This window comes from Patulibacter minatonensis DSM 18081 (genome assembly GCF_000519325.1).
GTDB lineage: Bacteria > Actinomycetota > Thermoleophilia > Solirubrobacterales > Solirubrobacteraceae > Patulibacter > Patulibacter minatonensis.
Window position 1 is genome coordinate 2,905,432 of the sequence record NZ_KI912613.1, and the last position, 57,088, is coordinate 2,962,519.

Here is a 57,088-nt window from a genome sequence, read left to right on the forward strand (position 1 = left end):
AGGCCCCGCCCGCGTCGTCGGCCCCTGCCTCTCCCACGCACGAGCCGCCGCCGGCGGCCCCGCAGGCCCCTGTCCCGCCGACGCCCGCGGCGCCCCAGCCCCCGCCGGCCCCCGTCGGCATCACCCCCGCCGACGTCGACGAGCAGCTGCCCGGCATCGGCGAGCACCTGGGCGGCGCCGTCCGCCACGCGCTCTCGCAGGCCCGAGCGGTGTCGATCACCGGGGTCGACCTCGTGCTCGGCCTGCCGGCCGGCCAGCAACGCGCGGCCAACGCGCTCAACCGCGACGAGACCCGCGAGCGGATCGCCGCCGACCTCGAGGAGCTCCTCGGCGTCCGCTACGTCATCCGCGCCGAGGAGCAGGCGGGCGTCGCGGCGCCCGAGGAGCCGCTCCTGCCGGAGGACGAGGTCGTCCGCCGCCTCGTCAGCGAGTTCGAGGCCGAGGAGGTCGACGGCGGTGCGTCCGCCGCCGCGGGCCCCGGAGCCGGCGATCCCACGTCCGCAGAGACCACCACCAGCACCAACGGAGACTCCTGATGGCCCGTCAGCCGAACATGCAGCAGATGATGAAGCAGGTCCAGAAGATGCAGGCCGACATGGCGGCCGCGCAGGAGGCCCTGCAGACCGAGGAGCTCGACGTCACCGCCGGCGGCGGGATGGTCACCGTGAAGATCACGGGCGGCCTCGAGATCAAGTCCGTGACGATCGACCCCGACGCGATCGACCCGGAGGACGCCGAGCTCCTCCAGGACACCGTGACCGCGGCGGTCAACGAGGCGATCCGTCAGGCGCAGGAGCTCGCCGAGAAGCGCATGGGCGGCCTCACCGGCGGCCTGGACCTCGGCTCGATGGGCCTCGGCGGCCTCGGCCTCTAGTCCGCGAGGGCGGGCACCGGACCCATGCAGCCCGCCCCGATCGAGCGCCTCGTCGCGGCCTTCTCCCGCCTGCCGGGCGTCGGGCCGCGCACCGCGCAGCGCCTCACGTACCACGTGCTGTCGCGGCCGGACGAGGACGCCCGCGCGCTCGCGACGGCCCTGATCGAGGTCAAGGAGCTGATCGGCGAGTGCCGGATCTGCTTCAACCTCGCGGAGGGCGAGCGCTGCGTGATCTGCGAGGACCCCCGCCGCGACCCGACGCTGCTCTGCGTCGTCGAGACCCCCGCGGACGTCCTGCCGGTCGAGCGCACCCACGAGTACCGCGGCCGGTACCACGTGCTCGGCGGCGCGCTGTCGCCGGTCGACGGCGTCGGCCCGCGCGACCTGCGGCTGGAGGAGCTCTACCGCCGGGTGCTCGAGGGCGACCCCGACGACCCCGCCCGCGGGAGCGGCCCGCTGGTCGACGACGGCACGACGAGCTCCGGCGGCCCGACCGTCACCGAGGTCGTGGTGGCCACGAACCCGACGACGTCCGGCGAGGCCACCGCGCTCCACATCGGCGCCGAGCTGCGGGAGCGCTCGCCGCAGGTGCGCGTCAGTCGCCTCGCCTCCGGCCTGCCGGTCGGCGCGGACCTCGAGCACGCCGACGAGGTCACCCTCGGTCGCGCGTTCGCGGGCCGGCGGACGATCTGACCGGCCGGGTCGTGCGCCGCGCCCGGCTCGTCGCGAACCGCCGCGCGCAGCGCTCGCCGAGCCGCTCACCGGCGCTCCGGGGGGCGGTCACGGGCGGGGCCGCGGTCCCCCTCGCGCTGCTCGCGATGTCCGGGTGCGGAGGAGGGGACGATCCCGCGCCGTCCGCGCCCGGCGCGCGGACCCCCACCACCGGCCCCGCGGCGCCGGAGGGGACCGGCGACCGCGCGGCCCCCGACGGCACCGGCGACCGCCCGCGCCCCCTGACGCGCGCCGACGCGCTCCGCGTCGCGGACGGCCCGGACGGCGCGAAGGTGCTGCGGACGCGCGACGGGCGCGACGTCCGCCTCCGGGGCGCGAACGTCAACGCCCTGGTCGACTACGCGGGCGTCAAGCGGACGGTCCCGGTCACCGCCGAGGACGCCGACCAGTTCCGGGCGCTCGGGTTCTCCGTCGTGCGCCTGGCGGTCTCGTGGTCGCGGATCGCGCCGGCACCCGGCCGGTTCGACGGCGCGTACCTCCGGACGATCGAGCGGACGGCACGGCGCTTCGCCGACCGCGGGATCTACGTGCTGCTCGATCTGCACCAGGACCGCTTCGGCGCCGGCCTGGCGGCGGGAGCCGACGAGACCGACGGCGCTCCCGCGTGGGCGGCGGTGACCGGTGGCGCATCGACGGCCGCGGACACCGGCGACGGGCACCCGTACTACCGCTCCGCGGCGGCCCGGGCGGCGGCCACGGCGTTCTTCCGCGACCGCCGGGTCGCCGGCGCCCCGCTGCAGGAGCACTACGCCGACGCCCTCGCCCGGCTCGCGCGGGTCGGGTGGCGGCTCGGTCCGGCGCTCGCCGGCATCGAGCTCTACAACGAGCCGATCGACCCCGAGCACACCGACGCCTCGGGACCGGACCGCTTCTCCCGCAGCCGGCTGCAGCCCTTCTACCGCCGCCTGGTGGCGCGGCTCCGCGGGCCCGACGGGACCGGGCCGGGCGCGGGACCGTACGACGGGCCGATCTGGTTCGAGCCGCAGGCCACCCGGACCCAGACCGACCGCGACGCCGCGGCGGCCCGCTTCTCCGGCGACGACGGCCTGGTCTACGGCCCGCACGTCTACACCGACGTCTTCGGCGGCACGCACGACGCGGGCACGCCCGCCCGGATCGCGGCGAGCTTCCGCGCCGCCGCCGACGAGGCCCGCACGTACGGTGCGGCCCTCGCACCGACCGAGCTGCCCGGTGCGTCGGGCGGGCGGTTCGAGACCGACCGCCGCGCGACCCTCGACCAGCTCGACGCCCTCGGGGTCGGCGGCATGGTCTGGGTCTGGAAGCAGGACCCCTCGGCGAGCTACGGCTGGGGCGTCCTCAACGCCGACGGGACCCAGCGCGACGACTCGGCGATCGCGGCCGACTACGGCCGGGCCCGGGTGGTGGCGGCCGGCCCGCGCGTGCTCCGCGAGCGGTGGCGCGACGGGACGCTCACGGTGACGACGACCGGCGCCGGCGTGCTCGACCTCTGGGACGGCGCCGCGTTCGCCGCCACCGCGCCGGTGCGGGGCGCCTCCCCGCGGCTCACCGTCGACGGCGCGGCCCCCGACGCGCGCACCGTGCGGACCTCGCGCGCGACCGCGAGGCTCGGATCGGCCGACGCGTGGGCGGGCGGACGGCGGATCCGCCTGACGCTCCCCGCGGGCCGGCACGAGGTCGTGCTCGGGAGGTAGCGGGCCCCGGCGGGTGGGCGGCGCCCGGCTCCGCCGCGTGCGCCGTGGCGTGTTGCCGCTCGCCGCCCGGGCCGTCCGCGCGCCGGTCCCTTCGGAGCCGTAGGCTGCGCGCGTGCCGCTGCGCTCGAAGCTCCCCGCCGTCCGCCTGCCCCGGCCGCCGCACGTGCCGGATCCGCTGCGCCGCATCAAGGTGCCGAAGGACCTGACGCCGCTGGTCACGCGCGCGTCGCACGAGCTCCCCGCCGACGAGGGCGGCATGACGCAGGACGGGGTCGAGCGGATCTGGGCCGCGACCGAGCGCCTGTACCGGCACGGCGTCCACCCGGCGATCGGCCTGACGATCCGGCGCCGCGGCGTCGTCGTCCTCGACCGCACGATCGGCTGGTCGCACGGCGCGATGGCCGACGGTCCGGTCGTCCCCCACGAGGGCGATCCGGTCCTCGCCACGCCCGACACGCCGTTCTGCCTGTTCAGCGCGTCGAAGGCGATCACCGCGACGGTGATCCACATGCTCGACGAGCGCGGCCTGCTCCACATCGGCGACCGCGTCGCCGAGTACGTCCCCGAGTTCGCGGGCGCCGGCAAGCACCGGATCACGATCGACCACGTGCTCTCGCACCGCGCCGGGATCCCGAACATCCCGGGCTCCGCGATCGACATGGACCGCATCCGGGACCACGACTTCGTGATGGGGCATCTGAACGAGGCCCTGATCCGGACGCGGCCCGGCACCCGGCTCTCCTACCACGCGATCTCGGGCGGGTTCGTCCTCGCGGCGGTCGTCCGCGCGGTCACGGGCAAGGAGCTCAAGGACGTCCTCCGCGAGGAGATCCTCGACCCCCTCGGCTTCCGGTGGATGGGCTACGGGGTCGCCGAGGAGGACCTCCCGCTCGTCGGCACGGCCCATCCGACGGGTCCGAAGCCGGTCCCGCCGCTGTCCACCGCCCTGACCCGCGCGTTCGGGATGCCCCTGGACGCCGTGACGCGGGTCTCGAACGACCCGCGCTTCCTGACGGCGGAGATCCCGTCCGCCAACGCGGTCTCGACCCCGTTCGAGCTGTCGCGGTTCATGGAGCTCCTCCGCCGCGGCGGCACCCTCGACGGCGTGCAGGTGATGGAGCCGCGCACGATCCGCCGCGCGATCATCGAGCGCTCGCACCACGAGGTCGACCTGACCCTCGGCGCGCCCCTCCGGCACGCGTCCGGGTACATGCTCGGCGCGAAGGCCCTCGGCCTCTACGGTCCCGACACCGAGAGCGCGTTCGGGCACCTCGGCTTCACGAACATCCTCGGTTGGGCCGACCCGCGCCGCGAGCTCTCGGTCGCCCTGGTCACGAGCGGCAAGCCCGCCCTGGCCCCGCACCTCCCGGACTTCTGGAACCTCACCCGCCGGATCGGCCTCGAGGCCCCGAAGGTCGACCGGCCCGAGCTCTTCGGCTGACCCGATACCGGCCGCGATCCAGGTTCACCCCGGGTGCGCCCAAGATCACCCCGGCCCGCTCGTTCCGGAGCCCCGGAGCGGCCTACGGTGGGCGCATGGAACGCGAAGTCCGTTCATCCGTCGCGGTGGTGGTCGTGGCGCTGCTCGCCGCCGCCGCCGGAGCTCCGCCGGCTCTCGCCGCCTCGGGATGGGCGCCCGTCGCCGCTCCGCTGACCCAGCGGTACGGCGGCATGACGACGGTGCTCGCCGACGGGCGGGTGCTGACCACGGGCGGGATCAACGATCGTCAGGGCATCGCGCGGTCCGCCGAGATCTACGACCCCGCCTCGGGGCGCTGGTCCGTGGAGGAGTCCGACGACGCGAACGGTCGCGCGCCGGAGCGCTCGCGCATCCACGGCACCCTCACCACCCTGCGGGACGGGCGCGTGCTCCTGGTCGGGGGCTTCTCGAGCTGGGACGTCGATCCCATCGAGCGCACGGTCGAGGTCTTCGATCCGGCGACCGGCCGCTGGACGTACGCGGCCCCCCTGGCCCGTGCGCGTCAGGGGCACGTCGCCGCGCTGCTGCCGGACGGTCGGCTGCTCGTCGCCGGCGGGGTCGATACCCGGGGCGCCCCCGTGGCCGAGGCCGAGATCTTCGATCCCGCGACCGGGACCTGGTCCAGCGGCGGCACGATGGCCCAGGCCGGATACGGGAGCCAGTCGGTCGTCCTGGCGGACGGCCGCGTCCTGGTCGCCGGCGGATCGACGACGGCCGCGGGCCCGCGCGACCCCCTCGACCGGGCGGACATCTCGCGGACCGAGATCTTCGACCCGGCGACCACGACCTGGTCCTCGGCCTTCTCGCTGGGCCGCCCGCGGGCGCAGGCCGGTGCGGCCCTGCTCGGGAGCGGCGGCGTCCTCGTCGCCGGCGGCGTCGGTGACACCGGGACGCTGGGGACGGCGATGCGGTTCGACCCGGCGCCGGAGACGTCCTTCTGGACGACCCGCCTCGACCCACCGGTGACCGGCGCCCTCGCGTCCCTCACGGCGCTCCGCGACGACCGGGTGCTGATGATCGCCGAGGGCCAGCGGACCACGCCGCTCTACGACGAGGGCCTCGACTCGTGGTCCTCGTCCTACGCCATGGCGAGCCGTCGGTCGCAGTCGCAGCACGCGCAGCTGCAGGACGGCCGCGTCCTCGCGTTCGGCGGGACCGAGACCACGACCGCCGAGCGCTTCACGCAGCCGACGACCCGCGCGGCCGACGACGCCGACCTCGGGGAGACCGCGGTCGGCCGCACGGCCGAGCGCGACGTCGTGGTGCGCAACACCGGGACGGAGCCGCTCTTCACGATCGGGGTCTCGACGACGGGGGCGGGCGCCTCCGCGTTCACCGTCGTCGCCGACGGCTGCTCCCGGACCCCGGTGCCGGTCGGGGGCTCGTGCGTCGTCCGGGTCCGCTTCGCGCCCTCGGGTGTCGGCCCGCGCGAGGCCACCCTCGCGTTCGACGACAACGCCGAGTCGTCGCCGTCGTCGGCGTTGCGGGCGGTCGGCACGGCGCGGGTGGTCGACCCGACGCCGACGGACCCGACGCCGACCGCTCCGACGGGTCCCGCGGACCCGGGTCCCGCGGCGCCGACCGGCTCCGCGCCGCCGGTCGGCGGCGGGCCCGCCCCGGTGGCTCCGCGGCCGGTCCCGGTCCCGTGCTCGGTCCGCTCCGTCGTGCTGTTCGGCGTCGCGCCGAGCGCGACGACGTCGCGACCCCGTGTGCGGCTGTCCGGGGTCGCGTCGGGACTGCCGGCCGGGACGGTCGTCCGGATCCGTCGCGACGGCGCGCAGATCGGGAGCACGGCGGTCCGGGACGACGGCACCGTCTCCGCGACGGTGGCCGCGCCCGGCACCCGGCGCGCTCGACTTGCCGCGCGGTACCGGCTCGTCCCGAGCGTCGGCAGGCGTTCCGCAGCGCTGAAGGCGACCCGCCTGGCGACGATCGGCGCGGCCGGCCCGGTCTCGGGCGGCGACGTGCGGGTGAACGGCCGGGTGGCGGGCGTCCGGCGTGCGACGCGGCTGCGGATCGAGCGGACCTCGGCGTGCGGGCCGGCGACGGTCGTCGTGGGCACGGCCACGACCGACGCCCGCGGCGGCTTCCGCACCCTGCTCGCGGCGCCGGCGGTGGGCGAGGGCGCCTGGATCTACCGGATCCGGCAGGGCCGGCGGACGGTCACCCTGCCGATCGTCGTCGGCGCGCGGCGGTAGCGCGCGGACTCGCGGTGGGCACGGGGCTCGCCGCGAGCACCGGCGGCCCGGCGCCGATCGCTGCGACGGCTCGCGGGCGTGCGGCCGCAGTGCCCTCCGGACGGTGCCGATCCGGGAAGCGCAGGTTCCCACGGATTCCCGGACGGACGGCCCGGGGAGGCCCGATCCGGGAATGCGCAGGTTCCGGTGGATTCCCGGACGGGCGCCCACGCGGGGGTGATCTGGGAATGCGCAGGTTCCGGTCGATTCCCGCATCGGCCCCCGCGCAGCCCGTGTCCTCGCGGTCCCCGTAGGATCCGACGCGCGCATGAGCCCCCTGATCGACACCGGAACCGGCAGCGACACCGTCGTCATGAAGTTCGGCGGCACGTCCGTCGCCGACGCGGAGCGCATCAAGCGCGCCGCGGCCCGGATCGTGAAGAAGCGCGAGGCCGGCCAGCGCGTCGTCGTCGTGCTGTCGGCCCGCGGCAAGGAGACCGACCGGCTGATCGCCGACGCGCTGGAGATCTCGGAGCGGCCCGCGCCGCGCGAGATGGACATGCTCCTGTCGACCGGCGAGCGCGTCTCGTGTGCGCTGGCGGCGATGGCGATCAACGACCTCGGGCACGAGGCGATCTCGCTGACGGGCTCGCAGGCGGGCATCGTCACCGACACGTCGCACACGAAGGCCCGGATCCTCGACGTCCGCGCCGACCGGATCCTCGAGGCGCTCGACCAGGACCGCATCGTGCTGGTCGCCGGCTTCCAGGGCGTGTCGACGGCGAAGGACGTCACGACGCTCGGCCGCGGCGGCTCGGACACGACCGCCGTCGCGCTGGCCGCCGCCGTCGGCGCCGACGTCTGCGAGATCTACACCGACGTGCCCGGCGTCTTCAGCGCCGACCCGCGCGTCGAGCCGCACGCGAAGAAGCTCGACGTCGTGTCCTTCGAGGAGATGCTCGAGATGTCGAGCTCCGGCGCCGGGGTGCTCCAGCTGCGCTCCGTCGAGTACGCCCGCACCCACGGGGTCCGCATCCACTGCCGCTCGAGCTTCGAGGACGGCGAGGGCACGTGGGTGGTTTCCGAGGCCGAGGCCGCGACCGCCCTACAGCAGCAGAACGAGGAGAACACCGTGGAGAACCCGCTGATCACCGCCGTGACGCACTCGACGGTCGAGGCGCGGATCACCCTGTCCGGCGTGCCGGACACCCCCGGCGCCGCCGGCCGCATCGCGACGGCGCTGGCCGAGGCCGGCGTGAACGTCGACATGATCATCCAGAACGAGCCGCCGGAGCCCGGCGCGCGCGCCGACATGAGCTTCACGGTCCCCCGCGAGGACCTGCTCGCCGCGCAGGACGCCCTGAAGCCGGTCATCACCGACCTCGGCGTCACGGCCGTGCGGACCGAGGCCGAGATGGGCAAGGTCTCGATCGTCGGCGCCGGCATGAAGACGCACCCCGGCGTCGCCGCCAAGGTCTTCACGGTCCTCGGCGAGAAGGGGATCAACATCGAGATGATCTCCACCTCGCCGATCAAGATCTCGTGCGTCGTCCCGGGCGACCAGGTCCCCGACGCGGTGCAGGCCCTGCACGGCGCGTTCGGCCTCTCGGGCGAGGACACGATCCGCCCCGAGCAGCCGTTCGGGCAGTTCTCCTAGGCGGCGGACTCCCGCACCGGCGCGAGGGTCCGCGGGTCCTCCAGCCAGCCCTCGTCCTCGGCGACCTCGCCCGCGACGGCCGCGAGCGTGGCCACGCCCGGAGCGGCGTCGACCGTCGGGGTCAGGAGGACGACGTCGAGGACGAGCGCCGGGGCCAGGGGGCGCCAGACGAGGCCGTCGGCCGGACCCTGCGCGGGCTCGCTGACGATCGTCACCCCGACGCCGTCGAGGACCGCCTGATGGGCGGGGTCGAAGGCGACGATCGGCGGGCGCAGCCGCGGCTCGAAGCCCGCGGCGCGGCACGCCTCGAGGATCGCGTCGTAGCGGCCCGGGTTCGCGTCGCGACGGTGGATCACGAGCGGGACGTCGCGCAGCGCGGTGAGGGCGACGACCTCGCGGGCCGCGAACGGGTGGTCGGCGGGGGCCAGCACGCCCTGGAGCTCCCGCCGCACGAGCCGGCGAGTCAGGCCGTCGGTCGCCGGCGGGCAGCGCAGCAGCGCGGCGTCCATCGTGCCGGCGCGGAGGGAGTCCAGAGCGTCGGCGACGCAGGCGACGTGCGCCTGGACGTCGATCTCCGGCGCGCGGCGCCCGAGGGCGGTGAGGACGCGGACGGCGGTCTCGTACCCGGCGCTCGCGGCGTAGCCGATGCGGATCGCGCCGCCCTCGCGCGCGCCGTCGCCGAGCCGCAGGACGTCCTCGCGCAGGACCTCGAGGTCCGCCAGCAGCGCCGGGGCCCGGTCGATCAGGAGCTGCCCGGCCGGTGTGGGGACGACGCCGTCCGGACCTCCCCGGACGAGGAGCGGCGTCCCGAGCTCCTCCTCCAGGAGCCGCACCTGGCGGCTCACCGCGGGCTGGGCCAGGTGGAGCCGCTCGCTGGCGCGGGTGAAGCTCCGCTCGGACGCGACGGCGAGGAACGAGCTCAGGCGACGGAGGTCGAGCACGCCTCCGACGATACGCGCTCGGCCCCGGCGCTCCGCGACGGGCGGCGCGTGCGGAGCAGGACGGCGGTCGCCGCGAGCGCCAGGACGACGATCGCGACGAGGACCCACAGCGTCGCGTGGGTCGCGTCGACGTAGGCGCCCTGGGTCGCGTGCACGAGGCGGTCGGCGGGCGCGCCGGCCGATGCGCCGCCGCGGACCGCGTCGAGGTCGCCCTGCGTCACGGAGCCCGCCAGCCGGGCGGTGTCGGCGCCCGCGGGCACGCCGCCGCGGCCGCCCAGCCCGCTCGACGTCCAGCTCACCAGCAGCGAGGCGGCGACCGCGATCGCCAGGGTCTCGGCGCCGAGCCGCATCGTGTTGAAGAGCCCCGCGGCCATCCCGGCCCGGGCGGGCGGCACGACGGAGACCGCGGCGCCGTCGAGGATGCCGTTGGCGATCCCGACGCCCGTCCCGGCGACGACGAGCGGGAGCGCGACCGCGCCCAGCGCGCCGGCCGGCGGGGCGAGGGCCAGCCACGCGACGCCGAGGGCCTCGAGCGTCAGGCCGGCCCAGACGAGCGTCCGGACGTCGACCCGGGACTTCAGGCTGCCCGCGAGGACCGGGACGAGGAGGGTGGGCAGCGTCAGGAACAGCAAGAGCGCACCGGCGGTGCTCGCGTCGACGCCGCGCAGCGTCGTGAACAGCGTCGGCAGGTTGACGAGCAGCGGGACGAACGCGACGACGATCGCCATCGCGGCGACGCAGAGGCCGAGGAACCGGCGGTCGGCGAGCAGCGCGAGGTCGAGCATCGGGCGCTCCTGCCGCCGCTCCACGACGACGAAGAGCACGAACAGGGCGATGCCCAGGACGACGAGGACGATCGTCCGGGTCGCCAGCCAGCCGTGGTCGGGGGCGCCGACGATGGCCAGGATCAGGACGGCGAGGCCCGCGGTGAACGTCACGGTCCCGGCTCGGTCGACGCGCGAGGCGTCCGGATCGCGGGATTCGTCGAGCCAGACGCGGGAGAGCGCGCACGAGGCTGCGCCGATCACGGCGAGGAGGACGAGGATGCCGCGCCACCCGGCGGTGTCCGCGATCACGCCGCCGAGGACGGGACCGAGCGCGAGGCCCGCGCCGAGGGTCGCGCCGAAGAGGCCGAACGCCCGGGCGCGCTCGGCGCCCTCGAAGCGGGCGGCGAGCAGCGCGCTGGCGGCGGGCAGGGCCGCCGCGGCCCCGACGCCGGCGACGACGCGGCCGGCGTCGAGGACGAGGATCGACGGGGCGGCCGCGGCGACGAGCTGCCCGGCCGCGAACAGGCCGGTGCCGACCGTGAACATGCGCCGGCGGCCGACGAGGTCGGCGAGCGCCCCGCACGCGAGCATCAGGCTGGCGAAGGCGACGTTGTAGCCGGTCACGGCCCACGTCTGCGCGGCGGCGCCGGCGTGCAGGTCGCGGCCGATGTCGGGCAGCGCGACGCTGACGCTCGTGAGCGACATCGGCGCGCCGATCAGGGCGAGGAGGACGACCGCGAGGGTCCGGGAGCCCGGACGGGGTGGGGCCGCGGCGAGGGGGATCGAGGGGGAGCTCATGGCCCCATCGACGGTAGGAACGATCCTCCGGCCCGTCCAAGACCGGTTCGCGCTGGGGTCATCGACGATCGGCATGGCCGGTGGCCCGGGCGTCGCCGGACCCCCGGCGACCGGGTGCGACGTCTCGATCCGCTGACATGCCGTCTCGCACCGCTAGTCTCGCCCCGGTGCAGCCCGACCTGAGTCCCGAGGACGCCGAGCGACTGGACCAGCTGCTGCGGGCGGTCGAGCTCCTGGACCCGGACGCCGAGCTCCCGGGTGGCGCGGACGACGCGACGATCGAGGAGGCCGAGCGGAAGCTGGGCCGGCCGCTGCCCGCGCAGCTGCGCGAGTGGTCGCGGACGGTTGGAGGCGGGGCGGCGATGCTCGGGGGCAACCTGCGCCCGTACGCGCTGGTGAAGACGCGCCACGTGATCGGGCCGTACGTCGCGACGGCGCGCAACGCCCTGCGGTCACGCGAGTGGTTCGTGCCGGAGGAGGTCGTCCCGTTCGGGTCCGACGCCGGCGGCGACGTGTTCGGCATCTGGGCCCCGCGGGACGAGCCGGCCCGTCCGCTCGTCGTCCTGATCGGTGCGGGCGACGGCGACGAGGACGTCGCGTCGTGCGCGGTCGTGGGGGAGGACCTCTACGCGTTCCTGCAGGGCTGGATCGCGCACTACGTGTGGGCGCTCGAGGACGCGGAGCCGGGCGGGCAGGAGCTGATCGACGAGGTGCAGGAGGAGCTCGGGCTGCCGCTCGACCTCCAGGGCGTCCCGGAGGAGATGGCGCGCAGCGCGGGCGAGCACCTGCAGAAGGTCCTGCGCTGGTCGAGCCCGACGATCGAGCCGATCGTCTACGACCCCGACAAGGGCTGGCCGCTCAGCATCTCCGACGTCCGCGAGCAGGCCGAGGCGCAGCCCGACTGGTGAGCGTCCGACGACTCCGCCGTTCAGCCAGGAGGTCGTGACGGCGTACGCGACCTGTGGCAGGGTCCCGGTGGATGTCGTCCGACGACCGCTTCCGCCGTCCCGAGGACCCCGCCCGCCCGAGCGGGACCGGCGACGCCCGGTCGGACGGCCTGGACCCGTTCGGCCGCCCGGTCCGTGAGGGGTCGCTCTGGCCCGCCGACCCGGTGGACCGTCGCGACCCGCGCGACGGCCCCGATCGCACGCGCCGCGACCGGTCGGACACCGATCCGTCGCGCCCCGTCGCGCCGCCGCCGTCGGGCGCGCCCCTCACCGCCGCCTCGCGGACGCCCGGTCCGTGGCCGCCGCCCGGCGGCACCGCTCCCGGGACCTCCGCCCCGCGTCGCCGCCGGCGCGCGTGGGCGGCGGTGGCGGCCTGCGTGGTCCTCGGTGCCGGCTGCGCCACCTACGCGGTCGTCCAGCTCGGCGGATCGTCGGACGACGACGCGGGTCCCGTCGCGGCGAACCCCGCCCCGGCGCAGCCGACCGCGACCACGCCGACGGCGACCGCCCCGAGCGTCCCGCCGACCCCGACGCTCCCGACACCCGCCCCGACCGGCACGGCACCAGCGGTCGATCCCCGGTCCCCGGGCAGCGTCCCCGGGAGCCGACGGGCGATGGAGCGCCTGCGCCGAGCGGTCCGCGACGACGAGCGGGTGGCCGAGATCGATCTCGACGACGACGAGCTCACCGCCCAGCTCGTGCGCCCCTCGGGGACCCCCGCCGGCGAGCTCACGATCAGCCGTCGCGGGCGGGTGACCCGGGAGGGCCGAAGCACGCTGGACGGGCCGACGCCCGGCCTGCGGGCCGCCGACCTGGACGTCGCGGGCCCGGGGCGCATCATCGCGTCGGCGCTGCGCGGCCTCGGCCCGGACGTCCCGGGGCGCGTCGACTTCGCCGCCGCCGACCGCACCGACGACGGACGGGGACCGCTCCGGTGGCGCGTGTTCCTCGACGACACCGCCGACGTCGACGGCGTGTGGCGCGGCGACGGGCACGGCCGGCACGTGGTCCGGTCCCGCGACGACGCGCCGGCACCGCCGCCCGGCGGGCGCGGCCCGGTGTCCGCACCGGTGGCGCTCTCGTCGCGGTCGCTGCTGCGCGGCGAGAACATGTCCCGGGCGCTCGACGCGGTCCGCAGCGCGATGGGTGGCGACTACCGGGTGATGACCCTCTACGTCACCCCCGAGCGGCTCTCCGTCCTCGCGCAGCGCGGCTCGCGATTGCGCAGCTACGACGTCGACCCCACCTTCCTCGCGGAGCGCGGCGAGGCCTACCCGGGGTACGGCGAGGGACTCGCATCGGCGCGGTTCCGGGGGACCGGGCCCGAACGCGCGGTGCGGACGTTGCGGGACCGGTCCGACCCGGTCGCGACCACGCCGATCCGGTCGGCGCTCCTGAACGTCGCCTCCGGGACGCGCCCCGCGGGGTGGACGTTGACCTTCGGGACGTCGCCCGCGGCTGCGGGGCCGACGCTGAGCGCGACCCTCGACGGGCGCCGGGTCGGGCCGCTCGGCGTCGACCTCGGCGGGTAGCGCTCGCGGGGGACCGAACCGGGACCTCCCCCGATGGCGGGGCGCACCGCGGACTGCGAGGCTTCGCCGACCATGAGCCCCGAGTACGACGCCTTCGGGCGCCCGATCCGCGGAGGATCCTCCGGCGACGGCGCGGCCCCGAGGTCCGCCGAGCCGGCGTCCCACCCGGGCTGGAGCCCCGCGCCTCAGGGCGACGGTCGATCATCGTCCGGCGATGCGCGCGCGGAGGCCCGCGCGGAGGCGGAGCGTCGTTCCCGGGCCCGCCGATCGGGCGGCGGCAGGGAGCCCTCGCGGTCCGGGAACGGCTCGGGCTGCGTCGGCCCGTTCATCGGCGTCGTCGTCACGATCGCGGTCGGCCTGGGCCCGGTCATCGCGATCTTCAGCGACGGCGACGACAGCTCCAGCGGCACGCGGTTCGCGACACCGGGCAAGGCGCTGACGTCGAAGGACTCCCTCGTCTCCCCGACCGGGCTGCGCGACGGCATGCGCCGCCTGAAGGCCGAGCTGCGTCCCGGTGAGCGCATCAGCACCCTGTCGATCCGGGCGGAGTACCTGAGCGCGACGGTCGCCACGGGCGTCGACGCGCCCCGGCGGTTCATCACGATCCGCGGCGGCGACGACGTCTTCACCAGCTCGTCGGGTACGAGCACCGAGCGCGGCGTGTCGTTCGAGGCCCTCGATCCCGAGGCGCCGTCCCGGCTGATCGCCGCGGCCCTGCGGGGGACGAGCGGCAGCGGCTTCGGCTCCTCGGACTACGTCGTCCTCTCGACCGGCCGCGATCCGGGCGATCCCGTCACGTGGGCCGTCTACCTCCAGGGCCGCGAGCGGTGGACGAGCGACGCGAAGGGCGCCCACGTGATCCGGCCCGAGGACGGCGCGCCCGCCCCGGCGGTCGGCGAGCGCGGGCCCGCGAAGGCGCCGACGGGGATCACGGGCACGTCGATGGTCCGGTCGGCGAACCTCCGGCGCGCGATCGCGGCCGTCCGCCCGCGCGTGCCGGCGAACTCCCTGGTCACGGGCGTCGACGTCCGCCCGGCGAGCGTCACGGTCACCGTGCGGCGCAGCTTCCACGAGCGGCGCTGGGCGGTCGACGCGGCGTTCGGCGTCACGCCCCAGTCGGAGTCCGAGACGACGCAGAGGAACGGCATCCCGTTCGGGGCGGTCGACGCGATGGGCCCCGAGCGGGCGGTCCGGCGGATCGAGAGCCGGGCGAAGAACCGGGCGTCGAGTCGCGTGGACTACGTCGTCCTCAGCCTCCGTCAGCCGGTGTTCGCGGACTCGCGGACGACGTGGGGCGTGTTCCTCAAGGACGGCAGTCCGGCCCGCCGCTACTGGCGCGCGTCGCTGGACGGACGCCGGGTCGGCGAGCCGGGGAAGCCCGGCTCGCCGTAGGTCACGGCGCGGGAGCGACGGACGGGGCGCGGACGGTCACCCGGGGGCGGCAGGACACGCACGGCCGCAGGACGTCGGCCGTCGCGGGGCCCGTCGGGGAATGCGCAGGATCCGCGTCGTTTCCCGGATCGGTCGTGGTGGGGGGCCGTCGGGGAATGCGCAGGATCTGCGTCGATTCCCGGATCGGTCCGACCACGCTGGTGGTCCCCGGTCGCTCAGGCACCGGATCCCGGCGATCGACGAGCCGGCGCGCCGCGGGGCCGTCCGCGGACCGCCCGGGCCGGCTCGAACCCGCGGTCCCACGCGCCTCCGGGGACCCCCGGAACCTGGCGCGGCACCGTTTCCTCGTACCCTTGACCCATGAGCAGCGAGGGGTACCGCATCGCCGTCGTCGGCGCCACGGGGCAGGTCGGGGGCGTCCTCCTGGACGAGCTGGGCGTGCCGAACGACGGGACGCGGGTCGGCGCGGCGACGAAGGCGCCGAACGCCGGTGATCCGGTCGGCGCGGCGCTCCCCGTGCGCGAGATCGTCCCGTTCGCCTCGTCCCGCTCCGCCGGCACGCAGCTGCGCGGCATGACGGTCCAGCCGATCACCGACGAGACGATCCAGGGCTTCGACATCGCGGTCTTCTCCGCGGGCGGCAGCACCTCGAAGGAGTGGGCGCCGAAGTTCGCGGCCGCCGGCGCGGTCGTCGTCGACAACAGCTCGGCGTGGCGGATGCACGACGGGGTGCCGCTCGTCGTCTCCGAGGTCAACCCGGAGGCGCTGGACGACCACAAGGGCATCGTCGCCAACCCCAACTGCTCGACGATGCAGCTGATGGTCGCGCTGCGGCCGATCCAGCAGGCCGCCGGGATCGAGCGGCTCGTCGTCTCGACCTACCAGGCGGTCTCCGGCACCGGCAAGGCCGCGGTCGACGAGCTGTTCGAGGAGTCCCGCGCGATCCTCGACGGGACCGACGTCCCCGCGCCGCGGAGCTACGCCCACCAGATCGCGTTCAACGCGCTGCCGCACGCGGGGAACTTCGTCGACGACCACACCGACGAGGAGCTGAAGCTCATCAACGAGACGCGGAAGATCCTCGGCGACGACACGATCCGCATCTCCGCCACCTGCGTCCGCGTCCCCGTCATCAATGGGCACTCCGAGACCTGCAACGTCGAGACCCGCGAGGACCTGTCGCCCGAGCGCGCCCGCGAGATCCTGGAGGCCGCCCCCGGCCTCGAGGTCCGCGACGACCCGGCGGCGAACGTCTACCCGATGGCCGTCGACGCCGACGGGCGCAGCGACGTCCTCGTCGGCCGCATCCGCCGCGACCGCGGCAACGAGAAGGCGCTCGACCTCTTCGTCGTCGGCGACAACCTCCGCAAGGGTGCCGCGACGAACACGATCCAGCTGGCCGTCGTGCTGCACGAGCGCGGCCTGGTCCGCCCGACCCCGGCCGCCGAGGTCCCGGCGCTGTAGCGGGCGGCGCCGCTACGGTTCCGCGCATGGCCAGCCCCGACGCCTTCACCCCGGAAGTCCTGCAGCGCCGCAAGGAGGCGCTCCAGCAGGTCCGCCAGTGGGGCGATCCGGCGCTGAAGACCGTCGCGCGGCCCGTCGACGCCGTGGACGCCGACCTCGTGGGCGAGGCCCGGCGCCTGATCACGATCATGGACGCCGCCCTGGGTGCCGGCCTGGCCGCCACGCAGGTCGGGATCATGCGCCGGTACTTCGTCTACCGAGAGGGCGAGGAGGAGCTCGGCGCCGCCACGGCCCTGGTCAACCCGGTGATCGAGTGGTCCTCCGAGGAGACCGACGTCCGACACGAGGGCTGCCTCTCCCTCGGCGGCGTCTGGGTCCCCGTCGAGCGCCCGACGAGCATCCGCATCACCGGCCTCGACCTCTCCGGTCGCGAGCAGCGGATCGAGGCCCACGGCGCCCTCGCCCGCCGGCTCCAGCACGAGACCGACCACCTCGACGGCATCCTGATGCTGGACCGGACGACGAAGGACCAGCGGAAGGCCGCGCTGCGCGCCCTGCGCGAGGGCGTCTCGATGGACCCGCCGGACGACGACGTGCAGCTCGAGATCGACTGAGGACGGCGGGGGCCGGAGAGGTCTCACGGTCGCCTCACGATCCGTCCGCGCCCGTCGGCTACCGTCGTCGGGTGCTCGCTCCCACGATCCGCCGCACCGCCTGCGGCGCCGCCCTCGCCGCCGTGCTGTCGACCCCGATCCTGGCGGCACCCGCCGGCGCGGCCGCGCCCTTCCGCGCGACGAACGTGCAGGTCCACGTCGTCGCCGACGGCAAGCGGTACGGCGGCGGCGACGGCCGGGTCTGCCAGGACGTGGACGTCACCATCACGGCGCGCTTCAACACCGGGGTGGCCTACGCCGAGGTCGCGACGAAGGGGTTCGTGCCGACCGAGGGCATGCGCGCCGTGTCCGGCCGCACCGTCTTCCGGCTCACCAGCCGCTATGGCCGGATCGTCTGCGTCGCGCGCCGCGGCCAGACCGGCGAGGCGCTGCGCAAGACGCTGAAGGCCCGCAGCGCCTCGGGGCAGACGCTGACGAAGGTGCTCCCGCGCATCCGCTGGATCGTGCGCTGACGTCGGCGCCCGGCGTCAGGCCGGCACCGGCACCGGCGGCAGCGGCGCGGCCTCCGGTCCGTCGTCCGCCAGCGCCTCGAGGCCGCGGCGGACCAGGCGGTGCGGGTCCTCGTCACGGGCCACGCCGACGACGGTGCCCGAGGGGTCGATCGCGACCAGCGCGATCTCCGGCTGCTGGTGGCCGCCGGCCGTTCGCACGACGAGCAGCCCGAGGGCCGAGGCGATCGCGGCCTTCGGGTCCTGGAGGTGGACCACGGCGTCGTCGAGCGGCTCGTCGACCGGGTGGGGCGGAGCCCCGGAATCCTCCTCCGCCGGCACGCGTGGGGACAGCGCCGCCATCCGGATCCCGAAGCCGGCCGCCGCGGACTGGGACGAGTCGAACGCCCGCAGCGCCCCGCTCGACCCCTGCAGCGCAGGGTGGCCGCTCGGCACGGGGTCGGAGGGGTGTACGAGGAGCAGGAGGCCGCCCGGTCCGGTGAGCTGGCGGACGGTCCGTGCACGCCCCTCGGCGTCGGTCACCGGGACCTCCGGGAGGACCGTGCCCGCGGCCAGCGTCGGGGCGCTGACCTTCGTGATCTTCAGCTCGCGGTCGAGCTTCGGCTGCAGGAGCGTGTCGAGCCCCGACAGCGGCTGCTCGATGTACCGGAACGCGAGCACGCCGAGCGGGACGACGATGAGGATCAGCGCGAGGGCGGAGAACGGCCACAGCGCGGGGACGTCCATCGGCAGGATGTTCCGGACGTTCAGCGAGCGCAGGATCGGCGCGTGGATCAGGTAGGTCGAGAACGACGCGGCGGCCAGGAGCTGGGCCACCGGGCTGCGCAGCAGGCGCCGCATCCAGCCGTCCGGGTCGGCGGTCAGGGCGCCGAGGATCCAGGAGAGCGGCGCCAGGAACGACAGCTCGAAGAACCACTGCGAGACGAACACGGACGAGCCCAGGCGCGCGGACGAGAGCCACACGAGCCACGAGGTGCCGGCCACGACGATCAGGGTCGGGTAGGGCTTCGGCAGCCGCCACTTGTCGGGACGGTGCAGGAGCAGCGCGACGCCGAGCAGCATCCCCATCCCGTACAGGTACGCCCACGACGGCGGCGCGAACCACGAGCCGAACTCGCTCCCCGGCACGCCGCGGGAGATCAGCGAGCTCTTCCACCAGATCGTGATGCCGATGAAGATCAGGGGCGGCAGGAGCATCCCGAGCAGCCGGCTGCGCATCGGCCACCGCGCGATCGTCCGCATCCACGGGAGCAGGACGAACGCGACGACGATCGAGAACTGCCACTCGACGCTCAGGTACCAGCCCGGGTCGATGGTCCGGAAGATGTGCTCGGTGCTCCAGGTCTGCAGCAGCGACAGGCCCCAGAAGACGTCCCACCACTGGGCGCTGCCGCCGCCGTAGCGCCAGACCCACACGACGAGGAAGACCACGACGTAGACCGGCAGCAGGCGCAGCCCGCGCTTGAAGAGGAAGTCTCGACTGCCGGGGAGCCGCTTGCCGAGCAACACCGCACCGCCGAAGCCGTAGTACGTCGCGAAGCCGGAGAGCAGGAAGAACAGCGGCAGCAGGCCGTCGATCCCGCCGAAGACGACGCCGGGCGTCGAGTAGTCCCGGAACGCGTGCAGCGAGTAGTCCCCGACCGACGCCTGGTAGGCGTGGAAGAGGACGACGATGAACATCAGCGCGCGCAGCCCGTCGAGCTCGCGCAGCCGGTTCCCGCCGCCGGGCCGGCGCGCCTTCGGCTTCGCGCCGCCGGACGGACCGCCCGCGGGCGGCGCCGTTCTCACCGCACCGGGATCAGGAGCGGCCGTCGCCATCGGACCCGTCGGTCGGGGGCGCGGCGCCCGCGGTGCGCCGGCGCAGGCGGCGGCCGGTGCTGCGGAGCGCCAGGGCGGCGAACGCGAGGATCGCCACGCCGATCACGATCAGCGGCCAGCGCCACGGGACGGGCCCGCTCTGGACGCCCGTGACGAGCGCGCGGTCCGGCACCCGGACCGCCACGCGGTCCGCGCTCAGGGCCTCGACCGTCCGGCCCTGGATCTTGCCGACGCCGTAGCCGTCGGTCAGCGGCAACAGCGCCTTCGGGCCGATCGCCAAGACGCGGACGGCGTCGCCGTCGCGCGTGACGTTCAGGACGCCCTCGCCGCGGCCGCCGGGGATGCCCTTGGCGAGGGCGTCCGGGACCCGGCCGGGGCGGGCGAGGACGAGCGCGGTGCCGTCGGGCGTGTCGCCGCCGAGCTGGACCGCGGGCAGCACGAGCTCGCGGCTGACGCGCCGCGCCTCCGCGAGCGTGCCGATCACGGCGGCGACCTCGCGCTCGGTCGGGGACGCCGGCAGCTGGACCGTCGTGCCCTCCCAGCCGGGGTTCCGGTTCAGCGGGAACGGCAGCAGCGACAGCGTCGCGGTCGGCTTGCGCGCGCGGGTCTGCAGGGTGACCGACCCGGCGTCCTGCACGTTCAGGCCGCCGGCGTCGAAGCCGTCGGGGGCGCAGCCGAGGTCGCGCGGGCGGTTGATCCGGGTCCGGATCGTCACGGTGTTGTCGCCTGCGCGCAGGTCGCCACGGAACAGCGACGGCCCGCGCGGGGCCAGGGCCTCCTCGACCGCGAACCGCGACGGCCCGCGGACGTCGAGCGGCTCGCCGACGAGGTTGCGGCCGTTGATCGCCACGACCGCGCGACCGCCGGCCGGGGCGTCGTACGTGGCGGCCAGGCGCAGGCGGGACCCGCGCAGGACCTCGCGCCACTCCGGGATGCGGAAGCCGAGCGACAGGTCGTTCGTGCCGACCCCGGTGACCTGCCCGGTCGGGAGGCGCACGCGGCGGGGCATCGTGCCGCGGCGGACGGTCACCGCCGGCAGCGCCCGGCCGGACGCGGACGAGCCGGAGAGCCGGCGCGCCACGGTCGGGCGCAGCGCCCCTGCGGCGCGGAGCAGGCCCTCGCCACGACCGGAGAGGACGACGAGCGTGGCGCGGTCCATCCCGATCAGCGACGTGCGGACGTTCGGGGTCGCGACGCCGTCGGAGATCGCGACGACCGACTCGCCGGTGCGCCGGCGCGTGCTGGAGCCCGCGACCGCGACCCGCACGGCCACGCCGTCGCCCCCGGCGCGGGCGGCGATCTCGCCCACGGCCAGCGACGCGGCGCGGATCGCGTCCGGCGTCGGCCGGGAGGCGAACCGGACGAGGATCTTGCCGCGACGACGCCCGACGCCGTTGACGAGGGCGCCCGGTAGGTCCTTCAGCCGCGGGGCGGCGCGCGGGTCGGTGCCGGCGACGGTGACGCCGGAGGAGCGGTCGAGCTCGAGCCAGGCCGACGGGTCGTCCGGCGTCGGGCACTGCGCCCGCGCGGTCGACAGGCGCGTCTCGATCGACACCGGGACGGTGCGGTCCGTCCCGCGCAGGGCCGTGCGGGGGATCGGGAACGACGCGGAGCCGGACCCGGGCCCGAGGTTCGTGCTGCCGACGATCGTGTCGCCAACGCGCACCTGGAGCCCCGAGCTGCCCGCGAGCTGCTGCGACGCCCGCCAGCGCAGGCGGACCGACCCGCCGACCGACGTCCAGCGGACAGGGACGGGGATCCCGCCCGCGAAGCGGTCGAGCCCGCCGCCGAACCGCACCGCCGGGTCGTCCGGGCCCGTCAGCGGCACCGTCGACGACGCCGCGGAGGCGGCCGACGGTGCGACGAGCCCCAGCAGCCCGGCCGTCGTCAGGGCGACGAGGGTGCGGGACGACGGGGTCGGGGCGACTGCGGTCATGCGGACTCGATCGTTCGGGTCGGGGCGGGGGACGGCTGGCCGGGACCGGGCGCGGGGGAGCCCGGTCCGCCGAGGACGGTGCGCGGGGGCGTCCGGGGCCCCTCGCGGCGCGTGACCATCCAGCGGCGGTCGCCGACGATCTCGCGCACCATCGCGGCCTGCGCGACGGCGTTCTTCAGCACGGTGTAGGGCAGCGCGAGCACGCAGTAGACGACGAACCACTGCAGGCCCAGCGCGCGACGGGACTCGTCGGTCGCCGTCCGGTACGACGCCAGGCCGAGGACGACGCCGGTCAGCAGCGTGATGATCGTCGTGGCGATCAGGAACGGGTCGCGCAGCAGGTGGAACGGCAGCCCGGCGATCGCCTGGGCCGCGAGCACCGTGAAGATCTGCAGCGAGATGATCGGGAACATCTCGCGCCAGACGAGCATCACGAGCCAGTAGAACCGCACCCAGGGCCCGAGGACGCGGGACCGGCGCACATCCGGCGTGTGGCGGATCGTGACCTGGAACCAGCCCTGTGCCCACCGGGTGCGCTGCTTCCACCAGCCGCGGAACGTCGCGGGCGCCAGCTCGGTCGACACGACGGCCCGCTCGTGGACGATGCGGTAGCCCGACAGGAGCGCGCGCATCGAGACGTCGATGTCCTCGGTGAGCATGCGGTGGTCGACGCCCAGGCGGCGCAGGACGTCCGTGCGCCACCAGCCGTTGGCGCCGCCGAAGATCGCGGTGTCGGTGAGGAGCGACCGGCCGGAGTGGGCGATCCCGTAGATCCCCTCGAACTCGGCCCCGATGACCTTCGTCAGGACGTTGCGATCGGTGTTGCGGATGATGCAGCGGCCCTGGACGACGTCGTAGCCCTGGTCGATCCAGCGCAGCGCGATCTGGGCGGCGTCGCGGCGCAGGTGGTGGTCGGCGTCGAGGATCGCGGTGACCTCGCCACGGACGTGCGGCAGGGCGCCCATGATGTTCTCGGCCTTCGAGACGCTGCCGGGCACGCACAGGACGTCGATCTCCGGCACGCGCTCGGCGAGGTCGCGGAGGTCCTGCTCGAGCGGCATCCGGCGGTCCGTGTTGTACGCCAGCAGCACCTGCAGCCGGCCCTCGGGCACGTCGACCTCGCGGCACAGGTGCAGCAGGGTCTCCTCGATGATGTCCACCTCGTTGGGCAGGTACGCGACGACGATCAGCGTGACCGTCGGGTCCCAGCCGTCGGACGCCGGCGGCGGCAGCGCGCGGGCGGACCGCCGGACGGCGAGGTTGGCCTCGGCCAGCATCAGGAGGCAGGTCAGGAGGTACGCGACGGCGACCCCGTAGAGGACCCATCCGAGCACGGGCTGCACGAGCTCGGTGACGGCGGCCAGGAGGATCGCGGGCGCGACGAAGCAGACGAGCAGCGACAGCGTCAGCTGCAGGCCGACCTGGCTGCGGGCGCGCTCGAGGATCGCGACGAAGGGCCGCAGCGCCACGCGCGGGGCGGGTCCGACGGGGCGGACCTCCGGCTCGGTGGGCTCGGGGGGCCGGAAGGTCATCCGGACCTCGGCAGGCGGGGGCGCAGGGCGGACGTCGCGACGCGCGCGGCCAGGTCGTAGCCGTCCTTGCGCAGGTGGATGTCCGGCGTCCGGGGGGCGGAGACGCACATCCAGGTGTATCGGCAGACCGCTGTCACGGCTCGCGGACGGATGTTTGATCCCGGATCCAGGGGCGCGGACTGGTCCATCGCACCCGCCAGGTCGACGAGCGTGGCGTCGTGCCGGCGGGCCGCGCGGGCGATCGTGCCGTTGACCTGCGTGAGGAACGTCCGGTGCTCGCGGGCCAGCAGCGGACGCGAGGCCGGCTGGTCGTCCCAGAGCCCGAGCAGCGGGTCGTACAGGGAGAGCACGCCGATCGGGACGTCGCGGTCGACCTCGCGCAGCCGGGAGAGCAGCTCGGACAGGTTCGTGCGCAGCGCGGCGCCCGCCTTCGCGATGCAGCCCGGCAGCACGCGGCCGGCGGAATAGCACGAGCCGACGTCGTTGCCGCCGATGTCGACCAGGACGACGCGGGGCCTCCCGCGCGTCGACGACAACAGCCCCTCCGCCCAGGTGGCCTGGGACGTCGAGGGGTCCTCGTTGCGGTACGGCGTGTCGCGGTCCGGAGCGCATCTCCGGCCGCCGGAGAGCACCGACCCGGAGGTCGCGCCGCCGCAGCCGAGCTCGATCAGGCGGACGCCGCGGCCCTCGTCGCGGAGGTCGGCGGCGAACCTGCGGGGGTAGCCCTGACGGGTCTCCTGGCCGCCACCGAGGAGCTTCGGCTGGACGCCCACGGCGAGCGAGTCGCCGAGCGAGATCACCTGCAGGGCGTCCGGTCCCGCATCGTCGCCGCACCCGCCGAGCGCGCCCGACGCGGCCGCGGTGGCGACGACGGCGACGAGCGCCGCGAGGCGTGGTCGGAGGCCGCGGCCGGAGGCCGAGAGGATGTCGGGGCGCACGTCGATCGCTGACGAGCGCTGCGGGGAGTTGCAGGGGACAGCGACGCCGTACCCCACCTCGCTCGGGGGCCCAGGGTAGTTCATGCGTCGACCGCCGTGCGCACCGTGGTTCCGGCGGTCCGTCCACCCCGGTGGGCGTGCGGCTCCGCGGTAGGCTCCCCGCCGGTGTCCGCCCCGTCCTCCGCCTCCTCGGCCGCGCCGTCGGTCGCCTTCGGGCTGACGCAGCCGCTGCTGGCGGGCCTGCACCGCATCCGCCGCCGGCCGGGGGCCGCGCTGCTGCCGACGCTCGTGCTCCTGCTGCCCCTGGTCCCCGTCGTCCTGGCGATCCGCGGGGTGCTCCGGGCGGGTGCCGACGTGGCCCTCACGGAGCTCATCGCCGGTGCGCCGCGAGGCGCGGAGGGGGCCGTGATCGTCCGGCCCGACGGGTTCGGCGTCCGCCTGCTCGTGCTGCTGGCCCTGCTGCTCGTCGTCGGCGTCGCGGTGATCGTCGCGGCGGGCCTCGTCGTCGGCGCGGCCACCGCCGGGTCCCGGAGCGCGGGGGAGGGCCTGCGCCGCGCGTGGGCCGCGTGGCCGCTCGTCGCGCTCTGGACGGTCGTGATCGCCCTCGCGGTCGCGGTCGTGGCCGGTGCGGTGATCGCCGTCGCGGTGCTCGCGGGGAGGGTGCGCTTCCAGCTGACGTCGGTGGTGCTCGTCCTCGGGCTCGGCGCGATCGCCGTGGTGCTGATGCGCCTCTCGCTGTGGCCCGCGCTCGCGCTCGAGCGGGACGTCCCGCTGCGGGCGGCGGTCGCGCGCTCGTGGCGGTCGACGCGCGGCAACGCCGTCCGGCTCGTCCTGGCCGCGCTGGTCGCGCTCGCCGCCGTGGCCCTGCCCACGTACCTGGTGGGCCTCCTGATCGGCTTCGTGCTCGACCGTCTCGCCGACGCCGAGGTGCTGGCCCTGTCGCCGGTCGCCATCGGCCTCTGGTCGCTGGTCCTCGTGCCCGTCGCCGTGGTGGTCGGCGCCGTGGTGTGGGGCGCGGGTGCCAGGGCCGTCGCGCTCGCGGTCGATGAACCGGGCTGAGCCGCGGCGTCCCCCGTCGGCGGGGTGGAGCGGCCGGGGAGGTCGGGACAGGGATTCGGGTCGGGTGGTCACCGATGGTCGGTCTTCGACCACGAGTGACCGCGGTCGGACGGGCGCCACACCGCGGGGTCACGGATGGTCGGTATCCGACCGCGAATGACCGCGGACCGGCGGGGGTCGGTCCGGACGGCGCCGGGGAGCCCGTCAGCCGAGCGCGCCGTCGACCGCGGCGCGGGACGCCCGGTCGAAGAGCCGCGCCGCCCGCGCGTAGCCCCGGTCGTTCAGGTGCACGTCGTTCAGGGCGCACATCCAGGTGTAGGCGCAGGCGGCTCGGACGGCCCGCGGGTCCTTCCCGGTGAGCGGCGCGTTGCCGCCGAGCGCGCGGCCGAGCTCCGCGACCTCCCAGCCCTCGGCGCGCAGCACGCGGGACAGGCGGGGGTTCACGCGGTCGCGGATCGTCCGGTGCAGCGCGAGCACGGCCCCGCGCGGCGCGCCGCCGACCCGCAGCAGACCGACGTAGGGGTCGTAGACCGTCGCGCCGACGAGGACGGTCCGCGAGCCCGCGGCGGCCTTCAGCCGGCGCGTGATCGTCCGCGTCCGTCGCAGCAGCCCGGGCTCCGCGGCGGCGAGGCAGCGCGACAGCCTGGCGCGGTCGGCGTTCAAGCACGGGAGGAGGTCGTTGCCGCCGACGTCGAGGGTGACGAGCGTCGGCGCGTCCCCGCGCTCGCGCAGCCGGCGGGCGGCCCAGGTGACCTGCGAGGTGGACGGCCCGTCGTTCGCGTAGGGCACGGCCGCGCGCGGGGCGCAGCGACCGCCGCGGAGCAGGGTGTCGGTGTCGGCGTCGGGGCAGCCGGCCTCGACGAGCCGGACCTCGCCGTGCCGCGCGCGCAGCGCCGCCGCCAGCCGGGGCGCATAGCCCCGGTCGGTGGTCCGCAGTCCCCCGCCCGCGGCGAGCGGCTGGACCCCGCGGCTCAGCGAGTCGCCGAGCGAGACGACCTCGAGCGCGGGCGGGGCGATCCGCGGGGCGTGCTCCTCGTGCCGCGGCAGGGCGAGGCCGACGACCGCGAGGGTGGCGCCGAGGACGACGAGGACGACGAGCGCCAGCGACCGCGACGGGCCGGAGGTCCAGCGGGGCGCGCCGCTCACGTCGTGGTCACGAGCGGTCCGAACGACGCCCGGAAGCGCTCTGCGGCGTCGAGGAGCCGGAGGACCCCGTCGGTCGCGGCGTCGGGCACCCATCCGATGGCGGCGGTGAGGTCGGGGGCGTCCGCGACGGGGACCGTCTCGAGGTCCGCGGGCAGCTGCGACCGGGCCGATCGGGGCACGACGACGCACGCGCGGCCGAGGGCGACGAGCTGCCCGGCGCCGACGAGGTCGGTCAGCGCCGCCCGCGGGTCGCCGGCGACGGTGGCCGCATCGTCGTGACCGAGCAGCGGCAGGCCGGGAATCGCGGCCACGTCGGCGAGCCGCACCGCGTCCCGCGCGCCCAAGGGATGGCCCTCCGGCAGCACCGCCACCTGCGGCTCCGTGCAGAACGCCTGCGTCCGCAGGCCGTCCGGATCGTCGAACGGCAGGTGCAGCACGGCGACGTCGGCACGGCCGTCGCGCACCATCGAGGCCTGCCGTCCCGTCCGGTCGAGCAGCACCTCGACGGGCAGCGCGTCGGGGTCCGCCGCGTAGGCGTCGAGCACCCCGGCGAGGAACGCGGGCTTCTGTCCGCTGCGCGCCGCGACGACCATGTGGCGCCGCACCGCCCCCGCCCGCACGGTGCGACGCTCCGCCGCCTCGACGGCCGTCAGCGCGCCCCGGGCCTCGCGGACGAGGACCTCGCCGGCCGGGGTCGGCCGGACGCCGTCGCGTCGCCGCTCGAACAGCGTGGTGCCGAGCCGGCGCTCGAGCTGCGCGATGGCGCGCGACAGCGGCGGCTGCGAGATCCGCAGTCGTTCCGCCGCCCGGCCGAAGTGTCCCTCGTCCGCGACCGCCACCACGTAGCGGAGCTCGCGCGTCTCCATCGTCGCTGGGACGGTAACTGACCACGATGCCCGGCCGGTATCGGACCGTGCCCGATCGGTCTTGGACGCCCGGTCCGCCGCGTCGCACACTGCTCCCATGACGACCACGGGGACCGCACTGGTGACGGGCGCGAACAAGGGCATCGGCCTCGCCGTGGCCACGGAGCTCGGACGGCGGGGGTTCGCGGTGGGGGTCGGTGCGCGGGACGCCGGCCGGCGCGACGACGCCGTGCGCCGGCTGCGGGACGGGGGGATCGAGGCCTTCGCCGTGCCGCTCGACGTGACCGACGACGCGAGCGTCGGGTCGGCGGCCGGGCTGCTCGAGCAGCGGGGCGGGCTCGACGTCCTCGTCAACAACGCCGGCGTCTCCGGCGGCCTTCCGCAGGACCCCGGCGAGGCGGGGGCCGAGGTCCTGCGGTCGGTGTTCGAGACGAACGTCCTGGGCCTGGTGCGGGTCACGGATGCGGTCCTCCCGCTGCTGCGCGCCTCGTCCCGCGCCCGCATCGTGAACGTCTCGAGCACCATGGGATCGATCGCCGCGATGGCCCACGCCGGGGAGCGGATGCCGGTGATGGTGGCCTACTCGCCGTCGAAGGCGGCCGTCAACGCGCTCACGGTGCTTTACGCGCAGCAGCTCCGCGAGGCCGCCGTCCTCGTCAACGCCGCGTGCCCCGGGTACGTCGCCACGGACTTCACCGGCCACCCCGCCGGTGCGCGCACGCCGGAGCAGGGCGCCGCGGTCGTGGTGCGCCTGGCGACGCTGCCGGACGACGGCCCGACGGGGACCTTCACGGACGACGACGGACCCATCGCCTGGTAGACCTCGGAGGGACGGCGTACACCCGCGCGGTGCGGCGCGCGAGGCAGCGGCGCGGAACACCGCCGCCCCGAATGTTCACCACCCGATCGTCGGGATGGGGGACGATGACACCGACCCGTGCGCGCGCCCTCACGCCGCGCGGTCCCCGTCACCGACCCGCCCCGAGGCCGTGTCCCGCATATCCATCACCCGTCGTGAGCTCGTCGTCGCCGGCTCCTCCCTCGCCGCCGGCCTGGCCCTGACGACCGACGCCCACGCCCGCCTGCTGCCCACGACCCGCGGCGTCGGCCGCGGGCGGTTCCTCGACGGCGTCGCCTCCGGCGAGCCCACGCCCGACGCGGTCACCTTCTGGGGTCGCCTGACGACGGACCAGCCCCGCAGCGCCGCGCGGCTGATCGTCGCGGCCGACCCCGGCCTGAACCAGGTCGTCGCGAACGTCGTCGTCCCGACGTCGTCGGGCGTCGACCACACGCTGAAGGCCCGCGTCGGCGGCCTGAAGCCGTCGGCGCACTACTGGTACGTCTGGCAGTCGCAGACCGAGACCTCGCCGGTGGGCCGCACGAAGACCGCGCCGCCCGCCGACAGCGACGTGCCCGTCTCGATCGCCTACTCGAGCTGCCAGAACTACGGCGCCGGGTACTTCTCCGCCCACAGCGACGCCGCGGTCCGCGACGACCTCGACCTCGTGGCGTTCCTCGGCGACTACACGTACGAGTACAGCTACGGCGAGTACGGCGGCAAGGGCCGCGGCCCGAACGCGATCGACCCCGCGTCGACCGACCTCACGAGCTACCGCAACAAGCTGCGGCTCTACCGCGCCGACGCGCCGCTGCGCGAGCTGCACCGCCTCCACCCGGTGGTCCACGTCTGGGACGACCACGAGGTCGCCGACAACTACACCGACGGCGCGCCGTCGCCGTCGGACCTCCAGCGCAACGCCGGCTACCGGGCGTCGTTCGAGTGGCTCCCGCGGCTGGCGTTCCAGAACGACCGCTTCCGGCTCTACCGCTCGCTGCGCTACGGCAGGAACGCCGAGGTCTTCATCACCGACCAGCGCCAGTACCGCACGACCGGCGACCCCGGCACGGCGTTCCTCGGCCGCACCCAGATGGACTGGCTGAAGAAGGGGCTGAAGGGCAGCGACGCGACCTTCAAGCTCGTCGGCAACCCGGACATGATCGCCCCGCTCGGCCTCTCGCCCCTCGGCGCGACCCTGGCGACCGTCAACAGCGACCAGTGGGACGGCTACCCGCAGGAGCGGGCCGAGCTGCTGGGCCACATCGCGACGCAGGGCATCTCCGACGTCGTCTTCCTGACCGGCGACATCCACCTGTACATGGCCAACGACCTCCTGTTCGACGGCCGCTCGGTCGCCACCGAGTACATCGGCGGCTCGGTCACCTCGCCCGGCTTCCCCGACCTCGTCAACGCCCTGGGGACGCCGGCGATCCGGGCGCTGAACACGCACATCAAGTACTTCGAGGGCGCGCAGCACGGGTACGCGCTCGCCAAGGTCACGAAGGACGCGCTGAGCATCGACTTCCGCGTCAACGACATCACGAAGAAGGACGCGCCGTCGCGGACGCTCGCGTCGTTCGTGCAGCCGCGCGGCACCAACGCGATCCCGCAGCAGTCGGCCGTCGCGACCACCGCGTCCCGGACGAGCGCGCGGGAGACCGTCGTGGACGGCCCCGACGGGCGACGGGTCGACCCGGTGCCGGCCGCCGCCCCGAAGGGCACCGCGCTGGCACAGCGGCAGCGCCGCCTGGCCACCGTGGCCGACCGCGACCTGCAGCGCCGCGAGCGGATCGCCGAGCAGGCGGCGAAGCGGCGTACGCGTCGACACGCCCTGACGACGCGGAGGGCGGGCCGATGAGCGCGCGCCTCCTCCGTGCCGCGCTCGCCACCGCGTGCGGCCTGGCCCTCGTGCCGACGCTCCCGGCCGTCGCCTCCGCCGCGGTCCCGGGCGACAGCCCGTCCGGTGCGCTCCCGTTCCTGCCGGCCGACGCCGAGAACGGCCCGGTCACCGACCTGCAGCGCACGCTCGTCCTCGACGGCGCCGGTCCCGACGCCGCCGCGCCGCGGTGCTTCGGCGGCTCGTCGTTCGAGCGCACCGCCTGGCTCACGATCGAGTCGTCGACCAAGCCGCGCCGCCTCTCGATCGAGGCCGCCGCGAAGGACGGCAGCACGGCCACGCCCGACCTCGCCGCCTACGTGCAGCCCGGCGCGTCGGGCATCGACGTCCACGAGCCGCAGTCCTGCTCCGGCCGCGAGACCGCCGGCGACGCCGCGCGCGGCGACCTCGGCGCGTCGACGGTGATCGTCGTCCCGGCCGGGTCCTCGGTCCTGGTCCAGGTCGGCTGGCGCGCCGGTGACGCCCCCGTCCCGGTCGTCGCCTCGCTCGCCGCCACGAGCCTGCCTGCACTCCCCGCACCCGAGGGCCAGGCCTTCCGGACCGCGCCGTTCGCGTTCGCCGGCCCCGGCCAGGTCGTCGGTCTGACCGGTGCGACGACGACGTTCGGCGACCCGGCCCAGCCGCGCTGCGCCTCGGAGGCCGGCGTCTGGCGGCGCGTCCGCATCGCGAAGAAGGGCGTCTACGCGACCGCGGTCGCCGGCGCGACCGCCGGGTCGATCACCGCCTTCTCGACCACGCCGTCGGGGAGCACCGCGGTCGCGTGCGCCGACGACGGCCTCGTGCGTGCGGGCTCGCCGATCCTGACCACGGTCTTCCGCGCGAAGCGCACCGGCACGTACTGGCTGCGGATCGGCGCGGACACGCCGGAGAAGACGGCGAGGGCCGGGCTGTCGATCATCGGGCCCTACGCGACCGCGAAGGCCGGCCGGGCCGCCGGACCCGCCGCGTCGGACCGCGCGAACCGCGCCCTGGACCCGCAGGCGCCGTGCACCGACCGCCGATCCCCGCGACCGTCGATCGACACCACGGTCGCCCGCACCCTGCGCCGCGGCGGGCGGGTCGTCACCGGCGACAACGACGGCGCGCGGTGCGTGAACGGCCGCTCGACGGTCGGCCGCATCACCGTCGCCGTCGCCCGGGTCCGCGGCGGTCGCTGCGCCTGGCGCACCGGCCGCACGTTCGGCGCGCCGCGCTCGTGCTCCTCGCCGCGGGGCGCGCGCGCCACGGCGCTGCGCGCGGACCAGACCTGGAGGACCACCCTGCCGGCCGCGCTGCCCCGCGGCGAGCGGTACCGCGTCGTCGTCCGTGCCCGCGTCCGGGTCTCCGGCAAGCTCCGCGACCGCGGCCCGCGCGTCGTGCTGAACGTCGCCCGATGAGCGCGGAGCAGCGCGTCGGCGGGCCGGGCGGCCCGGCGGTCGGTCGTGCCGGAGGACCGGCCTTCGGGCGCCGCAGCCTGCTGAAGGGCGCCGCGGCCGCCGCGCTGGCCGCCGGCTTCGGCCCGGCCTTCTGGCGCACCCAGACCGCCGCGGCCGCCGCGGTCACGAAGGCCGTCACCGGCCCCTACGGGCCGCTCGGCGCGCCCGACGCGAACGGCCTGCGCCTGCCCGCCGGGTTCCGCTCCCGCGTCGTCGCCCGGGCGGGCGTCCCGATCGGCGGCACGCTCTACGCCCTGCCGATCTTCCCCGACGGCTCGGCGACGTTCCCGGCCTCCGACGGCGGCTGGATCCAGGTCATCAACTCCGAGGTGCCGGCCGCCGGCGGTGCGTCCGCGATCCGCTACGCGAAGGACGGCACGATCACGGACGCCTACCGGATCCTCGAGGGCACCTCGACGAACTGCGCGGGCGGCCCGACGCCGTGGGGCACGTGGCTGTCCTGCGAGGAGACCGAGGGAGGCCGCATCTGGGAGTGCGACCCGACCGGCAGGACCCCGGCGGTCGTGCACCCGGCGATGGGCGTGTTCAAGCACGAGGCCGCGTGCGTCGAACCGGTCGGCGAGCGGATCTACCTGACGGAGGACCTCTCCGACGGGTGCTTCTACCGCTTCACCCCGAAGGACTATCCGTCGCTCGACGCCGGGCTGCTCGAGGTCGCGACCGTGGCCGGCGACGGCGCGGTGACCTGGCGCGCCGTGCCCGACCCGTCCGCCGCGACGACCCCGACCCGCGAGCAGGTGGCCGGGGCGACGCGCTTCAAGCGGGCCGAGGGGATCTGGTTCGACGACGGCTCCGTCTACTTCGCCACCACCGGCGACGAGACGATCCGGGCGCTGCGCATCGCGGCCGGTCGGATCGAGACGGTCTACGCGGCGAAGGACGTCCCCGGGACCCCGCTGCAGGGCGTCGACAACATCACCGTGTCGCGCTCGGGCGACCTCTTCGTCTGCGAGGACAGCTACGACAACGACCCCGACGCGATGGACGTCTGCATGATCACGCGGGAGGGCGAGGTCGCCCGGTTCGCGAAGTTCACGGGCCCCGAGCATTTCCTCCCGAGCGAGCTGGAGAGCGAGATCACCGGGGTGGCGTTCAGCCCGGACGGCTCGCGGATGTACGCGGCGTCGCAACGTGCCGGGGGCGTCGGGGCGGTCTACGAGATCACCGGGCCGTTCCGCACCGATCGTCCGGTCGCCACGGCGCCGCCGACCGCGGGAGCCGTGCTCGGCCTGGCGGCACGGTCGAGGATCTCCGCGACCGGACTCCTCGACGGCGGCCTGCGGGTGGCGCTGACGACCGACCGTGCGGTGGCGGTCCGGGTCCGCCTGCGCGCGCGGGTCCGTCGCGGCACCCGCCTGCGCACCGTGACGCTCGGCGCGACCGACGCGCGGCTGGCGGCCGGGACCCGCACGGTGTCGGTCCGCGTGCGGTCGAAGGCCGCCCGGGGCGTCGTCCGCGGGCTGTCCGCACCGGTGGTCGCCACGCTGGAGGTCGCCGTGCGCGGCGGTGCGGGCGCGGCAGCGGTGCGGCGCCGGAGCGTCCGGGTCACGGCAACGCGCCGGGCGACGCCGACCCGTCGGCGCGCGACGACGCGCCGCTAGACGGACACGGGGGAGGCGGCCCGGCCGCCGGCCCTGTCGCCCGCGGCGACGCAGCGGTCCGCGCCGCCCGCGGGCGACGGGCGTCAGCGCACGTCCAGCACGACCTTGCCGACGGCGCGCCGCTGGTCGAGCGTGAGGAGCGCGTCGGCCGCCTGCGCGAACGGGAACCGCGGGCCGACGATCGGGCGCACGGCCCCGGACGCCAGGAGCGGCGCGATCGCGTCGCCGATCTCCAGGTTCAGCGCGGGGTCCGACAGCGCGGCCTCGCCCCAGCCCGCGCCGACGACCTCGGTGTTCTTGAGCAGCAGCCGGTTGACCTTCACCGTCGGGATGCTGCCGCCGGTGAAGCCGACCACGACGACGCGGCCGCCGCGGCGCAGCGAGCGCAGGCTGTCGGTGAAGCGGTCGCCGCCGACGGGGTCGATGACGATGTCGACGCCGCCGCCGGAGAGCTCGACGGCCTCGTCCTTCCAGCTCCCGTCGGACCGCACGACCTCGTCCGCCCCGGCGCCGCGCGCGACCTGCTCCTTCTCGTCCGACGACACGACCGCGATCGTCCTCGCGCCGAGCCCCTTGGCGACCTGCAGCACGGCGGTCCCGACGCCGCCGGCCGCGCCGTGGACGAGCACGGTCTCGCCGGCCTTCAGCCGCCCGCGGGTCACGAGGCAGAAGTAGGCGGTGTGGTAGTTCAGGACCAGCCCGGCGCCCTGCGCGAAGTCGACGTCGTCCGGCAGCTTGAACGTGAAGAAGGAGGGGGCGACGGCGACCTCGGCCCACCCGCCGAGGAGGCAGAAGCCGGCGACGCGATCGCCGGCGACGACGCTCGCGCCGGCCGGGGCGCTGCGCACGACGCCGCCGACCTCGCTGCCCGGCACGAACGGCAGCGGCGGCTTCATCTGGTACTCGCCGCGGGTCTGCAGGAGCTCGGGGTACGACACGCCGGCGGCGTGGACGTCGATGACGACGCCCTCGCCGGGGGTCAGCATGTGCGAGGCCTCCGGCTCGGGCAGCTCGACGAGCTCGAGTGCCGTCTCGGGGCCGGTCGTGTCCGTGATGTGGAGCGCCTTCATGGGGACGACGCTACCGGCCGGTAGCGCCCGGGTGGACCCCGCGGGCGGTCCGCCGTGCGTCCGGCGACGCGGTGCCGGTGTACGCGTCCCTGGACCGCTGCACCACGCGGGGCGCGCGGCGTTCTCCCTCGGGCCCTTGGCGCGCCCCCGGAGCGGGCCTAGGCTGCGCAGGGTGTCCCGTCCCGCTCACCCCTCCGGCGCCCCTCGCCCGGGAACGCGCCCCCGGCGGGCGCTCGTGCTCGCGGGGGTCCTCGTCGCATCCGCCGCGAGCACCCCGGCGGCGACCGCCGCCACGGTCGGGGACCCGATCCCCGTCCTCGCCTCCCTGGCCCGGCCCGCGACGATGCGTACCGCGGGCGTGGCACCGACGTCCACGCCGTTCGCGCCGGCGTCGACCACCACCACCGCCGCTGCGGCGACGACCGCCGACCGGTCGGCGACCGCCCCCGCGGACCCGTTCCTCGCGGCCGGGCTGCCGTCTCGCAAGGCGTGGACCCGCGCGGTGCGCCGGACCAGGTCGTGGGCGGCGTCGAAGGGCGCGCGTTTGCGCTTCTCTCTGCGGGTCGAGAAGCGGACCTGGTCGTTCCGGGGCAGCGAGACCACGAACTCCAACAGCCTCATCAAGGCCACGGTCCTCGTGGCCTACGTGCGCCGCGCGAGCGTCCGCCGACGCGCGCTGACGCGGCAGGAGAAGGCGCTCCTGTCGCCGATGATCCGCCGCTCCGCGAACGAGCCGGTCAACCCGCTGCTCTCGCGGATGGGCGGCGTCGGGCCGCTCCGGGCCGTCGGCCGCCTGGTCGGTATGACGCACTTCCGTCCACGGGCCGGGCTGTGGGGCGCCTCGCGGATCAGCGCCCTGGACGAGGTCCGGCTCTTCCACCGCCTGTGGCGGATCATCCCGCCGCGCCACCGCACGTACGCGCTCGGCCTGCTGCGGTCGATCGTCCCGTCGCAGCGGTGGGGCATGCCGCGGTCGGCGCCACGCGGCTGGCGCGTGACGTTCAAGAGCGGCTGGAACGGCAGCGGGCGCGTGAACCAGGCGATCCGCCTGAACTGCAAGGGCCGCGTGATCACGGCCTCGGTGCTCGTGGACGGCTCGAGCCACGGCGGCTCGATCGGCCTGGTCGAGGGCGCGGGGCGCCGGCTCTTCGCCCCTCTGCGTGCCCGCGGGGCGAAGGCCTGCTCGTCGGTCGTGCGGACCGCGGACTGACTACCGCTTCCGCTTGATGGTCGTGCTGAACCCCGTCGAGAACGTCTTGCCGACCTTCGGGTCGTGCACGACGCGGACGATCATGACGCCGGAGCGCACCGCGCGGAGGCGCTTCCGGCCGGTCGCGCCCAGCCGGATCCGGTAGCGCTGCGTCGCGGTCGACCTCGTCTTCACCGTCGTCCGCGCGAACAGCTTCCCGCGCGTGTTCCGCAGGCGCAGCTCGAGCGTCGTGCGGCCGGCGGACGGGCCGCCGATCCGGAACGAGACGTAGCGGCCGGCCTCCAGCCGCCGTCGCCCGAGCGACCGCGTGGCGTTGCGGAACCTGAGGCCCAGCGCCCGGGTCCGCGTCCGGACCTTCAGGGCCTCGGCCGCGGCGTCCGGCGTCCCCGTCGCCGGCGGCGTCGCCGCGTCGCTGCCGCCCGGCGTCGGGTCGCTCAGGGGCAGGCGGAAGATCTTCGCCTCGGTCCCGCTGTCCTGGACGACGAGGAGGTCCTTGCCGCGCGGGACCGCGAGCCGCAGGCGGCCGAGGTTCGTGAGGTGCTGGCCCTGGTCGTAGACGGTGCCGTTCCGCACGTCGAAGCGGTGCAGCTGCATCCCCGCGAGGAACGGCGCGTAGAGCGACCCGTCGGCCCCGACGGCCAGGCCACCCGGGGCCCAGGCCGGCGCATCCCCGGCGACGGCCTTCGGCGGCAGGAGGTCGGTGCGCGCCGGGCTCAGGTCGGCGCCCGTCATCGGCCCGGAGACGAGCGGCCACCCGTAGTTGCCGCCCTTCACGACGAGGTTCAGCTCGTCCCGGCCGGTCTTGTCGTTGCCGCCCGGGTACTGCGCGCCGTGCTGCTCGCCGGTCGGGCCGTGCTCGGTCTCCCACAGCCGGCCGGCGGCGTCGAACGCCAGGCCCTGCGGGTGCCGGTGCCCGATCGACCAGACGTACTTCGCGCCGCCGCCCTGCGAGGCGAACGGGTTGTCCGCGGGGGCGGTCAGGTCACCCGTCGCGGGGGCGCCGAGGCGCAGGATCTTGCCGTTGAGGTTCGTCGGGTCCTGCGGGCGGGTCGGCTGGTGGATGTCGCCGGTCGTGACGTAGAGGTCCTTGTCGGGGCCGAAGACCATCCGGCCGCCGTCGTGGTTGCCGTCGGAGTCGATGCCGCCGAAGACCTTCCCCAGCACCTCGAGCTTGCCGCCCGTCGCCTTCAGGCGCCAGATGCCGTTCTGCCCGGTCGCGGGACCGGCGCCGTCGGGGTCCTGGTCCTGCGCGACGTAGAGGTACGCCAGGCCGCTCTGGGCGAAATCGGGCGCGAGGGCGAAGCCGAGGAGCTTGCGGACGTTCGGGATGGCGGTCCGCGCGAGCGCCGGCGCCGCCTGCAGCTTGTCCTGGGCGTCGAGGTAGACGACGTCGCCGTCGCGCTCGACGACGAACGAGCCGCCGCCCGGGACGACCGCGAGCTCCCACGGCGTCTTCGTCACGGTGGCGATCTGGACGGGGTCGCCGGTCGGCACGGCCTCCGCGCCGGGCACCAGCAGGGCGGCCCCGGCCCCTGCGGCGAGGACGAGGGCGGCGGCCCCGGTCACCGCCCGGCGGGAGCGGGGGAACGAGGACGGGGGACGGTGGGGATCACGCGGCATGCCCCATCGTCCCACGCGGACCCGTGGCCGCGGGACGGTTCGGCCGACGGGCCCGCAGACGGACCGGCCGCACGGGGATCGCGACCGGCAGGGCGCGTCCCACCGGAGGCCGCAGCCGACCCGTGACATCGGTCATGCCGAGGACCTGACCGGCGGCTCTACCGGCGGACGGGCCCGGGGCGCAGAGTGACGTCCATGAGCCCCACGTCCCCCGATCCCTCCCTCCTCCTCGACCTCCGCGGCGTCACCCAGCGCTACGGACGGACCACCGTCCTGCACGGCATCGACCTGCGCGTCGCCCCCGGAGAGGCCGTCGCCCTGCTCGGCCCCAACGGCGCCGGCAAGTCCACCGCTGTCTCCGTGCTGCTCGGCCTGTCCCGTCCCGCCGAGGGCACCGTCAGCGTCTGCGGCCGGACCCCCGACCACGCGGTCGCCGCCGGCTGCGTCGGCGCGATGCTGCAGGACGCCGGGCTGCCCGACAACACGAAGGTCGGCCAGCTCGTCTCGCTCTTCGCCGCGATCTACCCGGACCCGATGGACCCGCGGCGCGCGCTGGAGCTCGCCGACGCCGCCGACCTCTGGGACCGCGGGTCCCACGAGCTCTCGGGCGGCCAGGCCCAGCGGGTCCGGCTGGCGCTGGCGCTCGTCGCCGACCCCGAGCTCCTGATCCTCGACGAGCCGACCGCCGCGATGGACCCGCAGGTGCGCCGCACCTTCTGGGACGCCCTGCGCGGCCAGATCGGCGGCGACCGCGGCCTGCTGTTCGCCACCCACCACCTCGACGAGGCGCAGGCGGTCGCCGACCGCGTGGTCGTCCTGGCCGGGGGCCGGATCGTCGCCGACGGCACCCCGGCGGAGGTCGCCGCCCGCGCCGGCGGGACGCTGCTCCGGGTCCGCACCGAGGCCGTCGCCGCCGAGCTCGCCGCGCTGCCGGGCGTCCGCACCGCCGTGGACGAGCCGGACGGCCGCGCCGCCCTGACCTGCAGCGACTCCGACCGCGCGCTCCGCGTCCTGCTGGAGACCTACCCCGACGCCCGCGAGATCGAGGTCCGCCCCGCCGACCTCGAGGACGCGTTCCTGACGATGGCCGCCGAGGGCTGGAGCGCCACGCCCGCGACGACCGCCCCGGAGGCCTGAGATGACCACCGACCTGCGCCCCGCACCGACGACCTCCGGGACCACCCCCATGAGCACCACCGCCCCCACGGCAGCCACCGCCCGCTCGACCCGCGCCCCGCGCCGGCCGCTGACCCCGACCCTCGCCTACGTCCGCCTGGAGCTCAGCCGGACGGTCCGCAACCCGCGGGCCATCCTCTTCACCGTGATGGTCCCGATCCTCATGCTGCTCGTCTTCTCGGGCGGCGGGGACGCCGACGACAAGAAGGCGCTGCTCGCGAGCATGGCCGCGTACGGCGCGATCGGTGGCGGCCTCTTCGCCACCGGCCCGCGCCTGACGGCCGAGCGCGTCTCCGGCTGGCTCCGCCAGCTGCGCGCCACCCCGCTGTCCCCGACCGCGGCCATCGTCGGCAAGGGCGCCGCCGGCCTGCTGCTCGCGCTGACCTCCGCGTTCATCGTCGGCGCCGTCGGCCGCTTCGGCGGCACGGACATCTCGACCACCGCCTGGATCGGGCTCTGCGTCGCGCTGCCGCTCTGCGCGACCGTCACGGTCGGCCTGGGGCTCCTCGTCGGCGCGTCGTTCCGTTCGCCCGAGACCGCGCAGGGCGCCACGATGCTCTCCTACATCGGCCTCTCGGCCCTCGGTGGCCTGTGGGTCCCGCCCGACCAGTTCCCGACCTGGCTGCAGGACGTCGCGCACGTGCTCCCGACCTTCCACATCGGCGAGGTCGCCCGGGCGATCACCACCGGCGGTACCGTCGGGCTCGGCCACTGCGCCATCATCGCCCTGTGGGCCGTCGTCCTCGGCGGCGCCGCGACCGTCGCCTGGCGCCGCGGCACCACCGTCCGCTGAGGTCCGGCGTCCCACGTCCCCGCCCGATGCCGTCGACCCCTCCCACCGAGACCGGACCGCGCCCCGCCGAGGGCGCGTCCGCCGTCGTCGGCGCGTCGACGGCGACCGGCGCTCCGACCGGGTCCGGGCCGGACGGGAGCGCCACGTCTCCCGTCGGCGGGTCGCCCCGGCGCCGCCGGCAGCCGTGGATCACCGCGCTCGTGGGCCCGGAGCGCGACGCGACGGACGGCCGCCGCTTCGGGATGCTCGTCGGCGGGATCTGGCTCGTCTACCTCGCCCCGGCGGCCGACCAGGTCGTCGCCGGCGACTGGCCGACGTGGCAGCGGGTGCTCGGCGGGCTGCTCCTCGTCGTCTTCGTGGCCGCCTACCTGACGACGCTGATCGTCGTCGTCCCGGCACGCCGCGCCCGCAGCGAGCGGCAGCGCGGCCTCGAGCCGCGACACGCCGCCGTCGGCGACCGGGAGATGTGGGCGCGGGTGGCGCTGTTGCTCGTCGTCGCGGTCGCCACCTCGATCGGCTTCGGCGGGGAGTGGCTGAGCACGATCGCGTTCTCCACCGCGATCCTCGCCGTGTGGCTCGACCAGCCGTGGCCGCCGCGCGCGATCGTCGGGATGGCCGTCGGGTGCGAGGCCCTGCTGCTCGTCCGCGGCACCGACGGCGACTCGTCGGCGTACTTCTGGCTCGGCTTCGCGGTCCTCGTCGCCGGATTCGTGAGCTACGCGGCGCGCCGCCGCGGCGAGCTCGAGGGCGAGCTCGACCGCGTCCGCGAGCAGAACGCCCGGCTCGCCGTCGTCGAGGAGCGGGGCCGCATCGCCCGCGACCTCCACGACCTGCTCGGCCACAGCCTGAGCGTCATCGCCGTCAAGAGCCAGCTCGCCGAGCGGCTCCTCGAACGCGACGATGCCGAGCGCGCCGCCGCGGAGATCCGCGAGGTCCGCGGCGTGGCCCGCGACGCCCTGCGCGAGGTCCGGCACGTCGTCGACGGCTACCGCCGCCGGCCGATCGCCGCGGAGGTCGCGTCGTCCGCCGCGGCGCTCCGCTCGGCGGACCTCGACGTCGCCTCCGAGCTGCCGGAGCACCCGATCCCGCCGGACGTCGAGGACGTCCTCTCGTTCGTCGTCCGCGAGGGGACGACGAACGTCCTGCGCCACAGCGGCGCCTCCCGGTGCACGCTCGCCGTGCGGGCCGCCGCCGACCGCGTGACCGCCACCGTCGCCGACGACGGGCCCGCGTCGGTCGCGCACCGCGTCGTCTCCACCGACCCGCGGGCCGCCCGGCCGGGGTCGGGCGACGGGTCCGGCCTGGTCGGGCTCGCCGAGCGCCTGGACGCGGTCGGCGGGACGCTCGAGCTCGGACCGGGGGAGGGCGGCGGCACCGTCCTGCGGGCCACGGTCCCGCTGCGATCCGAGGGCCGCTCGTGATCCGTCTGCTGGTGGCCGAGGACCAGGGGATGGTCCGCGGGGCACTCGTCGCGCTCCTCGACCTGGAGCACGACCTCGAGGTCGTCGCCCAGGTCGCGCGCGGCGACGAGGTCGTCGACGCCGCCCGCGGCGCGCAGCCCGACGTCGCGCTGCTCGACATCGAGATGCCGGGTCTCGACGGTATCGCCGCCACCGCGGCGCTCCGCGAGGCCCTGCCGTCGTGCCGCGTCGTGATCCTCACCACGTACGGCCGCCCCGGCTACCTCCGCCGCGCGATGGCCGCGGGCGCCTCGGGCTTCCTCGTGAAGGACGGCGACGCCGACGAGCTCGCCGCCGCCGTCCGCCGCGTCGCCGCGGGTGGCCGGAGCGTCGATCCGGAGCTCGCGGCCGAGGCGCTGCAGGCGGGGGAGAGCCCGCTGACCCCGCGCGAGCGCGAGGTCCTCGCCGCCGCCGAGCACGGCGACGCGATCGCGAAGGTCGCCCGCACCCTCCACCTCTCGGAGGGCACGGTGCGCAACTACCTCTCGCAGGCGATCGGCAAGACCGGTGCGGTCAACCGGGTCGAGGCCGCGCGCACCGCGCGCGACCGCGGCTGGCTGTAGGCCGGGACGCCCCGAGGGCCGCCACGGCCGGACGGGGCACCGCCCGGCCGGACGGTGCCCCGTCCGCTCAGCCGCCGCCGAGCCCGCCGGGGACGGTGATCGCCGTCGGCAGCGCCGACAGCTTCTGCGCCAGGTCCGCCGCCTGGTCGTGCGGGAGGCCGAGCGTCTCGAGCAGCGCCTCGAGGCTGCCCTGGCCGGGCAGGCCGAGCAGGCGGGTGATCAGGGTGGCGGGGTCCGAGGCGAGGGAGCCGGCGTCGCGGGTCGTGGCGAGCTGCTTCACCGCCGCGGTCGCCTCGGCGGCGCTCGGGGCGGGGGCGCTGCTCGACGCCGAGGCGGGGCCGGCGGCGAAGGCGAGGGCGGCGGTGGCCAGCGCCGCCGGGATCAGGGTGGTGCGAGAACGGATCATGGGACCTCGGGGTTGGGGGACGGGCTCCCGGAGGGTGAGAGCACCACGCAATTCTTAGCAAGTCGGATCGCAGTTCACGTATTTCGGGGCGGACGCGTCCCGCGAGGGCGCGGTCGGGCCGCGCGGGCGGCCGGGGTGGGGTTGTCCCCACCCCGCGTCGGAAGGTCCCCGCATGGTCGGGGCGTGGGACGATCGACACGATCACGGCATGAGCTCGAGTTCGTCCCCCACCGTCGGCGCAGCGCCCCCCGACGCTCCCGCATCGATCCGCCCCCGGGCCCGCGCGGCAGCCGTTCGCGGGTGGAACGACGCGCTCTACCTCGTCCTGGGCGGCGTCACGGGCACGGCGATCTTCTCGCTCGGCATCACCCTGATCGCGACGACCACGCCGCTCCTGGTGCTCATCGTCGGGATCCCGCTGGCGGTGGTGACCTCGACGATCCTCCGCTGGTGCGCCGAGCTCGAGCGCCGTCGCGCGCTCCTGGTCGACGACGTCCCGATCCGCGGCGACTACCGTCCGCTCGAGGGGTCCCTGCTCGGCCAGGCGGCAACGATGGCGCGTGATCCGCGACGGTGGGCCGACGCGCTCTGGTCCGTGGTCCAGTTCCCGTTCACGCTCGCCGGCTTCGTCGTCGCGGTCTCGGCGTGGGGGACGGCGCTCGGGTTCATCACGCTGCCCGCGTGGTACGCGGCGGTCCCCGACACGGACGTCGTGGTCGGGCTGTTCGACGTCGACACGCTCCCGGCGGCCCTCCTCGTCGCGCTGCTGGGCGTCGTCCTCGTCCCCGTCGCGTGGTGGCTCACCCGCGCCGCGACGATCGTGAACCTCTACGTGGTGCGGCTGCTCCTCGGCGACGACCTGAAGGCCCGCGTCGCGCACCTCGAGGAGACCCGCGCGGGCGCCGTCGACGCCGCGTCGACCGAGCTCCGCCGCATCGAGCGCGACCTCCACGACGGCGCGCAGGCGCGGATGGTGGCGGTGGCGATGGACCTCGGGATGGCGGAGGAGCGGATCGAGCGCGACCCCGAGGGCGCCCGCGAGCTGGTCCGCGGGGCCCGCGACGAGGCGCGCCGCGCCCTCACCGAGATGCGCGATCTCGTCCGCGGCATCGCGCCGTCGGTGCTCCAGGACCGGGGGCTGGAGGCCGCGCTCTCGTCGCTCGCCGCCCGGGCGCCCGTGCCGGTCACGGTCGACGTCGACCTCCCCGGGCGGCCGCCCGCCAGCGCCGAGACCGGCGCCTACTTCGTCGTCGCGGAGGCCCTCGTCAACGTCGCGCGCCACTCCGGCGCGTCGGCGGCCACGGTCGAGGTCCGCCGCGAGCTCGGGGAGCTCGTGGCCCGGGTCCGCGACGACGGGCGCGGCGGGGCGTCGGCCGTCCCCGGCGGTGGGCTCGCGGGCCTGCGCGACCGCGTCGCCGCGCTGGACGGGATCCTGCGCGTGACCAGTCCCGAGGGCGGACCGACCACGATCGAGGCCCGGATCCCGTGCGCGTCCTGATCGCCGAGGACCACGCGCTGTTGCGGGACGGCCTCACCCGGCTGTTCCGCGACCATGGCCACGAGGTCGTGGCCGCCGTCGACGCCCCCGACGACGTCGTGCGCCGCGGGAAGGCCCTGAAGCCCGACCTGGCGCTGCTCGACGTGCGCCTCCCACCCACGTTCACCGACGAGGGGATCCGCGCGGCGCTCGAGCTCCGCGCCGCGATTCCCGGCCAGGCGGTGCTCGTGCTCTCGCAGTACGTCGAGCGCACGTACGCCCGCGAGCTCCTCGCCGACGGGGACGGCGGCGTCGGCTACCTCCTGAAGGACCGCGTCGCGGAGCCCACGGAGTTCGTCCGGGCGTGCGAGCGCGTGGCGGCGGGCGGCACCGCGCTGGACTCCGAGGTCGTCGCCCAGCTCCTCGTCCGCGGCCGGGCCGGGGACGAGCGCCTGGGCCGCCTGAGCCCCCGCGAGCACGACACCCTGGCGCTGATGGCCGAGGGCCGCTCGAACCGCGGGATCGCGGCCGAGCTGACCGTCACCGAGGGCGCGGTCGAGAAACACGTCACGAGCATCCTCCAGAAGCTCGACCTGCCGTCGGCCCCGCAGCACCACCGCCGGGTCCTGGCGGTCCTCGCCCTGCTGCGCGCCGCCGAGCAGGACTGACGCGCCACCGCCGCCCCCGGGCCGGCCGTCTTCCGGCATCCTCCTGACCAGTGCCTGCCCTCGGATCCCGCCCCGCCCGCCGCTCCGTCGCGCTCGTCGCGGCGCTCCTGCTGCTGGCCGCCGTCGCCGTCCTCCTCGCACGTCCCGGGGGCGGCAGCGCCGCGACCACCGACGCGGCCAAGGACACCGAGCGCTTCGCCGACGACAGCTGCGCGAAGGTCGCCGTCCGCTTCGGCGTCGTCCTCCCCGCAGACGACGAGGCCGGCCGGGCGGCCGCCGACCGGCTGACGGCGGACCTCGCCGAGGGCCTCGGCTGCCGTGCGATCGCCGTCCCCTACGCCACGCAGGCGCGCCTGGTGACCGCGCTGGCGACCCACGACGTCGACGTCGCCGAGCTGGACCCGGCGGCGATGGTCGTCGCGGATCGGATCGCCGGCGCCGTCCCGGCCGGCGCCTACGCGATCAACGCGGACACGCCCGCCCGCACGGCGCCGACCGAGCTGTGGGTCCGGAAGAACTCGCGGATCCGCACCCTCGCCGACCTGAAGGACCGCGCCGTCGCGTTCGGCCCGCGCACGACGGCCGGGGGCGACATCGGCCCGCGCGCCGCGCTGCTGGCCGCCGGCGTCCGCCGCGGCGCCCCCGGCGACCGCCTGGCGAGCTGGACCGACAGCGACGCCGCGGCGCTGCGCTCGCTCGGCGACCTCACGGTCGACGCGGCCGTCACCCGCCACGCGCCGTCGACGTCGGAGACCCGCGACTACCGCCGGATCTGGACGACCACCGGCTCCCTCGCCGACGTCCTCGCGCTCCGGCCGGGCCTCCCGCGCACCGTCCGCCGGCTGATCCAGGTCGCCGTCCGCGGTCTGCCCGGCGCCGCGCTGGCCCCGCTCGCCGGCCGCCAGGGCATCACCGACCCGGCCCCCCTGACGGCCGTCCCGCTCGACCTCTACGCGCCGGTCGCGGCCCGCCTCGACGAGCTCGTCGCCGCAGGCCTCCGCCCCTGATCCGGAACGACGAAGGGCCGGCGAGATCGCCGGCCCTCCGTCGTTCCCGGCGCCCGGGGGCGCGTGCCTCAGGCGGCGGCGGGGAGCGCGCCGACCACCGAGGTCGACCAGTCGATGACCGCCGTCGGCTTGACGACGTGCCGACCGAGGCCGAGCGACTTCGGGTCCATGCCGAGCGCCAGGCCGACCATCTGCGGGAGGTGCAGGACCGGCATCTGGAGGTCGCGGCCGACGGTCTTGCTGACCCGCGGCTGCTGCATGTCCAGGTTCAGGTGGCACAGCGGGCACGGGGTGACCAGGCAGTCGGCCTGGGCGTCCTTCGCGTCGCCGAGGTGCCGGCCGGCCTGCTTGAACGACGTCTCCGCGTTCATCAGCGCGACGGGGAAGCCGCAGCACTTCTGCGAGCCCGCGTAGTCGACGACGGTGCCGCCGAGCGCCTCGATGACCTTCTCGAGGTACGTGTCGCGCGGGTTCTGGTCGTCGATCCCGATGCGGTCGGTCGGACGCACGATGTAGCAGCCGTAGAACGGGCCGACCCGGAGGTCGGTCAGCGGCCGCTTCACGAGCTTCGTCAGCTCATCCAGCCCGAGCTCCTCGACGAGGACCCACAGGAAGTTCTTGTTGACGATCCCCGCGGCGTACTCCAGGCCCTCCGGGGTGAGGTGCTTGTTGACCTCGTCCCGGTACTCGGCGCTGGCGTCCAGCCGCTGCTGGCACTCGCTCTGCGCGCCCTGGCAGGTCGAGCAGATGTTCATCATGAGGTCCGCGCCCTGCGAGATCTCCTTCTGCGCGAGCGCGAAGGTGCGGGCGTTCAGGGTGTCGGCGAGCTCCTGGCTGTGCTCGGCGATGACGCCGGCGCCGCAGCAGTTCGCGCGGTTGAGCTCGACGAGCTCGATGCCGAGCTTCGGGGCCACCTGCGCCATGGCGCCGTGGAGCTCGGGGGTGAAGCCGCGGCTGACGCAGCCGGGCCAGTAGGCGACCTTCATGGCTACGCCTCCCTGTTCGTGACGGGCTTGTTCACGGCGGACTGGTCGCCCGTCGTCTTGACCTGGGCCTCGTGCGACGCGTCCTGGTCGTCCGGGGCCTCCGGCTCGTCGGGCTGCGTGATGTACAGGTTCAGCTCGAGCCGCTCCTCGCGGGCGCCGATCTCCTGGTAGATCCGCTTGATCTCCGACTGGTTCGGGTTCTTGTGGTGGATCAGCGCCGACTTCGGCGTGACCTTCCGGCGCAGCAGGGCGGTCGCGATGACCGACAGCGAGGCGACCATCTCCTTCGCGGTCCGCGGGTGGAACTTGCCGCCCTTGGAGTCCGGGACGAGCTGGGCCTCGTTCAGCGTGCCCCACTTCTTGACGTGGTTGACCAGCGCGTGCTCGTGGCGCGAGCCGTCGTTGACGTCCTCGATCGAGTGGTCCGCGGACGCGATGCGCCGCAGCCGCATGATCTGGTTCATCGGCGCCACGCCCTTCGGGCAGGCCTCGATGCACTTGAAGCAGTGGGTGCAGTCGTAGATGCCGTGCGGGTCGTTCGCCAGGTCGTCGAGGCGCTGCGCGTGCTTGTCGTCGCGCGGGTCGCCGACGAAGCGGTAGGCCTTCGCGAGGGCGGCCGGACCGATGAAGAGCGGGTCGACCTCCATCGAGAGGCAGTCCGACACGCAGGCGCCGCACTGGATGCACGCCATCGACTGCGTGACGTCGACCATCGCCTCGCGGGGGACGATGTGCTCCTTCTCGGGGAGCGGCTCGGCCGGCAGCAGCCACGGGGTGACCCGCTGCTGCTTCTTCCAGTGGACCGCGTCCATGTCGACGATCAGGTCCTTGATGACGGGCATGTTGCCCATCGGCTCGACCGTGATCTTGCCGTCCTTGGACCGGGCGAGCGCGTCGCTGAGGTGCGTGTGGCACGCCAGGCCGGGCTTGTCGTTGATCCGCGTGCCGCAGGAGCCGCAGATCGCCGCGCGGCACGAGCAGCGGATGCCGATCGAGCCGTCCTCGTCGTTCTTCGCGGTCAGGATCGCGTCGAGGACGGAGCGGTGGGGCTCCATCTCGACGACGAACTCCTCGAAGTACGGCGCCTTGCCGGACTCCGGGTCGTAGCGCCGCAGACGCAGCGTGAAGGACTCGAGGCCCTCGGCACCGCCGTGCCAGGGCTCCTCGGTCGTGTTCGGCGTGCTCTCGGTGGTCGACATCAGTACGTGCGCTCCATCGGCTCCCACTGGGTGAACGTGATCGGCGCCTTGTCCAGCTTCGCCGGGGCGTCTGCTCCTTCACCGTCCTGGGAGACGGTCAGGTGGAAGAGCCAGTCCTCGTCGTTGCGCTCGGTGTAGTCCGTGCGGGAGTGCGCACCGCGCGACTCCTTGCGCTCGAGCGCCGCGGTCACGATGGCCTCGGAGCAGTCGAGCATGAAGCCGAGCTCCAGGGCCCCGAGGACGTCCTGGTTGAAGACCGTCCCGGCGTCGTCGATGTACGCCGTCTTGGCCTCCTCCTGCAGGCGGGTGACGATCTCCTTGCCCTTCGTCATCCCCTCCTCGTCGCGGAAGACGGCGCAGTACTGGTTCATCGAGACGCCGAGCTCCTCCTTGATCTCGGAGATGCGGCGACCGGTCTTCGGGCGGTTGATGATGTCCTGGATGTGGCGCGTGTCGTCGCGGAGCTGCGCGTCGGACACCTTCGGCATCTGCATCTCGCCGGCGACCGCGGCGGCGTGCTGGCCGGAGCGCTTGCCGAAGATCAGCGTGTCCAGCAGCGAGTTGGCGCCGAGGCGGTTGCCGCCGTGGACCGACACGCAGGCGACCTCGCCCGCGGCGTAGAGGCCCGGGACGTCGGTCTCGCCGTTGACGTCGGTCTTGACGCCGCCCATCGTGTAGTGCTGCCCCGGGCGGACCGGGATCGGCTCCTTCGTGATGTCGATCCCGGCGAAGTCGCGGCCGAGGTTGACGATCTCGCGGAGCGCCTCGAGCACGCGGTTCTTCGGGACGACCGTGACGTCCAGGAGGACCGAGTCCTTCAGGGGGCCGGTGCCCCGGCCCTCGTTGATCTCGCGCTGCTCGGCGCGGGAGACGACGTCGCGGGAGGCGAGCTCCATCTTGTTCGGCGCGTCCTTCTCCATGAAGCGCTCGCCCGCGGCGTTCAGGAGGTGCGCGCCCTCACCGCGGGCACCCTCGGTGATGAGGAAGCCGTTGGCCGTCATCGTCGTCGGGTGGTACTGGATCATCTCCATGTCCATGAGCCGCGCGCCGGCGCGGTAGGCCAGGGACATGCCGTCGCCCGTACAGATCAGGCCGTTGGTCGTCGGCTTGAACGCCTGACCCACGCCGCCCGTGGCGAGGATCGTGGACTTCGCGTTGAAGGTCCGCATCTCGCCCGTGCGGATGTTCCGGGCGACGCAGCCGACGCAGCGGCCGGAGTCGTCCTTCAGGAGCGAGGTGTTGAACCACTCCTCGTACCGGTCGACCCGGTCCGAGTACTTCATGAGCTGCTCGTACAGCACGTGCAGGATCGCCTGGCCCGTGATGTCGGCGACGTAGGCCGTGCGCTTCATCGATGCGCCGCCGAAGGCACGCAGGTCGAGGTGGCCGGTGTCGTTGCGATGGAACGTGACCCCGATGTGCTCGAGGTGCATGATCTCCCCGGGCGCCTCCGAGCACATGATCTCGATCGCGTCCTGGTCGCCCAGGTAGTCGGACCCCTTGACGGTGTCGAACGCGTGGGAGCGCCAGTCGTCGTCGGGGTTGATCGCCGCGTTGATCCCGCCGGCGGCCGCGACCGAGTGCGAACGGACCGGGTGGACCTTGCTGAGGATCGCGACTGAGGCGCCGGCGTCGGCAGCGGCGAGCGCCGCGCGCTGACCGGCCAATCCGGCCCCGATGATCAGGACGTCGTGTGCAGGCATGGGCCTCCTCGGGCCTACTGGGATACCGGGGTCGGATCCTACACACGGTGCTCGAAATCCGGGTGCTGGTATACCGCCCCGAAACGGTCGGACTTCCGAAATTTCGGGTGCCCTACCGACTGCGGTCTGGATGGGGTGGTGCGGGGCGTTCGGGCGTCGTCCGACGGCCGTCGCGGCGACCCGTCGGCGAGGGCCGAGGACCCGCTCCGGACGGCGGTACGCGCGAAAGACGGCTCCCGGATGCCGCCGTGCGGTCGGTCGTCGTGCCTCCCGCCCGGTGGTGCGTGGTGTGGGTGGGTTTCAGCGGTCGGCGGCCGCGGTGGTTCATGTGTGGTCCAGCGCATCATGCGTACTGGTGAACGGCGGTGGTCTGAGAGGAGACCCAAAGGTGATCGTCGAAGGGTCTTCCGTATTAGTGTTTGTCGTAAGCCGTCGTCCGCGATGCTCGTTCCCGGAGTCCGCCTGCGGGGCCGGCATGCACGGCGCGTCCCGGAACGCCGTGATCGCCCGCACAGAAGCCGATCGCGTCCTCGTCTGCGTTCATCGCGTGCGGCCGTCGTCCCCGTACGCGGATGCGTCACGACGAAATGGCGGAACACCTAATTGCGGAGGCCCGGGAGTCGGCGGCTCGCGGTTGAGCCCGCCCTTATGTGACTGCAGGCACGGATTGTGGGCAGGGGGACCACCCATAACCAGGGACGGGCGTAACATCGCCATGAACGTGGCGACCCAAGAGCTGAGACGACGGAGAAGGACCTGGATCGGGGAGACCTGGGACAGCAACGTCGGCAAGAAGTCGATCGTCGCCGTGACGGGACTCGTGCTCGTCGGCTACGTGGTCCTCCACATGATCGGCAACCTCACCGCGATGCTCGGGGCGAGCGGCGACGAGGGGCACGCCCAGATCGACTCCTACGGCCACTGGCTGCGGGAGTTCGGCACGCCGCTGCTGCCCTACGAGTTCTTCCTCTGGGTGATCCGGGTCTTCCTGCTCGGATCGCTGGTGGTGCACGTCGTCGGCGTCTACCAGCTGACGATGCGCGCCCGCGCGGCCCGGCCGGCCGGGTTCCCCGCCAAGCGCATCGGGCGCTCCTGGGCGGCGCGGACGATGCGCCTCTCCGGGCCGCTGCTCCTGGCGTTCATCGTCTTCCACATCCTCCACTTCACGATCCTGGCCGTCGACGTGACGCCGCTGGCGGAGGGCGAGATCTACTCGAACGTCTACGGGGCGTTCCAGAAGTGGTACTTCGTCGTGCTGTACCTCGCCGCGATCGCGTCGCTCGGGTACCACCTGCGCCACGGCGTGTGGAGCCTCTTCCAGACGCTCGGGATCGACACGCCGGCGCGCAACGCGTCCCTGCGCCACGGCGCGACCGCGCTCACGGTCGTCGTCGTCGTCGGGTTCGCGATGGTGCCGATCAGCTTCGCCACCGGCGCGCTGCCCGAGCCCGTCACCGGACCCAACGCCGCGACGGCGGCCCACACCCCGACGGAGGTCGCGAAGTGACGCTCGACGCCCGGATCCCCGACGGCCCGATCGAGGGCAAGTGGCGACGCTGGCTCGACGACCACAAGCTCGTCGGCCCCCGCAACCGCCCGGCCCACCGCATCATCGTCGTCGGCACCGGTCTCGCCGGCGCCAGCGCCGCGGCCAGCCTGGGGGCCCAGGGCTTCAAGGTCGACAGCTTCTGCTTCCAGGACACGCCGCGCCGCGCGCACTCGATCGCCGCGCAGGGCGGCATCAACGCGGCCAAGGACTTCGCCAACGAGGGCGACGCCGTCCAGCGCCTCTTCTACGACACGATCAAGGGCGGCGACTTCCGCTCGCGCGAGGCCAACGTCTGGCGCCTCGCGCAGGTGTCGACGAACATCATCGACCAGGCCACGGCGCAGGGCGTGCCGTTCAACCGCGAGTACGGCGGCCAGCTCGCCACCCGCTCGTTCGGCGGCGTGCTCGTCAAGCGCACGTTCTACACGCGCGGCCAGACCGGCCAGCAGCTGCTGCTCGGCGCCTATCAGGCGCTCCAGCACCAGGTCGCCGAGGGCAACGTCACGGTCCACAGCCGACACGAGATGCTCGACGTCGTCCTCGTCGACGGCGAGGCCCGCGGCATCATCGCCCGCAACCTCATCACCGGCGAGATCGAGCGCCACGCCGCCGACTGCGTCGTCCTCGCGTCGGGCGGCTACTCCAACGCGTTCTACCTGTCGACCAACGCGATGGGCTCGAACGTCACGGCCGCCTGGAAGGCGTCCAAACGCGGGGCCTTCTTCGCGAACCCCTGTTACACGCAGATCCACCCGACCTGCATCCCGCAGTCCGGCGAGTACCAGTCGAAGCTGACGCTGATGTCGGAGTCGCTGCGCAACGACGGCCGCATCTGGGTCCCCCGCGACCCGGACGAGCAGCGCGAGCCGCAGGACATCCCCGAGGAGGAGCGCTACTACTTCCTCGAGGAGCGCTACCCGGCGTTCGGCAACCTCGCCCCGCGCGACATCGCCTCCCGCGCCGCCAAGGTCGCGTGCGACCAGGGCCTCGGCGTCGGCGGCACGAAGCGCGGCGTCTACCTCGACTTCCGCGACGAGATCGAGCGCCAGGGCCGGGACGCCATCGAGGGCAAGTACCTGAACCTCTTCCAGATGTACGAGCGGATCACGGGCGACGACCCGTTCGAGAAGCCGATGATGATCTACCCGGCCCCGCACTACACGATGGGCGGGCTCTGGGTCGACTACGAGCTGCAGACGACGGTCCGCGGCCTGTTCGCGATCGGCGAGGCGAACTTCTCCGACCACGGCGCCAACCGCCTCGGCGCCTCCGCGCTGATGCAGGCGCTGGCGGACGGGTACTTCATCGCCCCGCACACGGTCATGCACTACCTGGCGACGCAGCGCAAGCGGGCGGTCGACGCGACGCACGAGGCGTTCGACGAGGCCGAGGCGAACGTCCGCGGCCAGATCGAGCGGCTGCTCGCTGCGCAGGGCACGAAGGCGCCGCAGGCGATCCACCGCGAGCTCGGCGAGATCATGCTCGACAAGTGCGGCATGCTCCGCACCCGCGAGAGCCTGACGACCGCGATCGAGCAGATCCGCGACATCCGCGCCCGGTTCTGGGACGAAGTTCGGGTCGACGGCACCGCCGACGAGTTCAACCCGACGCTCGAGTACGCCGGCCGCCTGGCCGACTTCATCGAGCTGGCCGAACTCATGTGTGAGGACGCGCTGCGGCGCGAGGAGTCGTGCGGCGGCCACTTCCGCGGCGAGCACGAGACCGAGGACGGCGAGGCCCTGCGCCACGACGACGAGTTCGCCGTCGTGACCGCGTGGGAGTACCCGGAGGAGGGGCTGGACGCCGCGCGTTTCGAACCGCACGACGAGCCGCTCGTGTTCAACGAGGTCAAGCTCGCGACGAGGAGCTACAAGTGAACTTCCAGCTCGAGATCTGGCGGCAGGACTCCCGGGACCAGCCGGGGCGCTTCGAGACGAAGCACGTGCAGGACGTCGACGGCGAGGCCTCGTTCCTCGAGATGCTCGACACCCTGAACGAGGACCTCGTCGGGAAGGGCAGCCGCTCGGTCGCGTTCGACAGCGACTGTCGCGAGGGCATCTGCGGGATGTGCTCGCTCGTCATCAACGGGATGCCGCACGGCCCCAACCAGGTGACGACCTGCCAGACGTACATGCGCGACTTCGAGGACGGCTCGACGATCTACGTCGAGCCGTTCCGCAACAACGCGTTCCCGGTCGTCCGCGACCTCGCCGTCGACCGCTCCGCGTTCGACCGCATCATCGAGTCCGGCGGCTACGTCTCCGTCACGACCGGGCCGCAGCCGGACCCCAACAGCCAGCCGGTGACCCCCGAGGTCCACCAGACGGTCATGGACGCCGCGATCTGCATCGGCTGCGGCGCCTGCGTGGCGGCCTGCCCGAACGGCGCGGCGATGCTCTTCACCGGGGCGAAGATCACGCACCTGAACAACCTCCCGCAGGGCCAGCCGGAGCGCGACGAGCGCGCCCGCAACATGGTCCACCAGATGGACGAGGAGGGCTTCGGCGGCTGCACGAACTTCGGCGAGTGCTCGCGCGTCTGCCCGCAGGAGATCGGCATCGACGTCATCGGGATGCTGAACCGCGAGTACCGCCGGGCCTCCCGCACGAAGAAGCCGTCGCACCCGAAGAAGATGGTCGCCCAGTAGGGAGCGACCCCGCGGGACCGCCCCCGGTCAGGGGCGGCCAGTGGGCTCCGGGTGGACCTCGGCGCCCGGCAGGGCCTTCGCCAGGGCCTCGCGCACCTGCGCGAACGTCACCTGGCCGAGCATCACCCGCTGCTCGTCGATCACCGGCAGCGCGCCGAGCCGACGCAGCTGCTCGCTCTGGAGCAGGTCCTCGAGCGCGGCGTCCGGCGGCACGCGCGGGGGGTCGCCGGACTCGATCAGGTCGGAGACCAGGACGCCCGGGCGTCCGGCCCCGAGCTCCTCGCGGACGCGCTGCGCGGTCACGATCCCCCGGTAGTACCCGTCGCCGTCGAGGACGGCGGCCCACGGCGCGTCGAACGGTCGGAGCGTCTCGTGCTCGGCGTCGAGGACGGTGACGTCCTCCGGCAGCCACGGCGGCTGGGGGTCCATGATGTCGGTCGCCCGGACCTCGTGGAGCTGCTCGCTGATCGCGCTCGTCATCACGGCGGCCTTCGCGGCGCTCGCGATGAACCAGGCCAGCAGCAGGTACCAGAGGCCGCCGATCGAGTCGCCCTGGAAGAGCTCGTAGAAGCCGAAGGCGGCGAGCAGCAGCGCGAAGCCCCGGCCCAGGACGCCCGCGGCGACGGTCGCCCTCTGGCGGTCGCCCGTGATCTTCCACGCGACGGCGCGCGCCAGGCGGCCGCCGTCCAGCGGGAACGCCGGGATGATGTTGAAGACGAACAGGGCGCCGTTGATGAAGGTGAACCAGCCGACGATCGCCATGCCCTCGGAGATCCGGACGTCGCTGTCGGGGACCCAGACCGCGTCCCACAGCTCGCCGGACGATCCGATCAGGAGCCCGACGCCGGCACCGAGGGCGAAGAGGAGGAGCGTGACGAGCGGTCCGGCACCGGCGACGACGAACTCCTCCCGCGGCCGGCGCGAGTCGCGGCTGAGGCGTGCGACGCCACCGAGCAGCCACAGCTCGATGCCCTCGGTCTGGATGCCGAAGCGGCGCGCGGCCAGGGCGTGCCCGAGCTCGTGGGCGATCAGCGCGACGAAGAACAGGAGCGCCGCCGCGACCGCCAGCCCGTACGCCACGGAGGGCGAGCTGTCGGGGAGGACCACGTCGAAGCGCCCGCCGATCAGGACGATCATCAGGAGCAGGGCGAAGAACCAGCTCGGGTTCACACCGATGCGGATGCCGAAGATCGTCGCGAGCGGCACGGTGCGCGTGGTGGGCATGCACCTCCATCGTCGCAGGTCCGGGAGCGTCGTCCCGCCGTTGCGCGCGGCGGGACGGGCGCGGGGCGGTCAGCCGGCGATCGCGACCGCGAGGCCGCGGAGCGCGGCGCTCCGGCCCGGCGGCAGGTCGAGCACGAACGCCATGTCGTCGACGGTGGAGAACAGCCCGACCGATTCGCGGGTCGCGACGATCCTCCGGGCGACCTCCGCGTCGATGCCGGGGAGCGTCGCGAGCACCGCGGGCGGCGCGTGGTTGACGTCGACGACCCACCCGTGGTCGGCGCCCGGGACGTCGGGCCGTCCGACCCCGCGACGGAGTGCGGCGGCCGGGTCGTCGGCGGCGAGGCGCAGGGCCCGGCGCCGCTCGTCCTCCCGGAGGTCGATCGCGAGATCGCGCTCGGCCGCCCCCAGGGCGGCGCCGGCACGCAGGGCGTACGCGTTCCGGCACGTCGCCGTCCAGCCGATCGCCGCGAACCAGCTGCCGAACATGAGCACGCCCGCGACGTCCGTGAGCTTGTCGTCGTCCGTCCGGGGCAGCACGAGCGCCACGACCAGGGCGGCGACGGCGACTATGCCGTAGACGATCCACCGCGGGCGCCGTGCCCGGGCGCCCGCAGCGATCGGGACCCACGCGCCGAACCCGATCGGCAGCAGCGTCAGCCAGAGCCAGAGCGTCGAGGCCCGCGGAGCCGCGGGGGAGGGGGCGTCGGTGGACACGTCGCCATCGTAGGAGGTGGCGCGTCGGCACGCGGTCGGTTTCCGCCGTTCCGCCGAGGACGCGTGCGCCGACGCTCCCGGGATAGCATCGGCCGCGCACCAGGCGCCGCGACCGGGAACCCCGGACGGTGCCGTTCCGTCACTCGTCCTGCCACAGGAGAGAACATGACCCAGTCGCCCGTCAACGTCACCGTCACCGGGGCCGCCGGCCAGATCGGCTACGCGCTGCTCTTCCGGATCGCCAGCGGTCACCTGCTCGGTCCCGACACCCCCGTGAACCTCCGCCTGCTGGAGATCACGCCCGCGGTCAAGGCCGCGGAGGGCACGGCGATGGAGCTCGACGACTGCGCGTTCCCGCTCCTGAACTCGATCGAGGTCACCGACGACGCCAACAAGGCGTTCGACGGCGCGAACGTGGCGCTGCTCGTGGGCGCCCGCCCGCGCGGCCCCGGCATGGAGCGCGGCGACCTCCTCGAGGCCAACGGCGGCATCTTCAAGCCCCAGGGCGAGGCCATCAACAAGGGTGCCGCGGACGACATCCGCGTCCTCGTCGTCGGCAACCCCGCGAACACCAACGCGCTGATCGCCCAGGCCCACGCGCCGGACGTCCCGGCCGAGCGGTTCACCGCGATGACGCGCCTGGACCACAACCGCGCGATCTCGCAGCTCGCCCAGAAGCTCTCCGTGTCGGTCACCGACATCAAGAAGCTGACGATCTGGGGCAACCACTCCGCGACGCAGTACCCGGACCTCTTCCACGCCGAGGTGAACGGCAAGAACGCCGCCGAGGCCGTGGGCGACCAGGACTGGCTCGAGAACACGTTCATCCCGACGGTCGCCAAGCGCGGCGCGGCGATCATCGACGCGCGTGGCGCGTCGTCGGCCGCGTCGGCCGCCAACGCGGCGCTCGACCACATCCACACGTGGGTGAACGGCACGCCCGAGGGCGACTGGACGTCGATGGCGATCCCGTCGGACGGCTCCTACGGCGTCCCCGAGGGCCTGATCTCCTCCTTCCCCGTCACCTGCAAGGACGGGAAGTACGAGATCGTCCAGGGCCTCGAGATCGACGCGTTCTCGCAGTCGAAGATCGACGCGACGGTCGCGGAGCTCTCCGAGGAGCGCGACACGGTGAAGAAGCTCGGCCTGATCTAGGCGGGCGGCACCGGGAACGACGAAGGGCCGGCGAGATCGCCGGCCCTTCGTCGTTCAGAGATCGAATCCCGATGCCCGCGGGTGCGCTGAGGTGGTCGTAGGCCTCGCAGGTCGGTGCGCGGAAAGCGAGAGCTGTGCACCGCACTGCCGAGCGCCCGCGTGCCGAGATGCGTCGGCATACGGCCGCCTCAGCGTGACCGCTAGGCGGCGTCCTTCGGGTACCAGAGGCGCTCCTTCTTCTCGACGAGCCCCTGCTCCTCGAGGCCCGGGAGGATCCGGTACGCGTAGTTGGGGTGCACGCCGATGCGGCGGGCGACCTCGGCGGCGCCGAGGCCGGGCTCCTGGCGCAGGAGCGCCAGCGCCTGCCGTGAACGCTCGCCGCTGCCGCGCGGGCGCCCGGCGCCACGGGAGCCGGACTTCTCGGACGACCGGTTGGACGTGCCGGAGCTGTCGACGCCGTCGAGGGCGTCGAGCGCGCGCTGCAGGCGGTCGTGCTCGGCGATCAGCGGCGCGAGCTCGTCCAGACGCGCCTGGATCTCGTCGCGCTTCTCGGTGAGGAAGTCGGACATGTCGGGGACCTCTTCGGGTGGTGTGTGGAGTGTCGTGGCCGCACGGTCGGCGACCAGCACCACGGCGCGAGCAGCCTACCCGACCCGTCGGATGACGCGTCGTTGGGGTGGGGACGGTCGACCGGGTGTGGTGACTGGGGGCATCTGTGTGGGGCCCGTGGGGCCTCGCGGTGGACCGTCGCGGGCACCGTTGTATCGCGGGGCCACCGACCCGCGGCCCTCGAGGTCCGTGGTCGTGTGGCGCGCGGTCGCGTGACCGTCCCACCCGACGTGGTGTGGTCCGTGCGGCCCGCCGGACCTGCGGCGTGCGTGGTGCTCAGTCCCCGGCCAGGAGCGCACGCAGGCGCTCGAGCGACGCGCCCGCCTCGCGATCCGGCACGCCACCCATCAGGGCCCGCGACGCCACACGCCCCAGCAGTCCCATGGGCGGGGTGAAGGAGTTGGTGTAGTGGAACCGGGTGCCTTTCGGGATCTCCTCGAGCACGTACTCGATGAAGGCGGACGCGCGGGCGGGTCCCCTGCCCTGCCAGGTGGCCCGGTGCGGTGGGGAGAACTCGTCGAGCTCCCAGGTGACGGTGACCGGTGCCCCACGGATGGACATCTTCTGTTCCATGTGGAACCCCGGACGGGGTGCACCGTCGTCCGCGGCGAGGAGGTCGCGGTGGATCGTCACCCACCGCTCCAGCTGGTGGGGATCCATGATCAGGTCCCACACCCGCTGTGGGGGCGCGGGGAGATCGATCTGTGCCTCGACGGCGCTCATGGGTCCACCCTAGTGCCCGGCCCCCGATCGCCCGGGTGCCGGTCCGCCGCCGCCCGCGGGGTCGCGCCCGGCCGCGTCCCCGCGCAGGTGCCCGTGGCTCAGCGGGCGCGGAGCGGTTCCTCGCGCTCCCATTGCAGGAGCGCGTGGTTGACCGCCCGGTCGAACCCGTGCGGCCGGACGCCGAGGGTCCGCGCCCACGAGTCGTCGCGGACGAGGAGGTCGCCGGAGAGCCCGCCCATCAGCGGCAGGATCAGCTCGGGGGACTCCCCGGCGAGCACCGACGCGACGCGACCGAAGATCGGCGTGGAGCTGAACGGGATCCCGATGCTCGGGCGGCGCAGCATCATCAGGTCACGGATCCGCTCGAGGATCTCGCCGTAGCTGAGGACGTCCGGTCCGGCGATGTCCAGGGACAGGCGCGCCCCGTCGGCGGCATCCGTGGTCGCGGCCGAGACCAGGGCGGCGGTGACGTCCCGCTCGTCGATCGGTTGCGTCCGGTGGG

48 protein-coding genes and 1 pseudogene (1 of these 49 cut by a window edge) are annotated in these 57,088 nt (G+C 74.8%); 30 read left to right on the plus strand and 19 right to left on the minus strand.

From position 1 onward, the window contains the following. The 7 genes and pseudogenes from PATMI_RS37505 to PATMI_RS0113420 all read left to right on the plus strand — a co-directional run. Window positions 1-536, plus strand: a pseudogene (locus PATMI_RS37505) (hypothetical protein); the annotation flags it as partial. Then, the gene (locus tag PATMI_RS0113395) at window positions 536-874 is read left to right on the plus strand and encodes a YbaB/EbfC family nucleoid-associated protein (protein WP_026911251.1); all 339 of its coding nucleotides are present in this window, start codon (window positions 536-538) and stop codon (window positions 872-874) included. The pseudogene PATMI_RS37505 and the gene PATMI_RS0113395, both read left to right, overlap by 1 nt. Before the next feature lie 24 nt (window positions 875-898). Further along, a complete protein-coding gene (locus PATMI_RS0113400) occupies window positions 899-1,567 on the plus strand; it encodes a recombination mediator RecR (RefSeq protein ID WP_026911252.1) in 669 nt (222 codons plus the stop codon). Window positions 1,568-1,578: 11 nt separating this feature from the next. Beyond that, window positions 1,579-3,279 carry a glycoside hydrolase family 5 protein gene (locus tag PATMI_RS34610; protein ID WP_026911253.1) on the plus strand — a complete coding sequence of 567 codons (1,701 nt, stop codon included), beginning with the start codon at window positions 1,579-1,581 and terminating at the stop codon, window positions 3,277-3,279. A 112-nt stretch (window positions 3,280-3,391) separates the two neighbouring features. After that, window positions 3,392-4,720, plus strand: a complete 1,329-nt coding sequence (locus PATMI_RS29975; protein WP_084269930.1) for a serine hydrolase domain-containing protein — start codon at window positions 3,392-3,394, stop codon at window positions 4,718-4,720. A gap of 95 nt (window positions 4,721-4,815) precedes the next feature. Further along, the gene (locus tag PATMI_RS34615) at window positions 4,816-6,957 is read left to right on the plus strand and encodes a choice-of-anchor D domain-containing protein (protein ID WP_026911254.1); all 2,142 of its coding nucleotides are present in this window, start codon (window positions 4,816-4,818) and stop codon (window positions 6,955-6,957) included. Window positions 6,958-7,264: 307 nt separating this feature from the next. Further along, entirely contained in the window at window positions 7,265-8,593 is a 1,329-nt protein-coding gene (locus tag PATMI_RS0113420; RefSeq protein ID WP_051471596.1) for an aspartate kinase, read from the plus strand. Here the strand turns inward: PATMI_RS0113420 and PATMI_RS37510 are convergent. Both PATMI_RS37510 and PATMI_RS29985 read right to left on the minus strand, forming a co-directional pair. After that, window positions 8,590-9,534: a LysR family transcriptional regulator gene (locus PATMI_RS37510; RefSeq protein ID WP_051471598.1), complete on the minus strand. Its 945-nt coding sequence runs from the start codon at window positions 9,532-9,534 to the stop codon at window positions 8,590-8,592. The two genes, PATMI_RS0113420 and PATMI_RS37510, sit on opposite strands and share 4 nt — an antisense overlap. Then, window positions 9,513-11,099, minus strand: a complete 1,587-nt coding sequence (locus PATMI_RS29985) for an MFS transporter (protein WP_051471600.1) — start codon at window positions 11,097-11,099, stop codon at window positions 9,513-9,515. Before PATMI_RS29985 ends, PATMI_RS37510 begins: the two co-directional genes overlap by 22 nt. Window positions 11,100-11,266: 167 nt before the next feature. Here PATMI_RS29985 and PATMI_RS0113435 point away from each other — a divergent pair, with 167 nt between their 5' ends. The 6 genes from PATMI_RS0113435 (at window position 11,267) to PATMI_RS0113460 (ending at window position 17,560) form a co-directional block, all read left to right on the plus strand. Continuing rightward, window positions 11,267-12,007: an SMI1/KNR4 family protein gene (locus tag PATMI_RS0113435; protein ID WP_026911257.1), complete on the plus strand. Its 741-nt coding sequence runs from the start codon at window positions 11,267-11,269 to the stop codon at window positions 12,005-12,007. A 71-nt stretch (window positions 12,008-12,078) separates the two neighbouring features. Then, window positions 12,079-13,578, plus strand: a complete 1,500-nt coding sequence (locus PATMI_RS34620) for a hypothetical protein (RefSeq protein ID WP_026911258.1) — start codon at window positions 12,079-12,081, stop codon at window positions 13,576-13,578. A 72-nt stretch (window positions 13,579-13,650) separates the two neighbouring features. Further along, window positions 13,651-14,970, plus strand: a complete 1,320-nt coding sequence (locus tag PATMI_RS0113445; RefSeq protein WP_026911259.1) for a hypothetical protein — start codon at window positions 13,651-13,653, stop codon at window positions 14,968-14,970. Window positions 14,971-15,330: 360 nt separating this feature from the next. Beyond that, window positions 15,331-16,434, plus strand: coding sequence for an aspartate-semialdehyde dehydrogenase (locus PATMI_RS0113450; RefSeq protein WP_026911260.1), 1,104 nt, complete (start codon window positions 15,331-15,333; stop codon window positions 16,432-16,434). A 26-nt stretch (window positions 16,435-16,460) separates the two neighbouring features. Next, window positions 16,461-17,048, plus strand: a complete 588-nt coding sequence (gene def / locus PATMI_RS29995; RefSeq protein WP_051471602.1) for a peptide deformylase — start codon at window positions 16,461-16,463, stop codon at window positions 17,046-17,048. A 71-nt stretch (window positions 17,049-17,119) separates the two neighbouring features. After that, window positions 17,120-17,560: a hypothetical protein gene (locus PATMI_RS0113460; RefSeq protein ID WP_026911261.1), complete on the plus strand. Its 441-nt coding sequence runs from the start codon at window positions 17,120-17,122 to the stop codon at window positions 17,558-17,560. A 15-nt stretch (window positions 17,561-17,575) separates the two neighbouring features. Here PATMI_RS0113460 and PATMI_RS0113465 read toward each other — a convergent pair whose 3' ends face one another. From PATMI_RS0113465 to PATMI_RS0113480, 4 genes are read right to left on the minus strand one after another with little or no spacing between them, the layout of a single operon-like run. Next, window positions 17,576-19,345: an acyltransferase family protein gene (locus tag PATMI_RS0113465; RefSeq protein WP_036725830.1), complete on the minus strand. Its 1,770-nt coding sequence runs from the start codon at window positions 19,343-19,345 to the stop codon at window positions 17,576-17,578. 10 nt (window positions 19,346-19,355) lie between these two features. Beyond that, the gene (locus tag PATMI_RS0113470; protein ID WP_026911263.1) at window positions 19,356-21,311 is read right to left on the minus strand and encodes a cellulose biosynthesis cyclic di-GMP-binding regulatory protein BcsB; all 1,956 of its coding nucleotides are present in this window, start codon (window positions 21,309-21,311) and stop codon (window positions 19,356-19,358) included. Continuing rightward, window positions 21,308-22,843 (minus strand): glycosyltransferase family 2 protein, encoded by a 1,536-nt coding sequence (locus PATMI_RS30000; protein WP_051471604.1) that lies wholly within the window; start codon window positions 22,841-22,843, stop codon window positions 21,308-21,310. The genes PATMI_RS0113470 and PATMI_RS30000 overlap by 4 nt, the downstream gene beginning before the upstream one ends. After that, the gene (locus PATMI_RS0113480) at window positions 22,840-23,781 is read right to left on the minus strand and encodes an SGNH/GDSL hydrolase family protein (protein WP_169738370.1); all 942 of its coding nucleotides are present in this window, start codon (window positions 23,779-23,781) and stop codon (window positions 22,840-22,842) included. Before PATMI_RS0113480 ends, PATMI_RS30000 begins: the two co-directional genes overlap by 4 nt. A 165-nt stretch (window positions 23,782-23,946) precedes the next feature. On the opposite strand from PATMI_RS0113480, the gene PATMI_RS0113485 reads away from it, so the two are divergent. After that, entirely contained in the window at window positions 23,947-24,840 is an 894-nt protein-coding gene (locus PATMI_RS0113485; protein WP_026911265.1) for a hypothetical protein, read from the plus strand. A 204-nt stretch (window positions 24,841-25,044) separates the two neighbouring features. Here PATMI_RS0113485 and PATMI_RS0113490 read toward each other — a convergent pair whose 3' ends face one another. Both PATMI_RS0113490 and PATMI_RS0113495 read right to left on the minus strand, forming a co-directional pair. After that, window positions 25,045-25,986 carry a GDSL-type esterase/lipase family protein gene (locus PATMI_RS0113490; RefSeq protein ID WP_026911266.1) on the minus strand — a complete coding sequence of 314 codons (942 nt, stop codon included), beginning with the start codon at window positions 25,984-25,986 and terminating at the stop codon, window positions 25,045-25,047. Continuing rightward, window positions 25,983-26,852, minus strand: a complete 870-nt coding sequence (locus tag PATMI_RS0113495; RefSeq protein WP_026911267.1) for a LysR family transcriptional regulator — start codon at window positions 26,850-26,852, stop codon at window positions 25,983-25,985. Before PATMI_RS0113495 ends, PATMI_RS0113490 begins: the two co-directional genes overlap by 4 nt. Before the next feature lie 97 nt (window positions 26,853-26,949). Between PATMI_RS0113495 and PATMI_RS0113500 the strand changes: the two genes are divergently transcribed. The 4 genes from PATMI_RS0113500 (at window position 26,950) to PATMI_RS30005 (ending at window position 32,624) form a co-directional block, all read left to right on the plus strand. Next, entirely contained in the window at window positions 26,950-27,672 is a 723-nt protein-coding gene (locus tag PATMI_RS0113500; protein WP_026911268.1) for an SDR family NAD(P)-dependent oxidoreductase, read from the plus strand. A gap of 169 nt (window positions 27,673-27,841) precedes the next feature. Then, window positions 27,842-29,548, plus strand: a complete 1,707-nt coding sequence (locus PATMI_RS0113505; protein ID WP_169738371.1) for an alkaline phosphatase D family protein — start codon at window positions 27,842-27,844, stop codon at window positions 29,546-29,548. Then, a complete protein-coding gene (locus tag PATMI_RS0113510; RefSeq protein WP_026911270.1) occupies window positions 29,545-30,963 on the plus strand; it encodes a hypothetical protein in 1,419 nt (472 codons plus the stop codon). The genes PATMI_RS0113505 and PATMI_RS0113510 overlap by 4 nt, the downstream gene beginning before the upstream one ends. After that, complete coding sequence (locus PATMI_RS30005) at window positions 30,960-32,624, plus strand: alkaline phosphatase PhoX (protein WP_084269936.1); 1,665 nt, start codon at window positions 30,960-30,962, stop codon at window positions 32,622-32,624. Before PATMI_RS0113510 ends, PATMI_RS30005 begins: the two co-directional genes overlap by 4 nt. An 83-nt stretch (window positions 32,625-32,707) precedes the next feature. On the opposite strand, the gene PATMI_RS0113520 is transcribed toward PATMI_RS30005, so the two are convergent. Then, window positions 32,708-33,694, minus strand: a complete 987-nt coding sequence (locus tag PATMI_RS0113520) for an NADPH:quinone oxidoreductase family protein (RefSeq protein ID WP_026911271.1) — start codon at window positions 33,692-33,694, stop codon at window positions 32,708-32,710. 172 nt (window positions 33,695-33,866) lie between these two features. On the opposite strand from PATMI_RS0113520, the gene PATMI_RS0113525 reads away from it, so the two are divergent. Then, the gene (locus PATMI_RS0113525) at window positions 33,867-34,904 is read left to right on the plus strand and encodes a serine hydrolase (protein ID WP_157260764.1); all 1,038 of its coding nucleotides are present in this window, start codon (window positions 33,867-33,869) and stop codon (window positions 34,902-34,904) included. Here the strand turns inward: PATMI_RS0113525 and PATMI_RS0113530 are convergent, their stop codons facing one another. Beyond that, window positions 34,905-36,524 carry a PQQ-dependent sugar dehydrogenase gene (locus PATMI_RS0113530; protein WP_026911273.1) on the minus strand — a complete coding sequence of 540 codons (1,620 nt, stop codon included), beginning with the start codon at window positions 36,522-36,524 and terminating at the stop codon, window positions 34,905-34,907. A gap of 195 nt (window positions 36,525-36,719) precedes the next feature. On the opposite strand from PATMI_RS0113530, the gene PATMI_RS30010 reads away from it, so the two are divergent. The 4 genes from PATMI_RS30010 to PATMI_RS0113550 are packed head-to-tail and all read left to right on the plus strand — an operon-like array spanning window position 36,720 to window position 40,516. After that, window positions 36,720-37,661, plus strand: a complete 942-nt coding sequence (locus PATMI_RS30010) for an ABC transporter ATP-binding protein (protein ID WP_051471606.1) — start codon at window positions 36,720-36,722, stop codon at window positions 37,659-37,661. Window positions 37,662-37,710: 49 nt separating this feature from the next. Next, window positions 37,711-38,493, plus strand: coding sequence for an ABC transporter permease (locus PATMI_RS0113540; protein WP_169738372.1), 783 nt, complete (start codon window positions 37,711-37,713; stop codon window positions 38,491-38,493). A gap of 26 nt (window positions 38,494-38,519) precedes the next feature. Continuing rightward, window positions 38,520-39,914 (plus strand): sensor histidine kinase, encoded by a 1,395-nt coding sequence (locus PATMI_RS34625; RefSeq protein WP_157260765.1) that lies wholly within the window; start codon window positions 38,520-38,522, stop codon window positions 39,912-39,914. Beyond that, on the plus strand, window positions 39,911-40,516 hold the full coding sequence (locus PATMI_RS0113550) for a response regulator transcription factor (protein WP_026911275.1): 606 nt from the start codon (window positions 39,911-39,913) through the stop codon (window positions 40,514-40,516). Before PATMI_RS34625 ends, PATMI_RS0113550 begins: the two co-directional genes overlap by 4 nt. 67 nt (window positions 40,517-40,583) lie before the next feature. Here the strand turns inward: PATMI_RS0113550 and PATMI_RS0113555 are convergent, their stop codons facing one another. After that, window positions 40,584-40,922, minus strand: a complete 339-nt coding sequence (locus PATMI_RS0113555; protein WP_026911276.1) for a hypothetical protein — start codon at window positions 40,920-40,922, stop codon at window positions 40,584-40,586. Window positions 40,923-41,130: 208 nt separating this feature from the next. Here PATMI_RS0113555 and PATMI_RS0113560 point away from each other — a divergent pair, with 208 nt between their 5' ends. The 3 genes from PATMI_RS0113560 to PATMI_RS34630 are packed head-to-tail and all read left to right on the plus strand — an operon-like array spanning window position 41,131 to window position 44,074. After that, a complete protein-coding gene (locus tag PATMI_RS0113560) occupies window positions 41,131-42,420 on the plus strand; it encodes a sensor histidine kinase (RefSeq protein ID WP_026911277.1) in 1,290 nt (429 codons plus the stop codon). Continuing rightward, complete coding sequence (locus PATMI_RS0113565) at window positions 42,408-43,067, plus strand: response regulator (RefSeq protein WP_026911278.1); 660 nt, start codon at window positions 42,408-42,410, stop codon at window positions 43,065-43,067. Before PATMI_RS0113560 ends, PATMI_RS0113565 begins: the two co-directional genes overlap by 13 nt. A 50-nt stretch (window positions 43,068-43,117) precedes the next feature. Next, window positions 43,118-44,074 (plus strand): phosphate/phosphite/phosphonate ABC transporter substrate-binding protein, encoded by a 957-nt coding sequence (locus PATMI_RS34630; RefSeq protein WP_026911279.1) that lies wholly within the window; start codon window positions 43,118-43,120, stop codon window positions 44,072-44,074. A gap of 68 nt (window positions 44,075-44,142) precedes the next feature. Here PATMI_RS34630 and PATMI_RS0113575 read toward each other — a convergent pair whose 3' ends face one another. The 3 genes from PATMI_RS0113575 to PATMI_RS0113585 are packed head-to-tail and all read right to left on the minus strand — an operon-like array spanning window position 44,143 to window position 47,962. Beyond that, complete coding sequence (locus PATMI_RS0113575; RefSeq protein WP_026911280.1) at window positions 44,143-45,060, minus strand: CoB--CoM heterodisulfide reductase iron-sulfur subunit B family protein; 918 nt, start codon at window positions 45,058-45,060, stop codon at window positions 44,143-44,145. Between the two features lie 2 nt (window positions 45,061-45,062). After that, window positions 45,063-46,259, minus strand: coding sequence for a succinate dehydrogenase/fumarate reductase iron-sulfur subunit (locus PATMI_RS0113580; protein ID WP_245604166.1), 1,197 nt, complete (start codon window positions 46,257-46,259; stop codon window positions 45,063-45,065). Continuing rightward, window positions 46,259-47,962 (minus strand): FAD-binding protein, encoded by a 1,704-nt coding sequence (locus PATMI_RS0113585; protein ID WP_026911282.1) that lies wholly within the window; start codon window positions 47,960-47,962, stop codon window positions 46,259-46,261. Before PATMI_RS0113585 ends, PATMI_RS0113580 begins: the two co-directional genes overlap by 1 nt. Before the next feature lie 715 nt (window positions 47,963-48,677). On the opposite strand from PATMI_RS0113585, the gene PATMI_RS37515 reads away from it, so the two are divergent. Genes PATMI_RS37515 through PATMI_RS0113600 form a run of 3 tightly spaced genes read left to right on the plus strand, consistent with a single transcriptional unit; the run spans window position 48,678 to window position 52,158 of the window. Then, the gene (locus PATMI_RS37515) at window positions 48,678-49,469 is read left to right on the plus strand and encodes a succinate dehydrogenase cytochrome b subunit (protein WP_051471610.1); all 792 of its coding nucleotides are present in this window, start codon (window positions 48,678-48,680) and stop codon (window positions 49,467-49,469) included. Then, the gene (locus tag PATMI_RS0113595; RefSeq protein WP_026911283.1) at window positions 49,466-51,388 is read left to right on the plus strand and encodes a fumarate reductase/succinate dehydrogenase flavoprotein subunit; all 1,923 of its coding nucleotides are present in this window, start codon (window positions 49,466-49,468) and stop codon (window positions 51,386-51,388) included. Before PATMI_RS37515 ends, PATMI_RS0113595 begins: the two co-directional genes overlap by 4 nt. After that, window positions 51,385-52,158, plus strand: coding sequence for a succinate dehydrogenase/fumarate reductase iron-sulfur subunit (locus PATMI_RS0113600; protein ID WP_026911284.1), 774 nt, complete (start codon window positions 51,385-51,387; stop codon window positions 52,156-52,158). The genes PATMI_RS0113595 and PATMI_RS0113600 overlap by 4 nt, the downstream gene beginning before the upstream one ends. A 27-nt stretch (window positions 52,159-52,185) precedes the next feature. Here PATMI_RS0113600 and PATMI_RS30030 read toward each other — a convergent pair whose 3' ends face one another. Both PATMI_RS30030 and PATMI_RS34635 read right to left on the minus strand, forming a co-directional pair. After that, window positions 52,186-53,382, minus strand: a complete 1,197-nt coding sequence (locus PATMI_RS30030) for a site-2 protease family protein (RefSeq protein WP_051471612.1) — start codon at window positions 53,380-53,382, stop codon at window positions 52,186-52,188. A gap of 69 nt (window positions 53,383-53,451) precedes the next feature. Beyond that, the gene (locus tag PATMI_RS34635; protein ID WP_026911285.1) at window positions 53,452-54,099 is read right to left on the minus strand and encodes a ComEA family DNA-binding protein; all 648 of its coding nucleotides are present in this window, start codon (window positions 54,097-54,099) and stop codon (window positions 53,452-53,454) included. Between the two features lie 165 nt (window positions 54,100-54,264). Here PATMI_RS34635 and PATMI_RS0113615 point away from each other — a divergent pair, with 165 nt between their 5' ends. Next, complete coding sequence (locus tag PATMI_RS0113615) at window positions 54,265-55,254, plus strand: malate dehydrogenase (RefSeq protein ID WP_026911286.1); 990 nt, start codon at window positions 54,265-54,267, stop codon at window positions 55,252-55,254. Window positions 55,255-55,454: 200 nt separating this feature from the next. On the opposite strand, the gene PATMI_RS0113620 is transcribed toward PATMI_RS0113615, so the two are convergent. From PATMI_RS0113620 to PATMI_RS0113630, 3 genes are all read right to left on the minus strand, one after another. Continuing rightward, on the minus strand, window positions 55,455-55,823 hold the full coding sequence (locus tag PATMI_RS0113620) for a helix-turn-helix domain-containing protein (RefSeq protein ID WP_157260766.1): 369 nt from the start codon (window positions 55,821-55,823) through the stop codon (window positions 55,455-55,457). A 316-nt stretch (window positions 55,824-56,139) separates the two neighbouring features. Further along, the gene (locus PATMI_RS0113625) at window positions 56,140-56,586 is read right to left on the minus strand and encodes an SRPBCC family protein (protein WP_026911288.1); all 447 of its coding nucleotides are present in this window, start codon (window positions 56,584-56,586) and stop codon (window positions 56,140-56,142) included. A gap of 98 nt (window positions 56,587-56,684) precedes the next feature. Beyond that, a protein-coding gene (locus PATMI_RS0113630) for an NAD(P)H-binding protein (protein WP_026911289.1) crosses the window boundary here: on the minus strand, window positions 56,685-57,088 show its end. The gene runs 517 nt beyond the window's last position; 404 of the gene's 921 nt are visible here — the last part of the coding sequence; the start codon falls outside the window, past its right edge — the gene reads right to left on this strand; the stop codon is at window positions 56,685-56,687.

Coding starts and splice junctions, on each gene's coding strand:
- PATMI_RS34615 (WP_026911254.1), top strand. CDS start 4,816: ATGGAACGCGAAGTCCGTTCATCCGTCGCGGTGGTGGTCGTGGCGCTG.
- PATMI_RS0113580 (WP_245604166.1), bottom strand. CDS start 46,259: ATGTCGACCACCGAGAGCACGCCGAACACGACCGAGGAGCCCTGGCAC.
- PATMI_RS0113400 (WP_026911252.1), top strand. CDS start 899: ATGCAGCCCGCCCCGATCGAGCGCCTCGTCGCGGCCTTCTCCCGCCTG.
- PATMI_RS0113450 (WP_026911260.1), top strand. CDS start 15,331: ATGAGCAGCGAGGGGTACCGCATCGCCGTCGTCGGCGCCACGGGGCAG.
- PATMI_RS0113585 (WP_026911282.1), bottom strand. CDS start 47,962: ATGCCTGCACACGACGTCCTGATCATCGGGGCCGGATTGGCCGGTCAG.
- PATMI_RS34625 (WP_157260765.1), top strand. CDS start 38,520: ATGCCGTCGACCCCTCCCACCGAGACCGGACCGCGCCCCGCCGAGGGC.
- PATMI_RS30030 (WP_051471612.1), bottom strand. CDS start 53,382: ATGCCCACCACGCGCACCGTGCCGCTCGCGACGATCTTCGGCATCCGC.
- PATMI_RS0113445 (WP_026911259.1), top strand. CDS start 13,651: ATGAGCCCCGAGTACGACGCCTTCGGGCGCCCGATCCGCGGAGGATCC.
- PATMI_RS0113560 (WP_026911277.1), top strand. CDS start 41,131: ATGAGCTCGAGTTCGTCCCCCACCGTCGGCGCAGCGCCCCCCGACGCT.
- PATMI_RS0113510 (WP_026911270.1), top strand. CDS start 29,545: ATGAGCGCGCGCCTCCTCCGTGCCGCGCTCGCCACCGCGTGCGGCCTG.
- PATMI_RS29985 (WP_051471600.1), bottom strand. CDS start 11,099: ATGAGCTCCCCCTCGATCCCCCTCGCCGCGGCCCCACCCCGTCCGGGC.
- PATMI_RS0113500 (WP_026911268.1), top strand. CDS start 26,950: ATGACGACCACGGGGACCGCACTGGTGACGGGCGCGAACAAGGGCATC.
- PATMI_RS0113530 (WP_026911273.1), bottom strand. CDS start 36,524: ATGCCGCGTGATCCCCACCGTCCCCCGTCCTCGTTCCCCCGCTCCCGC.
- PATMI_RS0113625 (WP_026911288.1), bottom strand. CDS start 56,586: ATGAGCGCCGTCGAGGCACAGATCGATCTCCCCGCGCCCCCACAGCGG.
- PATMI_RS0113520 (WP_026911271.1), bottom strand. CDS start 33,694: ATGAAGGCGCTCCACATCACGGACACGACCGGCCCCGAGACGGCACTC.
- def (WP_051471602.1), top strand. CDS start 16,461: ATGGCCAGCCCCGACGCCTTCACCCCGGAAGTCCTGCAGCGCCGCAAG.
- PATMI_RS0113470 (WP_026911263.1), bottom strand. CDS start 21,311: ATGACCGCAGTCGCCCCGACCCCGTCGTCCCGCACCCTCGTCGCCCTG.
- PATMI_RS0113420 (WP_051471596.1), top strand. CDS start 7,265: ATGAGCCCCCTGATCGACACCGGAACCGGCAGCGACACCGTCGTCATG.
- PATMI_RS37515 (WP_051471610.1), top strand. CDS start 48,678: ATGAACGTGGCGACCCAAGAGCTGAGACGACGGAGAAGGACCTGGATC.
- PATMI_RS0113395 (WP_026911251.1), top strand. CDS start 536: ATGGCCCGTCAGCCGAACATGCAGCAGATGATGAAGCAGGTCCAGAAG.
- PATMI_RS30010 (WP_051471606.1), top strand. CDS start 36,720: ATGAGCCCCACGTCCCCCGATCCCTCCCTCCTCCTCGACCTCCGCGGC.
- PATMI_RS0113620 (WP_157260766.1), bottom strand. CDS start 55,823: ATGTCCGACTTCCTCACCGAGAAGCGCGACGAGATCCAGGCGCGTCTG.
- PATMI_RS30005 (WP_084269936.1), top strand. CDS start 30,960: ATGAGCGCGGAGCAGCGCGTCGGCGGGCCGGGCGGCCCGGCGGTCGGT.
- PATMI_RS0113615 (WP_026911286.1), top strand. CDS start 54,265: ATGACCCAGTCGCCCGTCAACGTCACCGTCACCGGGGCCGCCGGCCAG.
- PATMI_RS0113555 (WP_026911276.1), bottom strand. CDS start 40,922: ATGATCCGTTCTCGCACCACCCTGATCCCGGCGGCGCTGGCCACCGCC.
- PATMI_RS30000 (WP_051471604.1), bottom strand. CDS start 22,843: ATGACCTTCCGGCCCCCCGAGCCCACCGAGCCGGAGGTCCGCCCCGTC.
- PATMI_RS0113540 (WP_169738372.1), top strand. CDS start 37,711: ATGAGCACCACCGCCCCCACGGCAGCCACCGCCCGCTCGACCCGCGCC.
- PATMI_RS0113495 (WP_026911267.1), bottom strand. CDS start 26,852: ATGGAGACGCGCGAGCTCCGCTACGTGGTGGCGGTCGCGGACGAGGGA.
- PATMI_RS34620 (WP_026911258.1), top strand. CDS start 12,079: ATGTCGTCCGACGACCGCTTCCGCCGTCCCGAGGACCCCGCCCGCCCG.
- PATMI_RS0113575 (WP_026911280.1), bottom strand. CDS start 45,060: ATGAAGGTCGCCTACTGGCCCGGCTGCGTCAGCCGCGGCTTCACCCCC.